General features: G+C 60.8%; 38 protein-coding genes, 2 tRNA genes and 1 pseudogene (1 of these 41 running past the window's edge). 22 read left to right on the top strand and 19 right to left on the bottom strand.

All coding sequences use genetic code 11. The features are described from left to right. From ftsA to A4R35_RS13555, 7 genes and pseudogenes are all read left to right on the top strand, one after another. Nucleotides 1-702 carry the 3' portion of a cell division protein FtsA gene (ftsA, locus tag A4R35_RS13585; protein WP_112430223.1) on the top strand. It extends 534 nt beyond the left edge of the window, so 702 of the gene's 1236 nt are visible here — the last part of the coding sequence; its start codon lies off the left edge, out of view; its stop codon occupies nt 700-702. A gap of 193 nt (nt 703-895) precedes the next feature. After that, a pseudogene (ftsZ, locus tag A4R35_RS13580) lies at nt 896-1894 on the top strand (cell division protein FtsZ); the annotation flags it as partial. A 1248-nt stretch (nt 1895-3142) separates the two neighbouring features. Further along, a complete protein-coding gene (locus A4R35_RS13575; protein WP_112430219.1) occupies nt 3143-4207 on the top strand; it encodes an SIR2 family protein in 1065 nt (354 codons plus the stop codon). A gap of 39 nt (nt 4208-4246) precedes the next feature. Then, entirely contained in the window at nt 4247-5572 is a 1326-nt protein-coding gene (locus tag A4R35_RS13570; RefSeq protein ID WP_112430217.1) for an ATP-binding protein, read from the top strand. A 17-nt stretch (nt 5573-5589) separates the two neighbouring features. Beyond that, nucleotides 5590-8331, top strand: coding sequence for a tetratricopeptide repeat protein (locus A4R35_RS13565; RefSeq protein ID WP_112430215.1), 2742 nt, complete (start codon nt 5590-5592; stop codon nt 8329-8331). A 332-nt stretch (nt 8332-8663) separates the two neighbouring features. Further along, nucleotides 8664-10037 carry a radical SAM/SPASM domain-containing protein gene (locus A4R35_RS13560; protein ID WP_189361783.1) on the top strand — a complete coding sequence of 458 codons (1374 nt, stop codon included), beginning with the start codon at nt 8664-8666 and terminating at the stop codon, nt 10035-10037. A 130-nt stretch (nt 10038-10167) separates the two neighbouring features. Continuing rightward, the gene (locus tag A4R35_RS13555; RefSeq protein WP_112430211.1) at nt 10168-11859 is read left to right on the top strand and encodes a 5'-methylthioadenosine/S-adenosylhomocysteine nucleosidase family protein; all 1692 of its coding nucleotides are present in this window, start codon (nt 10168-10170) and stop codon (nt 11857-11859) included. 153 nt (nt 11860-12012) lie between these two features. Here the strand turns inward: A4R35_RS13555 and A4R35_RS13550 are convergent, their stop codons facing one another. From A4R35_RS13550 to A4R35_RS13520, 6 genes are all read right to left on the bottom strand, one after another. Then, nucleotides 12013-13302: an amylo-alpha-1,6-glucosidase gene (locus tag A4R35_RS13550; RefSeq protein WP_112430209.1), complete on the bottom strand. Its 1290-nt coding sequence runs from the start codon at nt 13300-13302 to the stop codon at nt 12013-12015. Between the two features lie 53 nt (nt 13303-13355). Beyond that, nucleotides 13356-14264: a carbohydrate ABC transporter permease gene (locus tag A4R35_RS13545; RefSeq protein WP_112430207.1), complete on the bottom strand. Its 909-nt coding sequence runs from the start codon at nt 14262-14264 to the stop codon at nt 13356-13358. Nucleotides 14265-14372: 108 nt separating this feature from the next. Further along, nucleotides 14373-15335, bottom strand: a complete 963-nt coding sequence (locus A4R35_RS13540; RefSeq protein ID WP_112430205.1) for a carbohydrate ABC transporter permease — start codon at nt 15333-15335, stop codon at nt 14373-14375. Between the two features lie 204 nt (nt 15336-15539). Then, the gene (locus A4R35_RS13535; RefSeq protein ID WP_223258330.1) at nt 15540-16928 is read right to left on the bottom strand and encodes an ABC transporter substrate-binding protein; all 1389 of its coding nucleotides are present in this window, start codon (nt 16926-16928) and stop codon (nt 15540-15542) included. Between the two features lie 289 nt (nt 16929-17217). Then, nucleotides 17218-19737, bottom strand: coding sequence for an MGH1-like glycoside hydrolase domain-containing protein (locus tag A4R35_RS13525; protein WP_112430199.1), 2520 nt, complete (start codon nt 19735-19737; stop codon nt 17218-17220). A 94-nt stretch (nt 19738-19831) separates the two neighbouring features. Next, complete coding sequence (locus A4R35_RS13520; protein WP_112430197.1) at nt 19832-20971, bottom strand: LacI family DNA-binding transcriptional regulator; 1140 nt, start codon at nt 20969-20971, stop codon at nt 19832-19834. Nucleotides 20972-21379: 408 nt separating this feature from the next. On the opposite strand from A4R35_RS13520, the gene A4R35_RS13515 reads away from it, so the two are divergent. The 4 genes from A4R35_RS13515 (at nt 21380) to A4R35_RS13495 (ending at nt 26526) form a co-directional block, all read left to right on the top strand. Next, the gene (locus A4R35_RS13515) at nt 21380-22831 is read left to right on the top strand and encodes a radical SAM family protein (protein WP_112430195.1); all 1452 of its coding nucleotides are present in this window, start codon (nt 21380-21382) and stop codon (nt 22829-22831) included. 261 nt (nt 22832-23092) lie between these two features. Then, nucleotides 23093-24187, top strand: coding sequence for a three-Cys-motif partner protein TcmP (locus A4R35_RS13510; RefSeq protein WP_112430193.1), 1095 nt, complete (start codon nt 23093-23095; stop codon nt 24185-24187). Between the two features lie 315 nt (nt 24188-24502). Continuing rightward, the gene (locus A4R35_RS13500; RefSeq protein ID WP_112430189.1) at nt 24503-25327 is read left to right on the top strand and encodes an alpha/beta fold hydrolase; all 825 of its coding nucleotides are present in this window, start codon (nt 24503-24505) and stop codon (nt 25325-25327) included. Continuing rightward, complete coding sequence (locus A4R35_RS13495) at nt 25324-26526, top strand: LLM class flavin-dependent oxidoreductase (RefSeq protein ID WP_112430187.1); 1203 nt, start codon at nt 25324-25326, stop codon at nt 26524-26526. The genes A4R35_RS13500 and A4R35_RS13495 overlap by 4 nt, the downstream gene beginning before the upstream one ends. A gap of 763 nt (nt 26527-27289) precedes the next feature. Here A4R35_RS13495 and A4R35_RS13490 read toward each other — a convergent pair. The 4 genes from A4R35_RS13490 to A4R35_RS13475 all read right to left on the bottom strand — a co-directional run bounded on the left by A4R35_RS13490 (nt 27290) and on the right by A4R35_RS13475 (nt 33236). Continuing rightward, nucleotides 27290-28192, bottom strand: a complete 903-nt coding sequence (locus A4R35_RS13490; protein ID WP_189361781.1) for a class I SAM-dependent methyltransferase — start codon at nt 28190-28192, stop codon at nt 27290-27292. Nucleotides 28193-29192: 1000 nt separating this feature from the next. Further along, nucleotides 29193-30335: a DUF2330 domain-containing protein gene (locus A4R35_RS13485; protein WP_189361779.1), complete on the bottom strand. Its 1143-nt coding sequence runs from the start codon at nt 30333-30335 to the stop codon at nt 29193-29195. Between the two features lie 123 nt (nt 30336-30458). Next, the gene (locus A4R35_RS13480; protein WP_112430181.1) at nt 30459-31346 is read right to left on the bottom strand and encodes a sulfite exporter TauE/SafE family protein; all 888 of its coding nucleotides are present in this window, start codon (nt 31344-31346) and stop codon (nt 30459-30461) included. A 219-nt stretch (nt 31347-31565) separates the two neighbouring features. Beyond that, complete coding sequence (locus A4R35_RS13475; protein WP_112430179.1) at nt 31566-33236, bottom strand: MFS transporter; 1671 nt, start codon at nt 33234-33236, stop codon at nt 31566-31568. 546 nt (nt 33237-33782) lie between these two features. Here A4R35_RS13475 and queA point away from each other — a divergent pair. After that, complete coding sequence (queA, locus tag A4R35_RS13470; RefSeq protein WP_112430177.1) at nt 33783-34958, top strand: tRNA preQ1(34) S-adenosylmethionine ribosyltransferase-isomerase QueA; 1176 nt, start codon at nt 33783-33785, stop codon at nt 34956-34958. Nucleotides 34959-34979: 21 nt separating this feature from the next. Here the strand turns inward: queA and A4R35_RS13465 are convergent, their stop codons facing one another. From A4R35_RS13465 to A4R35_RS13445, 5 genes are all read right to left on the bottom strand, one after another. Next, nucleotides 34980-36164 (bottom strand): tetratricopeptide repeat protein, encoded by a 1185-nt coding sequence (locus A4R35_RS13465; protein WP_112430175.1) that lies wholly within the window; start codon nt 36162-36164, stop codon nt 34980-34982. 110 nt (nt 36165-36274) lie between these two features. Further along, on the bottom strand, nt 36275-36649 hold the full coding sequence (locus A4R35_RS13460) for a response regulator (RefSeq protein WP_112430173.1): 375 nt from the start codon (nt 36647-36649) through the stop codon (nt 36275-36277). Then, complete coding sequence (locus A4R35_RS13455) at nt 36633-39335, bottom strand: sensor histidine kinase (protein ID WP_112430171.1); 2703 nt, start codon at nt 39333-39335, stop codon at nt 36633-36635. The genes A4R35_RS13460 and A4R35_RS13455 overlap by 17 nt, the downstream gene beginning before the upstream one ends. A 257-nt stretch (nt 39336-39592) precedes the next feature. After that, nucleotides 39593-40711: an ABC transporter permease gene (locus tag A4R35_RS13450; protein ID WP_189361777.1), complete on the bottom strand. Its 1119-nt coding sequence runs from the start codon at nt 40709-40711 to the stop codon at nt 39593-39595. An 83-nt stretch (nt 40712-40794) separates the two neighbouring features. Continuing rightward, nucleotides 40795-41682, bottom strand: a complete 888-nt coding sequence (locus A4R35_RS13445; protein ID WP_223258329.1) for an ABC transporter ATP-binding protein — start codon at nt 41680-41682, stop codon at nt 40795-40797. A gap of 411 nt (nt 41683-42093) precedes the next feature. On the opposite strand from A4R35_RS13445, the gene A4R35_RS13440 reads away from it, so the two are divergent. From A4R35_RS13440 to fxlM, 7 genes are all read left to right on the top strand, one after another. Beyond that, nucleotides 42094-43134 carry an ATP-binding cassette domain-containing protein gene (locus tag A4R35_RS13440; RefSeq protein ID WP_112430167.1) on the top strand — a complete coding sequence of 347 codons (1041 nt, stop codon included), beginning with the start codon at nt 42094-42096 and terminating at the stop codon, nt 43132-43134. 172 nt (nt 43135-43306) lie between these two features. After that, nucleotides 43307-44464, top strand: coding sequence for a glycine cleavage system aminomethyltransferase GcvT (gene gcvT, locus A4R35_RS13435; protein WP_112430164.1), 1158 nt, complete (start codon nt 43307-43309; stop codon nt 44462-44464). A 126-nt stretch (nt 44465-44590) separates the two neighbouring features. Next, on the top strand, nt 44591-44977 hold the full coding sequence (gene gcvH, locus A4R35_RS13430) for a glycine cleavage system protein GcvH (protein ID WP_112434190.1): 387 nt from the start codon (nt 44591-44593) through the stop codon (nt 44975-44977). Nucleotides 44978-45310: 333 nt separating this feature from the next. After that, the gene (gene gcvPA, locus A4R35_RS13425) at nt 45311-46666 is read left to right on the top strand and encodes an aminomethyl-transferring glycine dehydrogenase subunit GcvPA (RefSeq protein ID WP_112430162.1); all 1356 of its coding nucleotides are present in this window, start codon (nt 45311-45313) and stop codon (nt 46664-46666) included. Then, nucleotides 46663-48171 carry an aminomethyl-transferring glycine dehydrogenase subunit GcvPB gene (gcvPB, locus tag A4R35_RS13420; RefSeq protein ID WP_112430160.1) on the top strand — a complete coding sequence of 503 codons (1509 nt, stop codon included), beginning with the start codon at nt 46663-46665 and terminating at the stop codon, nt 48169-48171. The genes gcvPA and gcvPB overlap by 4 nt, the downstream gene beginning before the upstream one ends. 272 nt (nt 48172-48443) lie before the next feature. Further along, the gene (locus tag A4R35_RS13415) at nt 48444-49853 is read left to right on the top strand and encodes an amidase (protein ID WP_112430158.1); all 1410 of its coding nucleotides are present in this window, start codon (nt 48444-48446) and stop codon (nt 49851-49853) included. Nucleotides 49854-49891: 38 nt separating this feature from the next. Next, nucleotides 49892-51247 (top strand): methyltransferase, FxLD system, encoded by a 1356-nt coding sequence (fxlM, locus tag A4R35_RS13410; RefSeq protein ID WP_112430156.1) that lies wholly within the window; start codon nt 49892-49894, stop codon nt 51245-51247. Here the strand turns inward: fxlM and A4R35_RS13405 are convergent. Beyond that, a complete protein-coding gene (locus A4R35_RS13405; RefSeq protein WP_112430154.1) occupies nt 51201-52391 on the bottom strand; it encodes a potassium channel family protein in 1191 nt (396 codons plus the stop codon). The two genes, fxlM and A4R35_RS13405, sit on opposite strands and share 47 nt — an antisense overlap. Nucleotides 52392-52933: 542 nt before the next feature. Here A4R35_RS13405 and rsgA point away from each other — a divergent pair. After that, on the top strand, nt 52934-53932 hold the full coding sequence (gene rsgA / locus A4R35_RS13400) for a ribosome small subunit-dependent GTPase A (protein ID WP_112430152.1): 999 nt from the start codon (nt 52934-52936) through the stop codon (nt 53930-53932). Nucleotides 53933-54268: 336 nt separating this feature from the next. On the opposite strand, the gene selA is transcribed toward rsgA, so the two are convergent. From selA to A4R35_RS13385, 3 genes are all read right to left on the bottom strand, one after another. Then, entirely contained in the window at nt 54269-55642 is a 1374-nt protein-coding gene (selA, locus tag A4R35_RS13395) for an L-seryl-tRNA(Sec) selenium transferase (protein ID WP_112430150.1), read from the bottom strand. A gap of 181 nt (nt 55643-55823) precedes the next feature. Continuing rightward, nucleotides 55824-56255: a type II toxin-antitoxin system PemK/MazF family toxin gene (locus A4R35_RS13390; RefSeq protein ID WP_052887442.1), complete on the bottom strand. Its 432-nt coding sequence runs from the start codon at nt 56253-56255 to the stop codon at nt 55824-55826. A gap of 115 nt (nt 56256-56370) precedes the next feature. After that, the gene (locus A4R35_RS13385; RefSeq protein ID WP_112430148.1) at nt 56371-56601 is read right to left on the bottom strand and encodes a hypothetical protein; all 231 of its coding nucleotides are present in this window, start codon (nt 56599-56601) and stop codon (nt 56371-56373) included. Nucleotides 56602-56926: 325 nt separating this feature from the next. Between A4R35_RS13385 and A4R35_RS13380 the strand changes: the two genes are divergently transcribed. Both A4R35_RS13380 and A4R35_RS13375 read left to right on the top strand, forming a co-directional pair. Further along, nucleotides 56927-57010: transfer RNA gene (locus tag A4R35_RS13380), tRNA-Tyr, on the top strand. 186 nt (nt 57011-57196) lie between these two features. After that, a tRNA-Thr gene (locus tag A4R35_RS13375) sits at nt 57197-57268 on the top strand. The last annotated feature ends 403 nt before the right edge of the window (nt 57269-57671 follow it).

Genomic DNA, 57671 nt, shown 5'->3' with positions numbered 1-57671 from the left:
GAGATTGAGGATCTGGTGCTGGAGCCGTTGGCCTCGGGGGAGGCGGTTCTGGCCGATGGCGAAACTGATCTGGGGGTAGTGCTCGTGGATGTGGGCGGTGGCACCACCGATATTGCCATCTACACCGACGGCGCCATCTGGCATACCGTCGTCTTGCCCATCGGCGGCAACCTGATTACAAGCGATATCGCGATCGGCCTGCGCCTGCCTTTCGCCGTCGCCGAAGAGCTGAAGGTAACCTACGGGCACTGTGATCCTTCGGCTATCGACGATGATGATATGATCGATCTCGCGCAATTCATGCCAGATTGTAACGATCTTGTGCCGCGCAAGCTGCTGGCCGAGATCATCCAGGCGCGTGTTGAAGAACTCTTCGAGATGGTGCATGATGAGATTAAGAAGTCGGGCTACGATGGGCTGCTGCCCGCCGGCCTGGTGCTGACGGGTGGCACTGCCGAGCTTCCGGGTATCCTGGAGCTGGCCGGGCAGATCCTTGATCTGCCGGCGCGCATCGGCGTCCCTCTTGGCCTGCATGGCCTGGCCGACTCGATCTGTCGCCCAGCCTATGCGACCGCTGTCGGTTTGCTGCTCTGGGGCCTGACTCACTCGTCGCTGACCTACGACGAGGAGGAGGGGCAGCAGGCTGATCGCGGCACTATGCTGTCGCGCATCGGGCGCTGGCTACGTTCGTTTATTCCGTAAGTCTTGGGAGCCTGTGAAAGGAGACGAGACCCGGGCCGCGCATCCGGCCCGACCGGCCTGGCTCTGGTCAGGGACGGTCGGGCACTGGGGCGAAGGCTGGGGCGCAAGTGGAGAGAGAGGGAGGAAATGCGCGGTGAGCGGAGCGAGAGAACTTGTGACAGGCTCGAAAGGGGGCCACGAATATATGGGATCAATGGGACAACATCAGGTTGAAGGCTTCGCCCAGATCCGTGTGATCGGGGTGGGAGGCGGCGGCAGCAACGCGGTCAATCGCATGATTCAGGCCAATATGGTGGGTATCGAGTTCATCGCTGTCAATACCGATGCTCAGGCCCTGCTGTTGACGCAAGCCCCGAAGCATATCCGTATCGGCGATAAGCTGACCCGTGGCCTCGGTGCAGGAGGAAATCCTAGCGTGGGGGCCAAGGCGGCAGAGGAGAGCGCCGAAGAGCTGTATGAGGCGCTGAAAGGCTCCGACATGGTCTTCATTACCGCCGGCATGGGCGGCGGTACCGGCACCGGCGCCAGCCCCATTGTGGCACAGATCGCCCGCGAGGTCGGGGCGCTCACCGTGGGCGTGGTGACCCGTCCTTTTAGCTTCGAAGGTAAGAAGCGCCAGCAGACGGCTGAGGAGGGCATTGCCAATCTGAAACAGCATGTGGATACACTGATTACGGTGCCCAACGACCGCCTGTTGCAGATCGCTGACAAGCGCACGCCGCTCTCGGAAGCGTTCCGCCTGGCCGATGATGTGCTGCGCCAGGGTATTCAGGGAATCAGCGACCTGATTACGGTGCCCGGACTGATTAATCTGGATTTTGCCGATGTGAAGACGATTATGTCCGCCGCTGGCTCGGCTTTGATGGCCATCGGCGAGGCAAGCGGCGAAACACGCGCGATCGATGCCGCTCAGATGGCGATCGCCAGCCCGCTGCTCGACATCGACATCAGTGGCGCACGCGGCGTGCTCTTCAATATCACCGGGGGCACCGATCTGACGCTCTTCGAGGTACAGGAGGCCGCCGATGTGATCAGCCGCGCGGCTCATCCCGAGGCCAATATTATCTTCGGAGCGGTGCAAGATCCAGCCTACGATGGGCGCATCAAGATTACGGTGATTGCTACTGGCTTTGATACGGTGCGCAGTCAGTCGCCTGCTGGCACAGGCCGCCTGGAGTACAATCGGAGCATTTTCTACCAGCCCGCAGGCCTCGGGAGCAATGGGGTCTCGGGAGGAGGCTCCCCTTTGCGCCAGCCAGCGCCGGCGGCTTCACACAGCGCATCTCAGGGCTATACGGGCTACACACCGCTGCCGGCCACGCCACCACTCAATATCGCCAACGCCCCAACCGGTCCCGGACCGCTGGCCGCGGAACATGCACGCTCCCAGCGAAGCCGCGAGCTGGCCGCGGAGCTGCACGGAGATGCCTACGGCGAGGGCTTCGATGGCGAGGATGAGGAGCTGGAGACGCCTGCTCATGGCCACCTGCCGGTCCCCGAGCCGGAAGCTCGACCGCTGCAGCGTCCCGAGCAGCGACCGCAGCGCCAGATTCGACGCCTCGATCCAAAGATCTCCGACCTGCCACGCGGCAATCGGGGGCCGGCGAGCGATGTAATCGATATTCCGGCTTTCCTGCGGAAACGCTGACCAGGCCTGGCTGCCACTCCCAGGCGGAGCCACCACAGCCTGTGACGGGAGCAGCTGCAGCTGCTCCCGCCTTGCCTTGTTTCACCTTTTATCCTCAAGAAATATCTTTCCTCTCACTTCTCTGATACATCTCCTCAAAAACCGCCTCTCTTATACATTTCTCACCGGACGTATTCCTGCGCGTTGGCTGACAAACTCGGACCGCCGACTGGAAAGTCTGGCGAGGCCTCTCTTGGGCGTCTGCTAATTGCAGTAGCTATTTGCCGTAGATAGGTGATAACAGAAGGACGGTGTTCTTAGCAGCTCGCTTGAGGAGCGAAGTGCCTTTCTTCGCCTGGGACCCGAGATGGTTTTTCACTATAGAACCAACGCCTGTCGGGATGGCTGTATAGAGAGAGGAAATCAATTGGCAAAGATATCTAATGTAGTTGATACGCTAATGGTTGACATAATTGCTGGTTTCTAACACAATATAAGCAGATATCCTCTGTCTTTAGACTGAAACGACAGAGAGTGAGACAGACATTAAGCGAGCCAATCTGAACAATCCTGCCTGCTCAAGGTGAATCTGGTGCGCCTGACAGATGCCGAGCAACGCCGATCTGCTGAGCTGGAGGAGAAAGCCTGCTAGAGCGGTGCTGAGTGGACGAAGCGAAGGGCGGGGGATCTACAGGGTATCTAGTTGAGGTTGGGGCAGTCCTGCTCCTGAGCACATGTGGTGCTGGAAAGGACTGGATCGGTCCGTATATTGGCAAGCAGGTACTCTGAGAAGGCAGAGGGAGAAAGAAGATCATGCCCCGACGAGATTCCAGTGAGTCTAGCATCCCTGAGATCGCCAAGCTGCTAGACATTCGCAAGCAAGGTGGCTCCGGGATTGTGCTTGTGCTAGGGGCGCGGGCTGGTGCCTTTTACCGCCTGAGTTCGACCTTTCAAGAGATGATCATGGGCTTCAGCGAGCGCAGTCTGCAAGGCCTGAGCAGGCCCGCTGCCTTTGACGAATGCTACCGCGTCTTGAACGAGCACTCTTTTAGCGAACGCGATCTTGATTCTATCTTCCAGGCAGCCTTGCGTGATGTTACAGTCACTGATGCTGACCTTTGCCTGGCAGATCTGGTCAAGGAGGAGTATTTTAGCGAAATTATCACCACGAATATCGACGATCTTCTTGAGCAAGCCTTCAACCAGGCAGGGATCAGGGAGGGGCAGCACTATGAGGTCTTCATCCCGGGGCGGAGCTATGAGCAGCGTTTGCAGCATCCTGAGCGACGGCTCTGCCGCGTGATCAAGGTATTCGGGGATCTGGTGGCTCGCGTCTATGATGCCAGGCGTCAGCGTTCCTATCTCGATCGGCAGGCCAGGCTCAAGGAGCATCTCCAGCAGGTGCTGGGGAGCGACATCCTCGTCATCGGCCTTGATCCTGTCTGGGATGCCGAGCTGATCGATCTGATCCCTCTTGATGGGGGACATAGCTCAACCTGGTTTGTCAATGAAGATGTGCCGCCTGCAGAGTCGCGCCTTGCCCGTGTCTTCAACGCTCGCCAGGCGCTCTATCTCACTGGCTGGGATGGGCACTATGATAACTTTCTGAAGGCGCTCTTCTGGCATCTGAAATCATCGATGCCAACCAATATAAGAAACTTCGTTGATATTCTTAGCGAATTGCGTAAAATAAATAGTGAATATAAAATTTCGCAGAGAGAGAGACGTGAGACACAAGAAATGCTTCAGACTACCCTGATGCAACTCAGCTCGCTTCAGCAGCAAACAGAGCAGTGTTTTCAGCTAGTCACCTCTGAGCTGTCCATGCTAAGGGAGCAGTTAGGCTCATTGCAGCGGCTGCTTCTTCGGGAAGACTAGTCTTTTCACTGTAGCGCATAGTGATTCGGGAGATCTGGCATGGAAGGCGAACTGTTTGTGAACCGAGAATTCGAGTTACATCTCATTGATGAGGCGCTGCAGACATTGCAGGACCGGCAGCGGCTCTTGCGGACGCCTGTTGTGGAGCTGTGCGGAGTGCGTGGCATCGGTAAGACGGCGCTGCTCCGTCAGGTTCAACAACGCTGTCAAGCGACGGATGTGCCGTTTATTTGGGCTGAAGCCGGGCGGGGGGAGAGTCTGCTGGAGCGCCAAATCGTCGAGCAGGTGCAGCGCTATCGGGTTAACCTGAGCAGGGCAGAAATGGACAGCTCGGAGATGCTTGGTCCTGGGCTGCAGCGGGCGGTGGAGGCATTGCGTCTCCTTGCCCAGCGAGGGCGGGCGGTCTTGCTAGTTGATGCGGTGGATGCCGGTAATGAGCGCCAGGTGCGCTGGCTGGAAACTCTGCTGCGTGAGCTGTTGAAGGAGTATACGCTCTTTGTGGTCCTGGCGTCTCCGCGTCTGGTTTCCTTCGAGCGGGAGCGTTCCGTCGCACGGAAGGTAACGGTGCTGGAGCTCGGTCCCCTTGATCGTCCGAGCTGTGATGTTTATCTGCAGAAGGTGGGGCTGCCACTGGATGCCGAGGTGCGGGAGCTGATTTTCTCCTGGACGCGGGGCTATCCTCTGGCGATGGAGGTTCTCACCGAGGCCATCCGTGGCGGTCTTGATCCTCGTCAGCCCGCTGATCGCCTCCAGTTGCTCCAGCTCTTGATTGAGCGAGTCGTTCGTCAGGGAGTTCTGCACAAGCTGCCGGCGGAGGAGCGTTCCGCCTATGAGAGGCTCTTACGTCTACTCTCGGTGCCTCGCCGTTTCAATCTTCTCATGTTGCAAGAACTGATTGAGCAGTTTGCTCCTGAGTGGGCGCGTGAAAGCCCTTTGGCCTATTTCTTTTTGCCTCGTGAGCTGAACGACAGGACAGAGGTCGTGCGCTGGCACCTGGACCGTGCCGGCTACGCGGTTGAGGGGCCGGTGCGCTGGCTCTTCTTGCTGGCCTTGCAGATTGAGCAGCCTGAGCAGTTTGCCTTGCTCCACCGCTGGCTGGCTACCTTTAACCAGCGCCTGGCTGGGCGCGTCAATGGCTCCGACCGTATCCGTTATTTGCGCGAATGGCTCTATCATAGTGCTTTCAGCCTGGAATCTGCGGCGCTGGCTGAGGGAATCCGGGAGCTACTGGCGACTCTGTCTTGGGAGACCGCTGAGGCTCGCGTGCAATTTGTGGAAGAAGTTCGTCAAGACCAAGAGCTGCTAGAGGCCCTGGGGCAACATGCCCAGGACATGCTTACAGGGCTGCAAGCCCTCGAACACTAGGGTGAGGGAAGCGTACTATGGAACGCCTAGGGGTACCCGCAACGTTTCTCGGACGAGATCGTGAGCTTTCTCTTTTTCTGGACTGGCTGGCGAACGTCCAGTCCGACGCTCCCTGGATTCTCTCTGTTCATGATTCCGAGCCGGACCCTGCTCGTCGGGGCGGCATTGGGAAGACCTGGTTTCTGCGTGCCTGTGTTTCGCTGGCGCGACAGCGCTTTCCCCATCTGGCCGTTGTCCAGGTGGATTTCTTCCGTGTCGCCGATCGTGATCGCCTGGTGATCGCACGGCGAGTTGTTGAGCGGCTCCAGGCAGCCTATCCGCGCTGGCAGGCGCGAGCTTTCGCTGAGACTCTGGAAAGCTTTGCCTCCCAGGGCTATCTCAGTAGCCTCTACCCGGAGAAAGATGTGGCCGATATCCGCATTCGTGATAGCCTCTCGGAGGCTTTGGCGCGCGATACGCAGGAATTGCTGCCACACTTGCCTGAGAAGGAGCCGCAGCTCTTGCTCGTCTTTGATACCTTTGAGCTGGTCGAGCGCAGTCCCCAGGTAGCGGTCTTGGGCCTGGGACAGCTCTTCCCCGAGCGCTATGGCCTGCCTCAAGTCAAAGTGCTCCTGGCGGGGCGCAATCCGCTGGATTGGCAGCATCCAACATGGCATGGACGTGAGAAAGAGGTGCTGGATCTGGCGCTACCTCCTTTTTCGCCTGCTGAGGTGCGCCTCTATCTGGCGCGTGAGCTGGCTGAGCTGCCCGATTCGGCAGGCGCAGGTGAGGCCAACGGGGCCGCTGCCGACTCAGAAGCGTCTATTCTGGCGGCAGAGCGCCAGGCTCATTCTATGGAGCGTCTCTATGAGCTGACGGCGGGTCGTCCTATTTTGGTCGGACTGGCCTGTGATCTGCTGGCAAGGCGCCTGCTCACGCTGGATGAATTGGTGGCCTTCCCGCAAGGGCGCTTTGAGGAGCAGCTTGTGGTCCGCATTAACGATTTGGAGCGCCCGCTCAACTGGCTGATTCTGGTGCTGGCTCATGTCTACCATCGGTTGTCGGTTCCACTTCTCTCCTGGTTGCTGACCCAGGTCAGGCTCACGGAGGCCGGCGAGCAGGTTACTGTTGAGGAGTGGCTGGCAACCCTGCGGCAGCTCTCGTTCGTGCGCGCCGCCGGCGAGGGGGATGAGCTGGCACTGCATGATGAGATGCGCCGGCTGGTGGTGCACTATTGCTGGGAGCGTCAGGACCCCGATCGGCGCTTTCGCCGCGAGCTCAGCCGGGCTGTGATTAGCTACTATGAGCAGCAGGCAGAGCAGTCGCTCGCGGAAGCAGAATGGCAGGCCAGTCGGGTGGAGCTGCTCTATCATCGGCTGACGCTGGACCTGGAGGAGGGCTTGCAGTGGTTTGAACGTCTCTTCTCGCCTGCCTTTCTCAGCTGGCGCAGCGGCTTCGCGCGCACGCTGCTGGAGACCGTACGCGAGTTCGACTCCCTGCTGACGCCGCCGCAACGCTGGCGACTGCGGGTGTGGGAGGCGCGCTTGCTCCGCATTGAGGAACAGCCCGCTCAGGCGCGCTTGCTGCTCCAGGCTTTGCAGGAGGAGGCCGATCCGGCCTGGCAGGAGGCCCAGCAAGGGGAACTGCTCTATGAGCAGGCCCGCTGCGCGCTGCAGCTGTACCGCTTTCGGGAGGCGATCGAGGCCTATGAGCAGTGTCTCCAGCTGGCCCAGCGCCGTGGGGATGAGGAACGGGCCAGTATGTTACAGGGCCAGCTCGGTTATCTCTATCGCCGGCTGGGCCAGTGGGAGGAGGCGCTCCACTATTACTATGCCTCGCTGGCCTATCATCAGCAGCGGGGCAGCCTGGCCTGGTATGCCAATCTGCTCAATAGCATCGGGCATGTCTATCGGTTGCAGGGGCGGGTCGAGGAGGCGCTGCGCCTCTGTCTGCTGGGCCTGCGCGTGCGGGAGGAACTCTGGAAGCAGGGCCAGCTCGATGAGCGCGCGGTCGGCCTCTCGCATAGCACGCTGGCCCTGATTTACCTGGAGCATGAGGAATTGGTGCAGGCGGAGCAGCATTTCCGCCGGGCCTTCGAATGCTATGCCCATGTGGGCTATCGCAGTGGCCTGGCAGCCACCTATAACCGCCTGGGGCAGGTGGCTCTGCTGAAGGGACAGTTCGAGGAGGCCACGGCCTTGTTTCGCCAGGCTGAGGCGCTGGTGACCGGCTTTGATGAGGAGGTCTTCATCAACAGCCAGTACTATCAGGGGCGGGTGGCCGCAGCGCAGGAGCGGTGGGAGGAGGCGGTGACCCACTTGCAATGCGCCTGTGAGCATGCGCGCCACGTGCAGGATCGCGCCCAGCTGGCGACCAGCCTGGTCGACCTGATGGAGGCGCTTTCCCACCTGGGTCGGCACCAGGAGGCGCAGGCCGCCTGGCAGGAGGCGCGCACCATCGCCGAGGAAGAGGGCTACCGCTTGCTGCTGGGGCGTGGCGAGGAGGTCCTGGGGAACCTGGCCTATACGGAGGGCCGTTGGGAGGAGGCGATCGCGCACTATGTCGAGAGCTGTGCCTGGATGACGCGCCATAATTTCTTGGAGTACCAAAAAGCGCAGCGCCGCTTGCTGGAGCACCTGCTGGCTCTGCCGCTGGCAAGCGTCCCCGAGGTGGCCCAGTGCGTGCGCGAGGGCTGGCGACAGCGGGGTCTGGCAGAACGCTATCCCGAATTAGACCAGGCCTGTGAGGAGGTTGCTCGACTGTTGCGTGTCCCGGGCTAGCCGGTGCGCTCTGTGGGCCAAAGATCCTCTGCCGTCCTGATCTCTACTGGCCCACAGACATCATGAGTTGTCGCTGCAAATCTGGTAGTGCGATCCTGCTGGTGATAGTTGTTATCACTCAGTTCTTCAGGAGGTGACACGCACGAATGAATGTCTGGGTTGATCTTGATCCGGTGTGGAAAGACTCTCCGGAGGCGTGGACCTCTGACGATTGCAGCGAAACCGGTGAATGTGGCCTTGGCGACCCACAGGGGTGGAGAGAGTTAGAGGCGCTGCTCTCCTGCCGGGACCAGCCTGAGGAGTGCCTCAGCTCTAAGGTAGGGCAAGGGCAGTTGTGCCTACCAGCTTCCCTCTATCAGAGCGAGTGCACTGCTGGGCGCTGGCTGATCTGCAATCCCGAGCAGCTGATAACAGGGCACCTGGCTGTGCTGGATGGCGAGGCGCTGGCTCTGCTCCACTCCTTTGAGCAGCCCGCCTCGCCCGCTGAAGCCGCCCTGGCCTTTTCTCGGGTGCCCCCTGAAAGCCTGCTCTCGCTGCTGCGCTTATTGGTCGGGCTGGGCTTTCTGCTACCTGTGCAGGCTGATCCGACTCAGCACGGCTCTTCCTGGCCGAAAGAGGAGGGCATGATCCTCTCCGCCTGGCTGCACATCACGAATGCTTGCAATCTGGCTTGCCAGTATTGCTATGTCCACAAAAGTTCCGAGCATCTGGCTGAGGAGACCGCCAGACGGGCCGTCGAGGCCATCTTTCGGTCCGCACGGCGCCACAGCTATCGAGCAGTGCATCTGAAGTACGCCGGTGGCGAGCCAACATTGCGCCTCCGCCAGGTGCTGGCTCTGCACGACTATGCTCTTGCTCTGGGGGCAGAGGCCCAGATCAAGGTAAGCGCCTCCTTGCTCACCAATGGAGTGGCCCTCAGCGAGCGAGCGGTGGCCGCCCTGAAGGACCACCATATCAGGGTCATGCTGTCGCTCGATGGCCTCGGTCGGCAGCATGATCTGCAGCGCCCCTTTGGGCATGGTCAAGGCTCGTTCGCCTACGTTGAGCGCGCTCTCAATCGCTTGCTGGCCGCAGGTTGGCCTCCGTCTGTGAATGTGACCGTCTCACGGCGCAACCTTGCTGGCCTGCCTGCCCTGCTGGACTATTTGCTCGAGCGCGATCTTCCTTTTGCTTTGAGCTACTACCGCGAACACGATTGTTCTGCTAATATTGATGATCTTCGATTTGAGGAAGAGGAGATGATTGCGGGCATGCGAGCTGCCTTTGCGGTGATCGAGAGGCGTCTGCCGCGTCGTCGCTTGTTCAGCTCGCTGCTCGATCGGACCCATCCCGGTCTGGCCTCTCGCTACGCCTGTGGCATGGGGCGCAACTATCTGGTGATCGATCAGCGCGGAGGGGTGGCAGGCTGTCATGCTGCGCTCGGGCAGACGATTACGACCATTGCAGCTGAGGACCCGCTGGAGGCGGTGCGTCGCTCCTCTGGCTCTGGCGAGCTGCGTGCCCTGCCTGTTGAGGAGAAGGAGGGCTGTCAGACCTGCCGCTGGCGTTATTGGTGTGCGGGTGGTTGTCCTTTGCTGACCTATCGTCTGACTGGACGACTCGATGTCCGATCGCCAAATTGTGCCATTTATCAAACCCTCTTCCCTGACGTGCTGCGCCTGGAGGCTTTACGTGTGCTCAAGTATGGGACGCTGTTTACATTCTAGCCTGAGAGAGGAAGCGCAGAGAGGGCAGGCCACCTTGCTCCACGCTCGTCTCTGCTCTGCTCTGGCCATCTGTTTACGCCGGCGTGAGACGCGGCTGCTCGGCAGTTGAGCCGCTAGAGAGGAGAAAGCGATGGAAACAGATGTGCCACAAGCTCTGAAGCACCTGGCCCGGCTGCTCGACCTGCGCAAACGGCAGGGAGATCAGCCCTATCGCGTTGTAATCACCCTCGCCGCCAGCCTGAACGCCGAGGTACGCAAAGCGATCTGTCACAGCGAGAGCTGGAGCGACTTGCGGGCTTATCTCCAGCAGCTTGGCCTGCATGATCGCCTCGGAGTGCTGGCGTATGGCCTGGCTCTGCAGGAAGCATCTCAGAACCTGATCGGCTATCGCGCTCTGGCTCGCCTCTGCAAGCAAGGCTACTTTACGACGATCTTGACAGGCGGCATCGATGCCTCGCTGGAACGCGCCTTTGTGAGCGAAAACGTAGGGTTAGAGCAGCTCTGTCAGCTCGTCCTTGGTCGTGAGAGCGAAATCTATCTTCAAGAAAAGCTGAGAGATCATGCGCGTAGGCGTGAGATCCTGCTCCTCAAGCTCTTTGGCAGCCTGGAGGCCGGTCTTCTCGCTCCCGACTTTCCTGACTTGCTAGAATTTCCCTCTCCGCTGCGTGAGATCCTGGAGCACGAGCTTAACGAGGACCTCATCATCATCGGATCTCCTACGCAGGAAGAAGCGATTCTTCGGCTTCTGAGCACGACCAGTCGCAGCAGCATTTATTATGTTTCACCCCAGCCCCCGGCTGAAGATGATCGGCTGCTCAGAATCATCGAAGCGCGACATCGAGAAAGCGCCCCATTTCTGATCTGGGGAACTTACGGGCAGCCTACACACTTCTTTGCTGAATTGGAAGCTCTGCTTCGCTCCCAACAGGCGTTGACGGTCACTGTGACCGAGCAGGAAACACAGAGCGCCGCTTTTCCTGCCGAAGCGGCACAGCAGGCTATCGAGCAGCGTGTGGTCTCCCCGCCGGCGGCTCTGCTCACTGGCGGTGCACGTGCCTTGCAGCCCGGGCTGCACGCCGATGTACTGCTGGTGACGGTCACCGAAATAGAAGCTCAGGCGGTGTTAGCGCTCTTCTCACAGGTAGAGCGATATTATATTGACCAGAAGACCTACTATCTTCTGGGTGAGGTCAGTGGTACCAGCCTGGTCATGGTGCAGTCTGAAATGGGGCAAGGTGGCGTTGCTGGCTCCCTTCTTACAGTCAGCGAGGGCATCCGTCATCTGCAGCCGCGGGCCGTCATCATGGTAGGCATCGCCTTTGGCCTCAAGCCTGATGAGCAGCACATTGGCGACATTCTGGTGGCGCGCCAGATCCTGGCCTATGAACTACAGGCTGTAGTTGCCCGCGAGGGCCAGCGCAGCGTGCGCCTGCGTGGCGACCGGGTGACCGCCTCGCCGTTGCTGCTGGATCGCTTCAAGAGTGGTGTCAAGAGCTGGTCGGGGCAGCGGGTCCAGTTTGGCCTGCTGCTCTCTGGCGAGAAGCTGATTAACGACAAGGAGTATCGTGATCAGCTGCAGGCCCTGGAGCCGGAAGCCATCGGCGGCGAGATGGAAGGGGCTGGACTGTGCGCGGCGGCCCAGCACCACAAAGTCGACTGGATTCTCGTCAAGGCCATTGCCGACTGGGCCGATGGCTTCAAGCATGTGAACAAGGAGCGGCGGCAGCGCAAGGCTGCCAGCAATGCAGCTCGCTTTACCCTGCATGTGCTGGCTCAGGGGGGCCTGGCACCTCTGGCTACTGGACTGGCCCAAACTGGATAGGGAGCTAACTACGGGAGAAAGCGGAGGTGGGTCACGGCCCTGGCCGGTCTATCCCGCGCTGTCGCCAGCGACCCTGTGCCTCTCTGGCCTCTCTCGCCTTCGCCCGTGTCTCTGCCTGCAGGCTGACGGGGCTGCCAGGCAGCCATCTGCTCATCAGCCGGCCTCAGCCAGCAATTGAGACGCGGCCAGCATCAGAGCGGCGGCGGTCCAGGCCTGGACCTTGCAGGCGCGCGTATAGACCGCCAGCACCTCGGCTCCGCCCGTAGTGGGGGTCAGAATCCATTCCGGAGGCAGAACACAGTAGAGTTCCACCGGCGAATCGAAGAGGGCCAGAGCCTCCAGCAGGCGCCGGCTGATCATGAGGGCCTGGCGACGGCGGCCCATGCGCCAGAGAGCGGAAGCGATGATGGCATTATCGAATGGCCAGACAGTGCCGCGGTGGTAGGAATACGGGTCGAAAGCGTACGAGGTGCGTGAGAGCGTGCGGATGCCCCAGGGGGTGAGCAGGTCGGGCTGGAGCAGGCGCTCTGCCGTCTGGGAGGCGTAGGGTTCCTCCAGAGCCGCGCACCAGAGCAGATGCCCCATATTGGAGGCCACCAGGGGAATGGCTTGCTTCTCTGGAGAGAGAGCCATAGCAGGACAGTGTTCCCTGGGCAGCCAGAAGCGCGGTAGGCCCTTGCGCAGGCGCTCTATGCGCTCCTCTAACTCGCGCAGGAGAGCGGCCTCAGCTCCTGCGGCCTGGAGCAGGGGGCGCATCTCGCGGAAAGCGGCCAGGGCGTAGCCCTGCAGCTCGATCCAGGCCACTGGTGGCTTGGGGGGAGCGCCATCTTCGAGCAGCAAAGCGTCATTACTGTCCTTCCAGACCTGGTTGCGCAGTCCCAGGCCGCGAGGCTGGCGCGGCATTACCTCAATCAGCCCATCATTATCGACATCGCCGTACTTCAAGGCCCAATCGAGTGCTGCCAGGACATGGGGCCAGAGCTGCTCGACCAGTTGCCGCCCGCCCTCGACCTGCTGCCAGACCGTCGCGGCGGCGATCAGAAAGAGGTAGGTGGCATCCACTGAGCCATAGTAGCGGCCCTCCCACAATGGCCATTCGCCCTCGGGCCAGCGGCGCGGTTCTGGCCAGTACTCATGGATGATCTTGCCCGGCTGCTCCTCATTCTCGTCACGCTCGCTCGTGCCCTGTGTGGCTGCCAGTGCCCGCAGACCACGAGCGGAGAACTCTCCAACCCAAGAGGCCAGCACCCGATCAGTCGGACGCAGCCGCGCGGCCTCTAGCACCAGCAACACCGACCAGAGGGTATCACGCCCAAATAGGGCGTGATAGTGATCAGCCGCGCTGCTTGCGTGCAGGCCGGTGGGCGTCTGTAACTCATCCAACCAGGCACGTCCTCGCTCTAGCCAGCGGACGAGAAGAGCAGTCTGTTCCGACTCATGCATAAACTTCACCACAAATGCTCTACGAATATCGTTTGGTCGTGCCAGCCGGACCTCTATCTGCCGGCCAGGCCCGACGTAGACAGACCCTGGATAAAGTAGCGCTGGAAAATGAAGAAAATGATCACCAGCGGGGCAATCGAGATCATCGCGCCCGCCAGCACCAGATTGTACTGGGTCACATAGTTGCCTTTGAAGAAGGCCAGGCCCACCGTCAACGTATAGTTCTCCTGGTGGGACATTACGATCAGTGGCCAGAGGAACTCATTCCAGGCCCCCTGGAACGATAATAGCGCGACTACTGTGACTGCTGGTCGGACCAGGGGGAAAATGATCTGCCAAAAGGCACGAAAACGAGAACAGCCGTCGATCAGCGCCGCCTCCTCTAACTCGCGTGGCAGCGTCTTGAGAAACTGCGTCATCAGGAAGACCGAAGTGGGCGTGACCATCGCTGGCACAATCAATCCGCCATAGTTATCGGTCAAGTGCAACGTATAGGCCACCAGAAACTTCGGGATCAGAATGAGCTGTGAGGGGATCATCAGGACCGCCAGCGTCAGCAGGTAAAAGAAGTTTTTCCCGGGAAATTCCATACGCCCAAAGGCGTAGCCGGCCATTGAGGCCAGCAAGACATTGAGGACCGTCACTGCGCCGGCGTAGATGATCGAGTTCAGAATATAGCGCGGGAAGAGCTGGGCCCCGCTCAGGATGAAGCGGTAGTTGTCAAGGGTGGCCGGGTTGGGCAAAAGGCTCGGTGGCCACGAGAGCACCTGTGCGTAGGTCTTGAATGAAGATGAGAAGGCGAACAGGAAGGGGGCCAGCGAGAATAGCCCATAGCCGGCCAGCACAACATAGAGCAATATACGACTCGGCGACAATGGCAGTGGGGGCCGACGCCGCATGGAGACGGCAACTGACGGCAGATGCGCCTTTTCCACTCGGGCTACGCCTCCAATTGTGCTCATAGCTCGTACTCCTCTCTCTTGCTTGATAGACAGACCAGGCGCGGTCTGCCTCGTTTACCTCTCTACCTGTCTATGTTTCTGCTCACCTGACAATCTGGCCACTGCCCATTAGTATTGGATGTTGACGTCGATGTAACGCTTCTGGAGCAGTGTCACTGCGAAGATAATGATGAAGAGCACAAAGGCTTGAGCGCAGGCCAGGCCCATCAGCGACTTTTGGAAGGCCGTATCATAAATGACCATTGCCGCCGTCAGGGTTGAGCGTAGCGGGGCCCCGCTGGCGCCCTCCATCACGAAGGCCTGGTCGAACATCTGGAAGGCCCCAATGGAGCCAAGGGCTACCACAGCGAAAGTGGTCGGACGCAGGAGGGGCACAGTGATCTTCCAGAGCATCTGCCAGCTATTGGCCCCATCGACGCGGGCGGCCTCGTAGAGTGTTGAAGGGATATCCTGCAGGGCTGCCAGATACATCAACATGAAAGTTGGGGCTGTGGTCCAGATGTTGAGCAGCATAATGGCGAGCAGGGCTGTAGAGGGATTTTCCAGCCAGGCCGGCCCCTGGATGTGCAGCAGCGAGAGCACATAGTTGATGCCCCCCTGGGGTTGGTAGAGCCAGTAGAAGATCAATGAGATGGCCACTGACGAGGTCATGGCCGGCAGGTAGAAGACGGTACGGAAGAAGCCCCGTCCGCGCACTTTCTGGTTGAGCAGAAGGGCCAGAAAGAGTGCCAGAATCGTCTGAAGAGTTACGACGCCAATCGTGTACTCGACGCAGTTGCGTAGACCAACAGCGAAGTCGCCATCGTGAGTCAGGTCGTACCAGATATTCAGGTAATTGCGGAAGCCGTAGAAGATCGGAGTGGTAAAGCCAAAGTCGACGTAGAAGAAGCTCAGAGTGAGCGCCGTCACGACGGCGATCAGCGTGAAGACGATCAGAACAAAGAGGTAGGGGGCCAGGAAGGTGTAGGCTGTCAGGGTCTCTGTCAGCCTGCGCCGATTGATCTTGAAAGGCAGACCGCGGCGCGTCCCGGGAGGGCCGCCCGGACGAGCTTTGCTTGCTGCCAGTTGCATAGTCAAGGCTCCTTTATCTTGCAGACCAGATAAATGGACGTGGCTCTCAAGCAGGAGCCAGGAGAGCGAAGGACCAGGGTATGGCCAGAGCGAGCGAGAGCGAGGTGGCTCTCGTCTGACCGACCCTCCCTGGCTGCCCCCGCTCTCCTGTTTCTCTACAGGATCAGAGCGCTCGCGCTCGGGTGCAGGCGCGAGCGGCCAGGGCTAGGGTGCGACGTTTTGCTGTATCCAGGTATTGACCTTCTGGGCTGCCGCATTGAGAGCGTCGGTAGCCGACTGCTTGCCGAGCATGATGGACTGCAGGGCGTTGCTCACATCGTTGTGGATCTCGGTATCGGCCACGCCGTAGAAGTCAGGCTGACCATAGGCAGCCCCATCCTGCAACACCTTGACCCCTGGATTCTGCTGGAAGTAGGAGTCGTTGGCCAGCGAGGTCAGGGTTGGGAGGGCGAAACCGTCATGCAGCACCTGCGTCTGATAGTCGGCGCCGGTCATATACTTGATCAGCTCCCAGGCCATGCCAGGGTACTTTGTGCCAGAGTAGGCGGCCCAGGCGTTGGTGTAGAGCAGGTTGCCCCGCTTGCCGCTCGGTCCGATGGGAAGCGGCGCGATGCCGTATTGGACCTTGGGATAGTTTTGGGCCAGGAAGGGGATCATCCAGCCGCCTTCCAGCGTCATCGCCACCTGCTGCTTGCCGAAGGCATCGCCGTCCCAGCTGGCACCAACGTCGCCGGGCATGACTCCGGTATGGTTCAGCTCGAAGGAGGTGTAGAACTCCGCCGCCTGGATGCCGGCCTGACTGTTAAAGAGGGCTTGCTTTCCGTCAGCAGAGACCATCTGACCGCCGTTGGCGAAGAGGAAGGCTCCCCAGCGCGAGGCATCGGCGGGCAGGGCGATACCATAGACGCTATTGGCCGGGCTGCTGCCGCGCTTCGTCAGCTTCTGGGCGGCATTCTTCAGGTCATCCCAGGTCCAGTTGGAGGGATCGCCAAGTCCGGCCTGCTGGAAGAGCGTCTTGTTATAGAACAGGCCAAGCGAGTTCCAGTCCTTGGGAATGCCAAAGACCGTGCCGTCGGCGCAGTCGAAGTCCTGCATCAGCGACGGATAGTAGGTCGAAGGCGAGACATGGTCGCGTGCCATATAGGGGCTGAGATTGAGCAGCTTGCCGGCGGGGATATACTCCTGGGCCATCGGCGGCTGTAGATAGAAGACATCAGGCACGTTGCCGCTGGCAACGTTGGCGCGCATCTTGGTGGCGTAGTCGCCAGGGATGGGCGTCCAGGTCACGGTCACGTTGGGATGCAGCTTCTCAAAATTCTGCAGACCCTGCTTGACAAGGGCATCCTCCGCTGGCGTGGAGGCCCAGCCAGCGACCACCAGATGAATCTGACCGGTCTCAGGGCTGGCCGCGGTGGTATTGGTGTTGCTCGGACAGCGCACAAGAGCGTTTTTCGGCCCCGTAGCGCTGGGGCTGGCCCCACTGGTCGTGCCTCCGCTACTGCTGCTGCTGCCACCGCAGGCAGTAAGGAGGGCCACGAGGGTGAGGGCCATCAAAATACTCCAGAAGCTCCTCTTTCTTGTCGTACCTGACATGATTGAACTCCTTTGTTTGCTCTTATCGGCTACTCTACCGATCCCTCTGCCAGACCAGCGTGGGCGGCGCGGTTCTGTGGGCGCAGGGGGCTGGGTGAGCGCCTGCCAGCCGTGCCACGGCCTGCCCGGCTGCATCTGACGGGGCTGGGTATGGACAGAGCGACAAGTCAAGTAGGAGTGCCGTCGTTACTCCTCTTGTAATTCTTGCATCATTGCAAGAAAGATCGAGTAAAGATAATTGATTAGAAACAACGAGTAATTGAGACACAGACTAGCTCAGGCTCACCTCCTATGGACCAGCCGTGATGGCGGAAGGGGACCAGCGCACCAGCAGCTCATAGGCAGTGGTCTGCTGCAAGGCCGGAGCGAGCCAGATAGTGCGCTCCTCGAACCCGGTGAGCTGGACCGGGTGGAGTGTTACCGGTCTGCCGTTCAGACGAGCCTCGCAGATACGCTGGTTGGGAAGCAGTGCCAGGCCGGGCAGCAGCTCCCAGTCCGGTTCACTAATCGTGAGCTGCACCTGCAGGCTATCCTGTTCTACGGTCAGCTCGACATCGAGAGATGCCGAAGCCAGAGGGATGCGGCGCAGGGCAGCCCGGGGCCAGCTACTGGGGGGCTGGGGGATACAGAGTAGACGGCGTTTGGCCACCTCGGGGCGGAGGCCGAAGAAATAGTGTACGACGGGCCAGACGATGCCGTAACTTGACCAGAGTTGCAAGAAGCAGCCCCCGTCGGGAGCGTACTCGCTCAGCGTCCCAGGTGAGGCCAGGCCGAAGGCGGTACTCATGCGCTGCATCCAGGCCAGGGCCTGATCAGCGTGACCGTAGCGAGCCGCGCCGACTGCCAGGGCGCCTGACGGTAAAGTCATGACCGCTCGGTTGCGCCGGGCATTGAGGACCAGGCCGCAGGCTTCCTGCCACTCGGGTGTCTGGAGGCGGGCCAGCAGTGAGCTTGCCTGAGTCAGCGAGGGCAGGCCGGCGTCTAGAGCCAGCGCCTGGACCATGTGGTACAGCAGCCAGGGGCGAGGAGCCTCCTCGGCCTGGGCGCGGCTGGAACCGGAGGAGGCGAGCTGTTCCTGGAGAGCCTCTTCCAGAGCGGCTGCCGCTTCCTGAAGGGCCTGGGCCTCACCCTCCTCTGAGGCGCGGGAGGCCTCCTCGGCACGGGTCTGCAACAGGATCTGGTGCTGGCGCAGACTGTGGGGGGAGGCGTAGAGATCGCCGAAGAGGCCCTCGTGTGGCACCCACCAGGCGTCGCGCACATGGGCGCGAGTCTGCGCGGCGCGCTGGCGCAGGTCGGTGGCCAACCCGGGGTCGTCCAGTTCAGTGGCCAGGGTAGCGAGGCAATCCAGAGCCTCGGCCAGGTAGGCGGCCACATCCAGCGCCTGCACCTCCTCGCTGGCCATCTCCGGCGTCTCTACGATGCTTTTGCCGTGGGGGACCGGGGTAGCGCGCCGGTCGCAGTCGGCCAGCGGCCAGGCGCGCAGGGCCTGTAGACAGAAGGGGAACAGCTCTCTCAGCAGGCCCTGGTCCCCAGTCCAGCAGTAGGTATGGTAGAGTGCGCGCACGAAGAGCGGCAGCTCCACCAGGTTGCCGCTTGCCCAGAGCTGGCCATAGGGGAGCACTTCATGAGGCACGGCGCCGTGAGGGTCGCAGCGTTCACCGAAGGCGGCCAGGGTGCGCAGGCTAAGCACGGCAGCCTTGGTCTGCCCGATGGGGAGCAGTGGCAACACTCCATAGGCCGTATCGCAGCCAAACCACCAGGGGAAGTCGGGCAGGCCGGCCATCAGACCGGCGCCGATGCCTGGCACCTCCAGCAGGAGGCGGGCGGTATTGGCCTTAGACCAGGCGAAGACCTCATTGAAAGCCAGATCGGGCGAGGAAAGAACGCAGTGCTCGAAGGGGGAGCGAGACTCAGCCTGGGCGCGGTGCTGAGCTTCGACGAGCACAGGCGTCAGGCCGCCTAAGACGAGTCCCCCACGCGTCAGGCGGGCGAAGAGGTCGGCAGCCGACCCCGCGCTGCGCGCGGGGCCGGTGATGAGAAAGCTGAGCTGCGCGGCGCCGGCGGAGGAGATCTGGCAGCGATACCAGAGCGCGGCGCCGGTGCCGCGTCCGCCGGTGCGCTCCGGCCCCCAGATGGAGTTGCCTACCTGCCAGGCAACGGGAGCGACTGTGGCTCCCACGCAGGCCGTCCACGTAGGGTGGAGCGCGTCGCGCAGCACGACGGCGGCCAGCTTCTCATCATACTCGGCCAGGTCTTCTCCGTCGTGCCAGCCGAGGCGTTCCTCGGCCATCCAGGCGCCGTGTAAATCGCTGCGTACCACCAGGCCACAGAGCACTTCGCTGACCGCAGCCTCTCTCAGGTCTGGCTCCGCCTTGCTGGCCCTGGCCTCTCGGGGCCGGGCCTGTTGCTGGCTCGGATGATCTGAACCAGGTAGTGCTCTCAAGGTCAATTGGATGACCAGGGCACTTTCATCGGGCACAATCCATTCGCGTCGCTCGACGGCGAGGCTTAGCGCCGGGAGAGTATAGCTGAAGGTTACACCCGCGGCGCTCCATTGCCAGCGCTCGGGCGCGGTGAGCCAGAGCGCTTCCTCGCTTCCAGGCAGGCGCAGCGCAAACCAGTAGCCGTCGAGTAGTTTGATCGGCGGGGCCCACAAACCACCCATCTCGCCTGGCTGGTGCCAGCCCACGTCGGGAAAGCGACCCTCTAAGGTGGCGATGGTATAGAGGCGCCTGCCGCTGAGGGCATAGTAACGCTTCCCGTCGGGATGCGTCTGCAGGGCTGGACCATCTTGCTGCTCTTCGTACACGGTTCCTTTCTCCTCTTCGGCAATACTGGTCTGGCTGCTCTGACTTCCAAATGCAAGGAAGACAGCTGCGCTCTAGCGCTGCGGCTATTATTGGTTAGTAACCGCGCGTCGAGGCGCGCACTATCAGCTCTGGTTGTAGAAAGACGTGTGGCTCTTCCGGCGGGGTACCGCGCAGGACGGCGCACAGTAGTTGCACCAGGATGCGCCCTACCTCGTTGATGGGCTGGCGTAAGGTCGTGAGCGGGGGGGTTAAGTAGGAGCCAAGCCCGAGACCGTCAAAGCCAATCACTGAGAAAGCGGGTCCGACCTGGACTCCGGCATCAAGGGCGGCCCGCATTACACCGACGGCGAGCACATCGCTAATGGCAAAGATGGCTGTTGGTGGCTCTTCCCAGGAGAGTAGTTGCTGGGTGAGAAGGTAGCCGTCTTTCTGGGAGATGCCGCTTGGAATACACAGGCGTGGGTCGTAGGGCAGATTGGCCCGCGCCAGGGCCTCGCGGTAGCCGGCACGTCGATCGCGCTCCCAGTGATAGGTATCGCCTCCGCCGATGAAGGCGATGCGCCGATGACCTAAACCGATGAGATGCTCGGTGCCGATTCTGGCCCCACTGCGGTTGTCGACTTCGGCCCAGGGATAGGGATAGAGGCGGGCCTCAGCCAGATCTTCAGCGGAGCGACCGAAAAGCACGTGGGGATAGCGGTGACGGCACAGATAGGCGAGGCGATGGTCGTTCGGGCGCAGGTCAGTAAGAATCACGCCGTCGGCGTGCCGTCCTCCCAGAATGCGCTGATAGACACCTAGTTCCCGCTCCCCCTCTTCAGCTCGCACCAGGAGAACGTCGAAGTGATGACTGGCAGCCTCATCGGCAATGCCGGCGAGCAGCTCGACCAGAAAGGGGTCGGCGCTGCCAGCACCGGTGTCGAGGTTAAGGGCACGTGAGACCAGGGCGATGGTGTCAGTGCGCGCGTGGTTGAGGTGGCGCGCGCTGGCGTTGGGCACGTAGTTGAGCTGCGCGGCCAGGTCCTGAATGCGCTGGCGTGTGGCCTGCGGAATCGAGGGATCATCTCGCAGGGCACGCGAGACCGTGGATTTGTTGACGCCCGCCCGCCGGGCAATCTCTGCAATCGTGGGCCGCGCAGTGTTCAGCTCGGGAAGCATCTGCCTGAGCTGCTCCCCTGACTGTTGCGGCTCGTTCGGGCCGGCGCTTGCCTTGTGCTGCTCCTGTGTGGTCATCAGAGACCCCCTGACCGCAGTCTCCTCATCGCTCGTCTGGCCGATCGCTGCACTGCGATCCGCCGCCCTGACTGCTTCTCTCCGGTTACTTTGTCTACGCAACCGGTTGCGTTAGCTTATTGATTAGATACCATATGGAGCGGCTGTCTGTCAAGATGGAAACCGGGATGAAACTGGGGGCGTTCAGGGGGCCAGATGGGTGCCAGCAAGTGCTTTTTTAGCCCGTTGTCTCTGTTCTCTCGACTTCGTTTATTTTCTAGGGATAGAATTAAAGCATAAGTCTCGAACAAAAATTCCATTGTGGCGCCACTCTGCGTACCTGGTCGTATGGAGCCATCAAGGGAACAGCGATGAAGTGTGAGTTCCACAGAGGGAACTATGATGAAGCCTTCTTGGGAAAAGAGTGAGATGCAGCCGAAGTTTATGGAGAAGGATGGGGGCCGGGAGCCGTCCATGCTGGGGCAACTTGCTAAGATCGATCTGGTGGCGCTGGATGCTGCAGTCGCAACGGGCGTGGCGGGTGAGCGGGCCCTGCGCCTGCTCTCCAACCGCCAGCGGCTGGCCCCCCAGCGACCGGCGCACCTGCTCCTCCATGCCCACAGTCCGCACGAAGAGGAGCAAGCGAGCGCTGCCGCGGCCCGGCTGGCTCCGCTAGTCGCTGCCGTCCATCTGCGGCGCCTCGGCAGTCGAAGCGAGGTGGCCCGCGAGGTGCTGACACTGCATCGGCAGCTCTGGCCAGCGCAGGACGAAGCCCAGCGCAAAGCCCGTCTCCTGCTGCTGATCCGTCGCGGCGGCGCGAGTCGCCCGCAATTCATTGCCCCCTTTGTCGGCGGGGCTGGCACCACCTGCGGGGCCTGGACCCCGATTGTGGCTTACCGCCGGGGGCGCCAGACCTGGATCGCTGGCACGCGCTCACCAGAAGAGGAGCGCGTGGCCGAGCCGATCCGTGGCTTCCTGCGGGGCAACTATGCGCAGGGCGTCTGTCCAGTCGAATGCGGCTTTTGTTATCTGCGCGGCCTGCAGGGCATGGGCCTGAAAAGCGTGGCGCTCAATCTGGAAGACGTCATTCCCGAGCTGGACCGTCTGCCTCGGGGCAGTGTGGTCAACTGGGCGGAACTGGGTGGCCCTGTCGAGGAAGATCCCTGGTTTGTCGATGAGCAGGGGCGCGGCTCGCTGGTACAGACCATCTTGGATCTGGCCAGTGAGCGTGGAATTGTCTCGTTCTTCCTGACCAAGGGGGTCTATGAACCCTACCTGCAGCTCGCTGGCCGGCTGGCGCTCGTGGCGATCAGCCTGAACCCGGCAGCGATCTCGGCGCAGTTTGAACCGGGCGGGGCCCCGCCGGAGGCGCGCCTGCGTGGGCTGGCCTGGGCCATTGACCACGGGGCCCTGGACCATACGATCCGGCTGGGGCCGATCATTCCCGTGGCAGGCTACCGCGCGGCCTACCACGAGCTGTTTGCCCAGATCCGCGACATCCTGGGGCCGCGGCTCAAGCGGATGACCGTGGACATCCTGCGCTTCTCGCCGCAGATGCCGCGGGTGCTCAGGGCGAGCTTGCCCGAGGAGCAGGTGGGGCCCCTGCTCAGTCAGTTGGAGCCAGAGGTGGTGGCCCACAAGTATCGTCCGTCGGCGGTGCGGCAACAGCGGCTCTATCGCTGGGTGCGGCTGCTCTTGGAGCGCTATGGCCTGGGGCAGGTGCAAACCACCCCCTGCAAGGCGGACCCGCGCGAGGCCCTGCAGTTTCTGAAGGCGGGAGTGATCAGCAGCATGCCCTGCGCCTGTCATATCAGCTATCGACTCCGTGCTCAGCTCCAGCGCAGCCCGCTGCCTGTAATCAATCACACTCTCCAGCAGTAGCTTTTTAGTGCTTGCTTGATTATTTGGCGAGATTTCGCTTGTCAAAGAACCTGTTATTGAGTATACTCTAAGAGAGATAGATGTAGGCTAATAACGTCCTTTTTCATTGAACAATTGAAGATGCGGCCAATGGTGCAAGGTTCCACCTCCGCGCCGACCGTTCTTCTCGCTGTCCCGGAAGCGCGGTAAGAAGAACGGCCTGGCTGGACTGGGCTGGCCCGAGTGACGGCTTAGGAACGGCGAGCTGGAAAGGAGCGCGCAATGGCTCCGCAGTCAGTGATCTGGAAACTGGAGGATCATACGCGTGCGAAGCATATCATTCTGCGCAAGTACCTGGATGCCTGGCTCCCCATCCTCATCCGCGAAGGGAGAAGAGGGTTACTGGTCGATGGTTTTGCTGGTCCAGGGGAGTACGTAGGCGGGGAAATCGGCTCGCCGTTGATTATGATCGATGCCTATCAGCAGCATCGCGCCGACTCCTTGCGGCGAGGCCGGGTGAAGTTTCTCTTCGTGGAGCTGGACCCCGAGCGCTCTGCTCATCTGCAGCGGAAGCTCCGGACCCATCTCCAGAGCCAGCCGCTGCCACCCACGGCGACCTATCAGGTATATACGGGAAGATTTGTAGAGGCGATGACCAGCCTTCTGGCCAACGGGTGCGAGCAATATGATGCCATGTTTGTCTTTGTTGATCCATTTGGCTATTCCCACGCACCCATGTCTATTATTCGCGACCTGATGGCTTGCCCTCGCTGTGAGGTCTTGATCACCTTCATGTACCAGGGAACCAATCGTTTTCTGGATCTTGATTACAGGACCAAGCAGCAGCATTATGACTCCCTCTTTGGCACCACTGCATGGCGGACAATCACCCTTGACACCCCCGATGCGCAGACGCGCCAGCGGCGCCTGCACGACCTCTATCGTCAGCAGCTTTTAACTGTCGCAGGCGCTCGCTACGTGCGCTCATTCTGTATGCGTGATAGGAAGAACACGACCCATTATTTTCTCTTCTTTGCCACGAAGCATCGCCGGGGGATGAAGGAGATGAAGCGCGCGATGTGGAAGGTTGACCCGACGGGTAACTTTGTGTTCTCCGACTGCACTGGTCTGGAACAGGGATTCTTGCTCCAGAATGATGATCCAGCGATTCTCGCTCAGAAGATTTATAACCATTTTAGAGGACAAAAAGTTACCGTTGATGATATTGAAGAATTCGTTCTGGCCGACACTGAATTTTTCAAGTATAAGTCGAGCCTGAGCCTGCTGGAAGAAAAAGGGCAGATTGTGGTCTATGGGCCGGAAGGGCGGAGGAAAGGCACCTACAGTGACCTGACCATGCCTGTCCTGTTTAGCTAGGTCCGGATCGATTATCTTGCCGAATTGACTCGTCCCGCCTCCTGTTATCCGCTATTCTCACCTTCTCTCTTTACCGGCAAGCGCGGAGGAGACAGCTGCATATGGTATCCTTCTCTCCATGGGCGGTGTCTTGTCTGTGTTCCCTCTCCTGCTCCTGGTCGCCGTGAGGCAAACGCACACTCACCGGGCGTTCCCCTTTCTATCTTCTATCGAGAGCAAGAAGAGAGGAGCCATCAGGGCCGACGGATGGACCAGACATTCACCTGCGTTTGAGCGAAGTCATGCTCTGCATCTGGAGGGAAAGGAGTGTCAGCGATGACCGAAGCCGATCGCGCTGGCGGCCGGATTGAACGCACCATTGAAGTGCAAGGGATAGCCACCCATCTCTTTGAGGCCGGTCCTCCCACAGCGCCGCCGCTGCTCTACCTGCACGGCACCCATCTTGGCAATCTCTGGCTCGACTACCACCGTCTCCTGGCCCAGCGATTCCACCTCTTTGCTCCTGATATCCCAGGTTTTGGCCTCAGCGAGCGGCCAGACTGGATGCACGATATGAGCGATTACGTGCTTTACTTCCGCGATCTCATGGCGGCCCTGAGCCTTGAGCGTGTCGCCCTGGTCGGGCACTCGCTTGGGGGCTGGATGGCTGCCGAAATCGCTGTCTGGTACCCCGAGCGTGTCAGCCGGCTCGTCCTCTCCAACGCTGCGGGCTTACGGGTCAAAGGGGTCCCGATGGCTGACATTTTCGCTCTCAGTCCTCAGCGACTGCTAGAGACCTGCTTTGAGAATCTGATGGCCGCCGCACCCTTGATCCCGCGTGAGATCAACACCGACTACTTTGTCCGCCTCTATGCCGAGCGCACCACGCTGGCCGCTCTGGCCTGGAACCCGCACTATGATCCCAGGCTGGCGCGGCGTCTCCAGCGACTGAACTGCCCCACGCTGATCATCTGGGGCGCGCGTGATCGCCTCATTCCGGCTGCCTATGGTGAAGAGTGGCAGCGCCTCATTCCCGGTGCGCAGCTCGTCATGCTTGAAGGGACCGGTCATATGCCCATGTTTGAAGTCTGTGAGCAGTGGGTTGCCCACGTCTCCGCCTTTCTTCAGGAGTCGCAGCCGCAGGAGGTGAAGCCCTCATGAGCCGCCCTCGACTGACTTTTCACTACTTCCATCTCATGCCCTGGCCTGATCTGCCGCCCGACTTCGATGAAAAATACGACTCGGCCTGGGTGACGTTACCCAACAGCATTTACGACCCCGAGAAGGGTCACGCCCTCTATAACCGCTACTTCGACGAGCTGGAGCGTGCTGACAAACTGGGCTGGGACAGCGTTTGCGTCAACGAGCATCATCAGAATGCCTATGGTACGATGCCCTCGCCCAACATCATGGCCGCCGTGCTTACCCAGCGCATCAAGCGGGCCAGGATCGGCATCATCGGCAACGCCCTGCCGCTCCACGACGATCCTCTGCGCGTCGCAGAGGAGATCGCCATGCTCGATGTCATCAGCGGCGGACGCATCATCTCCGGCTTTGTGCGCGGCACTGGCATGGAATACTTCAGCTACAATATCAATCCGACGCTGAGCCGTGAGCGCATGAACGAGGCCCACGATCTCATTATCCAGGCCTGGACGCGGCCCGGTCCCTTCAGCTTCGAGGGAGAGCACTACAACTATCGCTACGTCAACATCTGGCCGCGACCTTTGCAGAAGCCGCATCCGCCGATCTGGATGCCGGGCACTGCCAGTCTGGAAACCATCGACTTCGCCGCCGCCCATCGCTATCCCTACATGACCGTCTTCATGCCAATGGAGCAGCGCAAGCGGGCCTATGAACTGTATCGCCGCCTGGCTGAGGAGAAATATGGCTACGAAGCTCAGCCTGAACAGCTTGCCTTCTGCGTGCCGATCGCCATCGCTGAGACTGATGATCTGGCCATGAAAGAGGGAGAGCGCTACATGATGTGGCTCTTTCAGAAGGCCATGAAAGTTCCGACTGAGTTCTTCATGCCGCCGGGCTACATGAGCCTGCGCAGCATTCGAGCGGCCATTGAGAACCGCGCCAGTTTTGGCTTCGCCAATACCACCTTCAAGGAACTGGTTGAGCAGGGTGTGGTCATAGCTGGCAGCCCGGCGACGGTCATTGAGAAGCTCAGCTACTACACCGAGGTGCTGCATGCTGGCATGCTGGTCACCGGCGGCTGCACTGACGGCATGCCCGATTACCTGGTGCTCAAGCATCAGGAGATGATGGCCCGCGAAGTCATGCCCTACTTCCGCCAGCAGGAGCTGCCGCCGGAGCCACGCCCGGCCGAGATTCACAGTGAGCCGCACTGAGCGCCACGCCCGCCGATCTCTGGGGATGGAACAGAAGGGACGGTACTTTTGTAAAAATCTGTCAGCTTGCCAGTGGTGGCGCGTGTCCTCTTCATAGGGGCAAGATCAGTACAGTGCTGGGGCTTGCCCTGTCTACATCCATGACAAGCCTGACATAGCCTGAGACTGGCAGGCAGCAAGGAGGGGTTCAGGGGTGTTTGCAGCAACCGCACCGCCGATCTGGCTGAAAGAGAAACTGCCGCGGCTGGTTTGTCCGCGCTGTGCCTCACGTCAGACGGCAGCAAACTCTGACTCGCCACCGCAGGGTGAGAGCCAGGTGAGGCCCGTCCCTGCCCAAAAAGAGCCAGCTTTGGGACTCCCAGCAGGGAGGCGAAGAGAGTCTACAAGCGACGAAGAAAATGCCTGCGAGGGTGATCTGGGCTAGCAGGAAAAACCTGTTTGGCTCCAGCTTCCCCTCGGTGGGTCGCCTCTATCGCGGGCTGCTCGGTGACAGCTGGAAAAGGAGGCGTGAGCGCAGTCACTCGCTGGTCTGGCAAAATCAACTGCCTCAGGACGGGAACGGTCATGCACCGAGCCTGACCCCAGTGACAGTAGCTGGGCCTTCCCTGGCCCCACGCTGAGCAACATCGAGCAGCCTGTTTTCCCCTTGACAACGCCCGCCGCGCAGTAGCCGCCTCACGAGGCCGCTCCCCAGCAGGCCGCGACATCAGAGGCAGGCAGCGCATGGCCCAGGCGTAAAAGGTCAAGCAAAAGGAGCTGTCTGTCATTTCTGTCCATAAACTACGTAATACTGATACTCGATTTGTAACATTTCTATTTCTCGATTGATCTCTCTCAGTACGGTATTAAATTGTCCTTCCTCAATGTTAAGTTGTTGCTGCAAGAGGGGGAAGAGACCCGGAAAGGTGGCCATCAGGTTCTTCTGCAGCATCACCCCCTCGTGGCGACCCCAGGGGCCGACCGGCACACTCAACGTTTCCAGGCGGACATGGTGCAGCCCAAGGCCCTGGAAAAGGTTGCCAAGACGATCCGCGATGGCCGGATCGTAGCCTGCCCGCTTGCTGGCCTGGCGATACCACTCTATGAACAGCCTGAGAGCGGGACCAGCGTTCACAAAAGTATCTCCTCCCTCGAACAGCTCAATCCAGCCACCTGGCGCTGTTACTCGCTGCAGCTCTTGCAACAGGAACGGCCATCTCTTCGCTGGAATACCCATAGCGAGCAGACGCTGATGGACATAGTCAAAAGTATGCTCGGAGAAGGGCAGACCCTGGAGAACGTCGCCTTGTAAAAAGCTCACATTTGGGGGGAGTTTCTGCGACGGCGTCGACCATTCCAGATCGATGCCATAGACGCGCGCCTGGGGAAAAGCCCGCGCCATCTCGATGACCCAGCGCCCGGTACCGCAGCCGACGTCGAGGATAGAGCGCACGCGCTCCTTGTCGAGCGGCGCCAGATAGTTGCTTTTGAGGACATGCTTGAGGTAGAAGTGCTGGAAATCGAGCCGATTGGCTTCAATGAGATCCTTCGGCAGCAGGTAATCTGTATCTATCAAGTAGCGCCTGGCGAAAGCCGCCACCTGGGGAGGCTGAGGAAGCCGGACAGTCGGATGCTGCTCCAGGGCCTGTGGCTGGACGAGTACACTACCAACTCCCACCGGTTCCATCTGATCTGTAGTCTCCTGCCTTCGGGCCTGCTCCTTGCCTCCACTACCCGGATTATGTACTGTATAGCCTGGCCAGCTGTCGACCGCTGCTCTGGCCAGGCCTCCTGCACTATCCAACATCCCGACGACTGCTGACCCACACGAAGTGCAGGTAACTGTCTCTCTGTCCTGCCCAACCCGCAAAACCTGCTGCGGATGAGCCTGCTCCGACCTTTGCCTTGCTACGCCAACCCCGGCAACCGCCTGCTGTGGGGCCGCTCTCAGCTGCCCGCGTCTTTTAGCTCTTCCTCGCCACAACTGTTTCAGCCAATGCAAGATATTCATAGACACAACCGCTCCCTACGATGTTTTGTCGCTCCTCATGAGCTTCATTTAGATCCTCTCTTGTCCAGTAACAGAGCGCTCTCCTTCCCCCCCCGTCCGTTGACTGGCCCTGGCGCGGCGCGGCGCTACGTTGCGACCTCCTTGGCTCTTCGCTAGATTAGATTCTCGCCAGCTCCCGATCTGCGTGGGGGCTTGCTGGATGCGCTATACGCAAGACGATTGTAAGTGCTTCTTTATTGTTGTACGTTCTTATGGATCTATTTTTCAAGGTGATGATGGGAGTTTTTAGACCTATTTCCTATTTTGGGTCAGATTTCTTGTGTAAGAATGACTATCGAAGATCCCTGAGATTTCCATCGCAATTATCATCGATATTACTGCCTGCATGCTTCAAGACAAGCGAGCAGTAATATCGATTTTTACCTCGATAAGAAATGTAATTCCCGGGTGAAGAGGCCGTCAGGGGGCGAAGAAGGGATTGATTTTGAAGCAAGGATCACGAAACGTGCTCTAATTAAATTTAAGGGGGGATATAGATGGAGAGGCTGGAAAGGTCTTTGTACTGGTGATGGTATTTCTGTCAGATCGCTAGGGCAGCAGAGAGCAGAGCGAGCGCAGCCGCCTGGTCAGTTCTGCTGGAGGACAACTACGCTCGCCTCAGGCGTAAAGGAAGCGTTCATCCGTGGTGGGAAGAGACCCTTCCAGGCATATTGCCCCCGCGACTCCGGTAATGCCAGAGCGCCAGGCCAGCAACGAGCAGCAGGAGGCCGGCCGTTTCTAGCAGAATAGGCAAAGTTCCCTGGGGCAGAGCGGGTACCCATTCTGGCAGATAGAAGCCTGAGGGCTGCCGCAGTTGCTGGGGAGGAGTACCAAAGCTGACAGCATGCATCAGCCCTGGCTGTGGGCTAACCTGCAAATCATAAGTGACCTGGGGTGCCGGCGCTGTCAAACTGAGATAAGTAAGCCAGCTTCCTGGCCAGACCCAGCTCATATTGCGGTCACTCACCAGATCGTGATAGAGGGTCTCGTTCAGCGGCTCCTGGAGACGAATCTGTAGACCCGGCGCCCCGGGCACCTGGCTGCCCACTGGCGATAGTCCCAGGTGATAAGCCCAGTCGCTGGTATAGAGAGGCTGATCAGTCAGCAGGAATAGATCGGCATTCACCGTATCAGTGCCGATAGCCAGCACCTCCAGCGGCACCCAGAGTTGAGGCAAGCGCATCGTGATCAGCAGCGGCGTTCCATCCCCCTGGGTCAGGCCGCGCTGGCGGGCCTGTGCAGCGTCGAACTGCACAGCCATGAAAAAAGGACTCGCCTGACCGTAGACCAGCAGGTGATCCCGTGTTTCCTCATCGAGCAGAAAGCCATGTTGGGTGGCCCAGTCAAGAACAGCCGCCCCCTTGCCTTTGACCACCGTGATATTCAGCGCTGCAATCTGCACGCGCTGCACTACCTGGACGCTGGCCGCACTCAGCTGCACCGCTGCTGGCACTGCCTCGTGTGCCAGCAGGCGCTGCTGAACCTCCAGGCTCAAGCGTTGCAGGGTCCAGGCGCCTCCCTCCTGAATGCGCAGCGGAGCCGTTGGTAGTGGCACGATCCAGCCGAGACGGCTGGCATCCCCCTGGTAGGTGAAGCTGGTCAAATAATACTCGATGCCGGCGTGCCAGGCCACCAGCGTAGTTGCGCGTTGCAGGCGTACGCTGCCGTTGGGGGCCAGCAGTCCCCCGCAGGCCAGAGCAGGCTCCGCCTGCAGCAAGGTCAGGAGCAGCAACAACAAAGCCGCAAGCGGCCCCTTCCAGAGGCGGTATATGATCGACATCTGGACACCTCCTTCGTCGATGGATGACCCCATCCGAAGGACGGCGCCTTCGTCCTAAAAGTTCCCCTTCTGTTTGGGACCGCTCGCCTCTTTAGTTAACGGGCGGTCTCGGCTCAGCAGCGGTTATTTGCCGCTGTGTCCCAGGATATAGATATTGATAAAGAAGTAGAGGGTCATAGTCACGCCGACCAGCGTCACAAAGAGGCGTACCCAGCGCTGGTCGATTTTGCGCGCGTAGTAGGCACCGCCGTAGCCGCCGATCACGGCTCCCACCACCATCAGCAGGGCCTGGGGCCAGAAGACCGCGCCGGCCAGCGCAAAGGTAATCACTGCCACCCCGTTGATCAGGCCCGCCAGCAGGGTCTTGAGGCCATTCATCTCATGGATATTTTCCATACCCATCATGCCCAGCGTGGCCAACATCAAGATGCCGATACCGCCGCCGAAGTAGCCCCCATAGGTGGCGATCAGCAGTTGAAAAAAAGAGACGCTGACCAACTTGAGAGGGGAGAGCTTCTCTGCGCTCCAGGCCAGGGTTCCCGCCGTCAGGGCTTCTGAGGAGAGCGTGGCCTCCTCAGTCGCAGTCGTACTGGCGGTAGCCGCTGAGAGAGCCGCTGCTGCGCGTCGCTTGCGCAAGAGGGCTGTCAACCGTGGGCTAACGGCGAAGAGGACCGTAGCGATCAGGAGCAAAGGCGGAATCAGCAAGGTGAAGGTCTGCTGAGGTGTGCGCAGCAACAACAATGCGCCCAGGATGCCGCCAATGAGACTGGTGCCGCCCAGCACTAGCATCAATGCCCGTGGCTGCCGGGCCAGCTCGTGGCGATAGGCACCAGCACTGGCCACCACGCCCGGCCAGAGTGCGACCGTGTTGGTCGCGTTGGCATTGATGGAAGGCACGCCAGTAAAGATCAGCGCTGGAAATCCGATAAAGCTGCCTCCACCGGCAACCGAGTTCAGCATGCCGCCGAGCACCGCGGCCAGAAAGAGCAGAATGGCCTGTCCAAGGGTCATAGACGTATTCCAACTTTCCTTTGTGAGAATGATCCTCCTGTAATCATAGCAGCAAAAAAAGTGGGAAAAGGAGAGGCTCTCACTCACTCTCCCGGCTTGCAGAGGCCTCGGAGACCGGTTCTATCGGGACCGGGATGCCGGGCAGGCGGAAGAGCGCCAGGAGTGAGAGCCTCTGCCTGACTGAGACTGAGATCAGAAGAGCGACGGCAGGCTGCCGACCTAGTGGCTTAGCTCGGCCATCCCGGCCTGATGTCTGCGCCGCTCCTCCTTGCCACGTACCAGCGAAGTCCCTACGCCGATGGCGGCGATCAGAGCGCAAACCAGAAAGGCGCTCTGGAAAGCATGGCTGAAGGTCTGTTCAAGCGCGCCGGCCCTGGCCAGAGAGAGGGCGCCGTGGGCGCGCAACATTACAAGCTGGAGGCCAGCGTCGGCGCCGCCCAGACTGGTAAAGACCGCGCCGGCGAGGGCTACGCTGATGCTCTGGCCCATCGTGCGGCCCGTGGCCAGGAAGCCTGAAGCGCTGCCCTGCTGCTCACGCGGAGCATCGCCCATCAGCGCGCTGCTGTTGGGCGATTGGAAGATCGCCTGCCCCATCCCTGTGACCACCAGGCGCCAGATAATATCCCAGATAGAGCTGTGAGCATTCAGCTGGCCCAGCAAAATCAATCCCAGACACGAGATCGCCAGCCCGGTGGCCGCCAGCCAGCGCGAGCCAATGCGATCCGCCAGGCTTCCGCTGAGCGGCGCTACACAGGCGAGCGTGATAGGCAGGGGCGTAAGCAAGAGACCAGCGACCTCCGTCGGGAAGCCGTGCAGCTGCTCCAGGTAGAACGGCATCAGGAAGCTGACCGCGAAGAGCGACATGAAGCAGAGAATCAGACTGATGTTGGCCGAAAGGAAGACGCGTCGCCGCAGCAGCGAAAAGTCGATGACCGGGTAAGCCACGCGCTGCTCGATGAAGTAGAGCGCGATCAGGGCCGCCAGACCACCCAGTAAGCTGACCAGGACAAACGGCGAGAACCAACCCAACTCCTGCCCAAAGGAAAGAGCAAGGGTAATGCCGGCCAGGCCCAGACCCAGGGTCAGCGCTCCCAATGGATCGAACCGCCCCTGACGCTGAGCATGGCGCTCCTTGAGCAGGAACCAGGTGGCGAGGAGGCCGATGATGCCAACTGGGACATTGACGTAGAAGATCCAGCGCCAGGAGAGAGAGGTGGTGATCAGGCCGCCTACCGTTGGGCCAACGCTGACGCCAAGGGCCACGTTAATGGCGTTGAGGCCCAAAGCTCTCCCCCGCTCGAAGGGAGGGAAGGCGCTGGTCAACATGGCCGGCGAGATGGCCATCATCAAGGCGCCACCAATACCCTGGAAGCCACGAGCAATGACGAGAAAGAGCAGCGAGGGTGCCGCCCCACAGATGGCCGAGCCAAAGGTGAAAATGACCAGCCCCAGCAACCAGACAGGCTTTTGCCCCACCATATCGGCCAACCGCCCGGCTGTTAGCAGCATAGAGGCTGTGGTCACAAGGTAGGCGATGGTCACCCACTCAACTGCCCCATTGAGCGGCACATGAAAATAATTCGCTATAGCAGGCAGACTGATATTGACGATCGAGCCGTCAAGGGTGGCCATGAAGACACCAATGGCAAGAATGCCAAAAACGAGCCATTTGTTGGTCTCAATGACCGTTGCCGACTGGCCCCCCTGCTGCTCGCTGTGAGCTGCAGCACGCGGTAAGCGCGGCTCAATCACCGGGAGGGTAACTGTCTCTCCTGTCCGCCGCTCCTGCTTATGGCTGTGACCGTTGCGCTCTACCTGCTCGCAGGGCTGGCTCGTCTTCTCCTCCTGGAATAGGCGCAGTTCTGACAGTTGGGGATCTTGTTGCTGCATTATCCTTCCTGTTCCACTCACTCCCAATAGATACAAAAATTGGAGTCTATGTATATGCTTTGGATAGAAGCACTGAAGTGCTATCTGCGCTGCTCATCTGCGATAGTGTAGATCGTCTCAAAGAAGAGGGTGTATGGCAAGGCGCTCGCATCCACAGAAGATATATTTTGGCTGGTTCCATAGACTATGGGGCGCTGTGGTAGCGAGACACTCTCTTCATATTCTCTTTACATAAAACAACTCTGAGAGAAAGGACATTCCTCATACCGACATATCGCCAAGTCGGAGCACCAAAAACTGTCCTTTTGGACAGGTTGTTCTATCAGATCTACCAGATCTGCTCTCGCGTCCTGATTGTCCGCCTCATACCCTCGTCATCGTTCGGCTTTCCTCTGTAACGTGGGCATGCTATCATACATCACGGTTCTGAGAGCTATGAAGGGATGTGCTCTTTTATGCTGTCCGGTTTGCCACAGTGCGACATCGAAAAGTGCTCTTCCTTATATTAAATTAGAGAGAGAAAGATAGAAAAAGGATTGATGGACGATGCAAGACAATCCATCAGAGTTCCAGAGGCAACAGCTGCCGATTCAGGGAACTCAGGGACAAGAAGGACTTTCCTACCGGATCAGCGACTATGACTACGAGCTGCCGCCCGAACTGATCGCTCAGCAGCCGATCGAGCCGCGCGATGCCTCGCGCTTACTGGTGGTCCATCGCACCACGGGCGCCTTAGAGCACCGCCACTTTCGCGACATCGGCGACTATCTGCGCGCGGGCGACCTGCTGATCGCTAACCAGAGTCGCGTTATTCCTGCCAGGCTGCTTGGCAAGCGCGAGGGCACTGGGGGAGCGGTCGAAGTCCTGCTGCTGGCCCATCGGGCCGATCTGGGAGCGGACACCTGGGAAGCGCTGGTTCGTCCTGGTCGGCGTCTGCGCGAAGGCGCGCGCATTCTCTTTGGTGAGGATCGGGAGGCGGGTCTACCGGCACGCTTGCAGGGGGAGATCCTGGGGCGTACCGAAGCGGGCGGACGTTTCATTCGTTTTGCGCTGACGCCCGAGTATCTGGCCGTTCACAACCAGGCTCAGACCAGGCCACCGGCAGTTGCACAGGTGATCGAAGAGATTGGGCGCATGCCCTTACCGCCCTACATTCGTGAGCCGCTGGCCAATCCTGAACGTTATCAGACCGTCTACGCGCGTATCGCTGGCTCGGCGGCGGCCCCCACAGCTGGACTGCACTTCACGCCGGAGCTGCTCGATCGTCTGCGTGCCCAGGGGGTGCGCGTGGGCTTTGTGACCCTCCACGTTGGCCTCGATACCTTCCGCCCGGTCGATGTCGAAGATGTGCGCGATCACAAGATGCACAGCGAGGAAATTGACATCGACGAGACCACGGCTGCACTGGTCAATGAGACGCGGCGGGCTGGAGGGCGCGTCGTCGCTGTGGGCACGACCTCGGTACGGGTGTTGGAGAGTGTTGCCAGTCTCTTCAACGGTCAGGTGCGTGCCTATCATGGCCACACTAACCTCTTTATTACCCCTGGCTATCGCTTCAAGGTGGTCGATGCCCTGATCACTAATTTCCACCTGCCACGCTCGACGCTGATCCTCCTGGTCAGTGCCTTCGCAGGCAAGGCGCTGATCGAGAAAGCCTATCAAGAGGCCATTCGCCAGCGCTACCGCTTCTACAGCTTTGGCGACGCGATGTTGCTGCTTTAATTTTTCGCTCTCTGGCCTGGCTCAGGCTTCCAGCAGAGCGCGGGCGTAATGGCCATAGAAGCCTGGATTGGCCCAGCGCAACGGGGAGAGCAGCGGCAGGGGCAGCCCGCGGATGAGGGCCTCGCGAAGTGCCTGGTGGGCCTCGGCCTCGTGTCCCGATGTTACCCAGATAACGGCCTGCCAGAAGGGCGCCCCCCAGTGCTCATCGGCGCCAGCGGCGGTCTGGGCCCGGCTGATGGCCGCCTGGGCCTCGGCCTGCTCTCCCCGTATCCAGGCACTGGCTGCCTGGCAGAGCAGAGCCACGTACTGCTCGGGAGCGGTGCGAGCCAGGGCTTGCAGGCGCTCTGCAAGTCGCTCATTGGGACGCTCTTCGCACAGGGTCACCCAGCAGGCCAGCCAGCCGTGATCGATATGCATTGGATTGAGGGTTGTGGCCCGCTGGCAGTCCTGGCGTGCCCCAGCAAGATCTTGCAAGTAGAGAGAGGCCAGAGCGCGGTAATGGTAGGCACAGGCAAAGTTTGGACGGGCCTGCAGCACGCTATTCAGATCGACGATGGCCTGACGCGGCTCCCGTAGCTGCAGATAGACCAAGGCCCGTTGAAAGATCAGCGAGGCCTCGTGCGGACTGTACTCCAGGGCGCGACAGTAGTCGTGGAGGGCTGCATGGGGATCTTTGAGCCGTTGATAGAGAGCCGCCCGCTCCGGGTAGATGAGAGTGGCCAGACCCGCATCAAGCTCCAGGGCCCGTGTATAGCTGCTCAGGGCCTGCTGATAGGCAGCCAGGCGGGTGCAAATGCGCCCGCGCAGATAATGGGCCTCGGCCAGTGCCGGTTGAAGACGCAGGGCTTGTTCACAGTCACTCAGGGCCTGTTGATATTGGCCAGCCTGATAGCAGGCTTCCCCACGGCGCAGATAGAGCACAGCCTCGTCGCCTGCCATAGCGAGGGCGCGGCTGTACAGCTCGATGGCTCGTTGAGGCTGGCCCCGGCGGAAGTACATGCTTCCCCGTCGCGCTAGCGCCGCAGCTTCTGCCTGATAGCCTTGCTCCTCTTTGGCTGGACGCCGGGGGTAGATCAGCAGGCCAGGCCCCTCTCCCTGGAGACAGGGAGCAATATGCAGGAAGCGATAAATAAAGTGATAAACGGGAATGATGCTGGCAAACGTTGTAAAGATGCTCAAGGCAGTAAACATGCTGGATGGATTCATGCAGGCCGCTCCCGGTCAACATTGGCTCTCTGTTGTCTTTCATATATTATTGTAGGCAATAGAGCAACAGAGGACAGGGGGAGACGGACAGCAATAGGAGGGTGCAACGCTCATGGGGAGAGTGAGTGGAAAGGGGCGAGGGCCTGCAAGACATCCTCGACCGAGAAGGGCTTTGGCATCAGGCCGTCGGCCTGCAGGGGAGAGGCGCCGGCCAGGCGGTCCATCGCCGACATCAGAATAATGCGGTGGCGGCGGCGCAGCTCTGGCTGAGCGGCCAGTCTGCGGCAGAGCGTGCTGCCATCCATCACTGGCATCATCAGGTCCAGAAAGACCACGTAGCGCTCCTCGCCCAGCAGCACCTGCAGCGCCTCCTCGCCGTTGCGGGCTGTGCGCAGGCGGTAGCCCTCGAATTCAAGAATATCGATCATCATCTCGCGGATGAGCGGATCATCATCGACAATCAGCACGTTAAGCTGGCTCGTCATGGTCGCTGGCCGACTCTTCCTCCTGTTCGCGGACTTCTGGGGGTGGACTGGTGCGTGGCAGATAGAAGCTGAAGATTGATCCCTCGCCGGGCACGCTGCGCTCCAGCCAGAGCTTGCCTCCCATGGCCTCGATAAAGCGGCGGCAGATATAGAGGCCCAGGCCGGAGCCACGTACGGGCGTTGTCAACGTCCGAGAGGCGCGGACGAACTTCTCAAAGATCTTGTGCTGTTCCTCGGGAAGGATGCCCTCGCCCTGATCGCAGACGCTCACCACGGCCACCGGCAGGTCGGCCCCTTTCTCGATCAGGGCCTCATGATCGACCTGTTCCTCGGGGAGCGGCACCTCGCCCAGCGTCATCTCGCGCACGCGGATCTCGATCTGGCTATCCGGCGGCGAATATTTGGCGGCGTTATCAAGCAGGTTCGTCAGCACCTGGCGCAGCAATTGCGGATCGCAGTAGAGCCAGATGTCCTCGGGCACGTTGACCTGGATCTCCTGCTCGATATTGATGCTCAGAATGCTGACCGCCATCTGTACAGCGGTGCGCAGCTCGACTGGGCTGGGATGCAGCTCCAGCTTGCGCCCCAGGGCATCCATATTGGCAGCCTCGGTCATGTTGGCTACCAGGGCACTGAGCTGCTGAGCGGAGGCCGCAATCTTGCTGGCAAAGCGGAGAATCTGCTGCGGCGTGGCGCGCGCGCTCTGACGCTTGAGCAAGGAGGCATAGCCACTGATGGCGCTCAGCGGGGTGCGCAGCTCGTGGGAGGCGGTCACGATAAACTCATCCTTGAGCGTGTTCATGCGCTGCAGCTCGGCATTGGCCTCCTGAATCTGCTCGAAGAGCTGGGCGTTACGGATGGCGCTGGCGGCCTGACTGCAGAGAGCCAGCAGCATGCCGATCTCTTCGGGCTGAAAGACGCGGTCCTGGTGCGGCGTGTGGAGGGAGAGCAGACCCATCAGTTCGGTCTGGTACTGGACCGGAATCATGATCATGCGCTGAATCTGGGTCTCGCGCAGGAAGATGGCCCCTCCCTCGCTAGCCATTTGTGCCAGCTCTTCGGCCAGAGTGCCATCGAGATAGAAGAAGGCTCCTTCGCTCGCCATGCGCTCCAGGAGGGACCCCTTGAAGGGCAGGCGAATCATTTCGATCAGCTCGCGCTCCTTCTCGCTATCGGCGTGCATGAAGGAGAGCGCTTCATTGCTGGCCCCTTTGTTACTGCGGGCGTAGATGGCCTGAGCAATCAACTCTTGCCCATCGGGTGACAGCTGAAAGAAGACGCCGATCTCTGCCTCAACAAGGTTGGCGACGGCCCGCACGAAGTTGTCGAGCATCTCACGTACATTGAGCACGAGGCTGATGGACTGCAGGGCGCTGTTCATGGCGGCCAGCGACTCCTCGCGCTGCCGGGCCTTGCGCAGCAGGCGTCGAGAGCGCTCGTAGAGCCGCGCGTTCTCGATCCCGACGGTGATGATCTGGACCATCGTCTCCAGCACCTGGATGTCCTCGTGTCGGTAGGCGTTGGGCCGTTGGCTGGCCAGGCTGACTGAGCCGATGACGCGGTTGAACATTTTCATAGGCAGCAGGAGGAACGACTCGGCCTGACGCTGGTCGCCCCAGACGCCTTGCAGCAGCTCGTCGTATTCATGCTGGCGCAGATGGGCCGGGCTAAGCAGCAGTGTGCGCTTCTCTTCTTGGGTGACGCGCCACCACTGCCGCCGGGTGCGCGGCTCCACGGATTCGGTCGGCAAACCCTCGACAGGCCGGCCATCGCAGACCGCGTAAACATCATAGATCATGCGCGTATCGCGATCGTAGAGGGTGACCAGCATGGCCGAGACGTCGACGATACGCCGTGTGAACTGATAGACCTGCTCCAGCAGGTAGGCGAGATTGACGGTCGACGGAAAAATGGCGCTGAGCTGCTGCAGCGATTGCAGGTGCTCGCTGGTGCGGCGCTGGATCTGACGCAGACGATGGTTTTCCAGATAAAGGGCCATGCGCTCGGTGAAGGTGTGGACCTCCTGGCGCTGCTTGAGATCAAAGCCGGGCGAGGGCACCAGCTTGTAGAGAACCACAACCCCCAGAACCTGCGGCTGAGGCGCCGCGCGCTGGCCGCTCTCTTCCTGAGCAAGTGGCGGCTCCTGAATGGGGGCGGCAAAATACCAGTAGGGTCGGATGTCAAGGTTTAATGGCGTCTTGTGCTGCCCATGAAAGGCATAAACGTAGCTTTCATGCTCCATGATGCAGGAGCGATTCTCACGCCAGGTATAGCCGATCAGGTCCTGGCCTGGTGCATAGCGACTGCCGACCGGGAAGAGGCTCCCTGGCAGCGGCGGTACATCTTCCAGCTCCTCCTGAAGCCCGGGTGTCCGCTTCAGACGTCCGACCGCTGAGGAAGAAGGATCTTGCAGATTGATAGTTGTTCGCCTGCCGACGCGATGAACGCTCTCCGCGCCGCTCTGGCCTGTGCTCAGACTCAGACTGGGCTGGCCCCCTGCGCCTCCGTTGCGCAGACGCACGTGGAGCCTGATAACCATCTGCCCTAGCAGGGTATCATACAGCGCTAGACACGCTCCCTGTGCCGCGAAATGCCCCATCATCTGGTGCACCAGCTGCTTCAGGGTTGCTAGCGGATAAGCCTCATTGCGCTCTGGCTCCGGCTCCCCCCAGATTGCTGTCGGCATCGGTCTGTTCTCCTGTTTCCACTGCAGAAGCGCGCAAGCGGCAGGGGCGTGCAGGCTGCTGAGGCGGCCTGCTGGCTCGCCGCCGCTGGTAGCGTCTGCTGTGCTCGCGCTCTTCCTGTCGCGAAGACAGGATATCACAAGCTGTGTCTGTTGTCATTAGCCTGGTGCCTGTGGTAGGGGCCAGATTGTGGGCCAGCTGAGCGGGGCCGTGCTGGACCGTGACCGGTGATCAGCCCGAATCTCTCCCTTCCTTGAGGCTAGATGCTGCTTGCGACTGCCGCCTGCTGACGCAGGCTCCAGGCGGCCAGCATGAAGAGCAGCAGAGTCGTTCCGGCGATGACTGCCAGATCGGTTAACATTGTCGTGGCTGGCGTCTGGCCGGTCAAGGCGTTGTAGATACCCTCGGCCAGGTAGTAGACCGGAATGGCCTTGATGATCGTCATGAAAGACTGGTTCTGAATAAACTGCCCTAATGGACCGACGAAAAGTGCTGGCACGATGAAAAAGAAGATGAGGATACCCCCAACCGCTCCCGAGGCCGAGACGGTGTTAAAGAGGCAGCCGATCAGCAGACCGATGGCGTTGGTCAGGCAGGCCCCGATGAGCAGGAAAAGCAGCAGCCAGGGCAGGTTGCCGGTTAATCCCTGCATGATAAGAAAGACCAGTGCCAGCAGTAGCACCTGGTAAACCAGACTGACCAGCAGTTTGCCGGCAATGATGTCGCCGAAAGAGACCGGCGAGGCCAGCAGCATCCGCAGGGTCTTCTTTTCTTTCTCTTCGATGATCAGGCCCGGTACGATACCGGTGGCATTCATGATGGTCATGACGAGCACGTACATGACGAAGAAGGCTTTACTGTTTTCGCTGAAGGTACTCGGCTGAGGCGGATTAATCGTGCTGGTGACGACGGCCAGCGGCGGCTCGGGCGCGACGACCTGGCGCCCGTAATCGGTCAGGGCTTGAGCCAGTAGGGTGCGCTGGGTGATCCCAATGCTATCGCCGTTGATAAAGAGCTGTAGCTGCGGATGGCGGCCCGCGCGCAGGTCGCTCTCTAAGGTGGGGGGAACGATCAGACCGAGCGCGTAGGAAGACTGCTTGTGGACTCCGTCAGGACCAAAGGCCGCTTCGACCTCGGCAGCGCTGGCCGCGTGCGTGATGGTGGGCGTCGAGAAAGCGGCGCTGACGATATGCTCAATCGGCGATTGGCCTGGGTTGTAGATGAGCAGGCGCGTTGGTGTTCCACCAATGAGGCTATTAATGAGGCTGAAGAGCACGGCCATGAAGATAGGTATAAGCAGCCCGACGAGCGTCGCCTTGTTCTGGACGATATCGATGAGATCCTTGCGGGCAATGGCCAGCATGCTGCGCAGGTGCATAGTGATAACCCTCCCTGAAGCAAATTTGTGCATTGCTCTTGTCTTCTGCCAGGCTGACTGGACGATAACGAAGAAGATGACAGCTAGGATAGCGGCACGCCGGCGACGCGGAAAAAGACCTCTTCCAGGCTGGCCTCCTGCGTGTGGAGAGCACGGACCCGTCCCTCGCTGAGCCAGCGCGTCAGCCGCTGCTGATCGCCAACATCATCTAGCTTGAGGGTGATGTCGCACAGGCGCCGGCTGTGGTCCTGCTGCTCTTCCAGAGTGACCTGCAGCAGGCGTTTGCCGTGCTGCAATTTCAGATGCCGCGGGGTATCGTTAGCGACCAGGCGCCCGTTGACGATGAAAGCGACACGCTGACAGAGCTGGTCGGCCTCTTCCATGAGGTGGGTGGTCAGCAGGATCGTGGTGCCGGCTTCGCTCAGCTGCCGAATGACCTGGCGCACGGTATGCGCCGAGATGGGGTCGAGACCACGGCCTGGCTCATCAAGGAAGAGGACGGATGGCTGATGAAGCAGGGCACGGGCAATGAGCAGGCGCTGCTTGAGGCCCTGGGAGAACTTCCCCACTGGCTCGCGCGCGCGGTCGCGCAGGTCGACTAAGGTCAGTACTTCGTCAATGCGCTTCTCTGGCAGGCCGTAGAGCCAGCAGGAGAAGCGCAAATTGGCGCGCGCCGAGAGCCGTTCGTAGAGGTTTTGCTCCTCAAAGACGACGCCGATGCGCTGCTTCAGACGCAGGCGATCTCGGGCCACGTCGCAGCCGGCTACGCGCGCCCAACCGCTATCAGGGATAATCTGCCCGCTGAGGAGGCGGATGGTAGTGGTCTTGCCGGCCCCATTGGGGCCGAGCAGACCGAAGATTTCGCCGCGTCTGACGCTCAAGCTCAGGTCGGCGACGGCCTGGCGTTGGCCGAAGGTGCGCCGCAGCTGATGGGCTTCGATCATCAGCTCCGGCTCAAACTGGTGCTCCACGCTGGGATCTCCTTTCTTCTCTTCACTCTTCACTCTTATCGCTAGATTGTTAACGGCCTCTCTGTCTGTCTGTCTGCCTGTCTGTCTGCCTGTCTGTCTGCCTGGATCTTTGCCACCCGGCGGATGGCTCTGAGCTGACTGTACCATCTGCTGCCGCGCAACGCCACAAAAAAGGGCTGGCTGGCGTCATAGGAGTCCTAAGAGGCTGTTCTGCGGGGGTGAATGGTCGCTGATTGAGGCTGAGTGGAGCACAGGCTGACATGAATGGCGCAGCTCTGGCTGACGACAGGGGTCTACCAGAGGCCTGGATCTGCTCTTTCTGCCCGGGCCGGCTCTCCTGTATAATGATCTGCGAGAATCGTCATCGCTCGATTCAGACCCGGCTGCCGCGTCGTGAGAGGAAGGAGCGTTATGCTGTTAGAGATCTGTCGGCTGGAGAAGACGCTTGAGGGGCGAACCGTGCTTTCCATTCCCCATCTCCAGATAGGCGCGGGGGAAATCGTGGCCCTGGTTGGTCCTTCGGGCTGTGGCAAGACCCTCTTGCTGCGCATGCTGACCGGCCAGCTCAAGCCCAGCGGAGGAAGTATCATCCTGGACGGGCGCGATCTCTCGCGTGACCGCCGGGCGCGGACTCGTGTCGCCTTGCTCTTTGCGGAGGATCTGCTCTATGAGCGCTTGAACCCGCGGCAGTTTCTGGCTTTCTTCTGCACGCTCCATGCTCTCCCCTCTCGACGCATCGATGAGGTGTTGACGGCGGTCGGCCTGGGCGATCAGGTACGGCAACCGATCAGCAAGCTCTCACTCTCGGCCAGGCGTCGTCTCTCCTTCGCTCACCTACAGCTGCTGCAGCCGGCCCTGGCGCTGCTTGACGAGCCGGTGGAGCGCGTCGATTGGGATACTGCCCAGCTCTTCGCTCATCTCATCCAGAATCTGGCCGCCCAGGGTAGCGCCGTGCTGATCGGTGTCAGAGACCTTGCCTGGGCGGGCAAGTTCTGTACGCGCGTCATTGAGCTGGAGGCCGGGCGCATCAGTGGAGACTATAGCTATGCGGCGCGCTCTGGCGGGAGCGAAAGCAAGGGAGGGGAAGAGGGGACGGCGGCGCCGACGCGCTATGTCCCCTACAAGGTCACAGCGCGTCGTGAGGATCGCATCATGCTCTACGATCCCGCTGAGGTCCTCTATGCCACCAGCCGCGATGGTCGCACCATTCTGCGCACCGTTTCCGGTGAAGAAGCCACCACTAATCTCACGCTGCAGGAGCTGGAGCAGCGCCTGAGCGGGCGAGGCTTCTTCAAAGCCCATCGCGCCTACCTGGTCAACCTGCAGCATATCAAGGCCGTTATCCAGTTCACGCGCAACAGCTACACGCTCCAGCTCGACGATCCCCAGGAGACAATGATCCCCTTGAGCAAACAGTCAGAAAAAGAGCTGCAGAATCTGCTCGACTACTAACGGAGGTGCGGTTTCCGGTCCGGGGTCGAGCGAGCTGGTCTGTGCCTGGAGCCAGCCCTGCCCTGTAGAAGGAAGAAGGCGATTCGACGCTGTCGGCAAAATCTGTTATAGTGGAAGCGTCAATCGGGCAGGCACACCAAGCCAAGCCTCGAACCTTGCCAAGGAGTCAACGATGACAGCAGAGCAAGCCGCAGCAGCTCCTCTCAAACGCACACCGCTCTATGAGCAGCATCAGGCCCTGGGGGCGCGCATGGTCGAATTTGGAGGCTGGGAGATGCCGCTGCAATACAGCAGCATCCTCGAGGAACATCGAGCCGTGCGCACGCGGGCTGGCCTCTTCGACGTCAGCCACATGGGTGAATTCCAGGTTGAAGGCCCGGAGGCGCTGCCGTTTCTCCAGTATTTGGTCCCGAATGATGTCGGGCGACTCGCCATCAACCAGGCGCTCTATACGACGCTCTGCCTGCCTACGGGGGGCGTCATCGATGACCTGCTTGTCTACCGTCTGGAGGCCGAGCGCTACATGGTCGTCGTCAACGCGGCCAACATTGCCAAAGACCTGGCCTGGTTCCAGGAGCAGGCCCAGCGCTTCAGCGCTCTCCAGATCGCAGATCGCTCACAAGCAACAGCCCTGCTGGCCCTGCAGGGACCGGAGGCCCAGGCCATTCTCCAGCCCCTGGCATCCGTTGACCTGGCGACGATTCGCTACTATCGCTGCCTGCCGGGCAGTGTGGCGGGGCTGGCCTGCCTGATCTCGCGCACCGGTTATACAGGCGAGGACGGTTTTGAACTCTATTGCGAGGCGGAGCAGGCCCCTGTGCTCTGGGAGCGCTTGCTCGCGGCGGGGAAAGAGCGTGGCCTGGTGCCCGCCGGGTTGGGTGCGCGCGATACCCTTCGTCTAGAGGCTGGCTATTGTCTCTACGGCCATGAGCTGACAGAGCAGACCAATCCTCTGGAAGCCGGCCTGGCCTGGACGGTAAAATTTGAAAAAGGTGACTTCATTGGCCGTGAGGCCCTGCTGCAGGTCCGCGAGCAGGGGCCGGCGCGCAAGCTCATGGGGCTGGAGATGGTGGAGCGCCGGGTGCCCCGTGGCGGCTATACTATTTATGACAGCGACACTGGCGGCGAAAGCGGAAGCAGTGGAGCTAACGGGCGGGCCATCGGTGTGGTCACCAGCGGCGCCCCCAGTCCAACGCTCAACAAGAGCATCGGCATGGGCTATGTCGAGGCAGCTCGCGCGATCCCCGAGCGCCTCGTGCAGGTCGAGATTGGCGATCGGCGCCTGGCCGCGCGCCTCGTGACTCTGCCGTTTTACAAGCGCCGCAAGTAAGGAGCTGGGCGCGCAGGCAACACCATCGTCAGGGACTGGACAAGCAAGAAGGCCCTGGCCTGCGCTGCGAGCTGACCAGGAGTGAAACGCTGATCAGAGCAGAAGGAGACAGAGGATATGGCGAGCCTGAACCATCCGGCTGACCTCAAGTACAGCAAAACCGATGAGTGGGTCCGCGTCCAGGGCGACCAGGCGACCATCGGCATCACGGACTACGCCCAGGACCAACTCGGCGACGTTGTCTATGTCGAAATCCCTCTGACACCCGGCCAACAGATAGGCCGCGATCAGAAGTTCGGCGACATCGAGTCCGTGAAGGCCACCTCAGAGCTGGTAGCACCGATCAGTGGCGAGGTCCTGCAGATCAATGAGCTGCTGAAGGATCATCCTGAGCTGGTCAATGAACAGCCTTACGGAGATGGCTGGATGTTGGTGGTGAAGCTGAGCAACCCGGCAGAACTGGATGATCTCATGACCGCTGAGCAGTACATTGCCTATCTCGAAGGGCGCTGACTGCCTGCCTGTCAGACTGCCTGACTAACTGAAACTTGCTCGCTCGCTGTGGCCCGCTCCGCCTATGCCGCTATTCTGCAGCTTCTCACTCGCCTACCTGCCACTCGATAGCCCTGTCTGCTAGACCAGCCACTGGGAGAGGCGAAGAGAGGGCGCGCAGCTGCAGCGTCGCCCGCGCTGGCGGGCCACCTTTGTCACAACTGGTCAGATGTCTGGATGTCCTGAGCCTTAGCCTGAAAGCAGAGCAGTCGATGGGGGATGCTTCAGCGGGCCAGTGAGCATCGAGTCTGACCACCCTGATTCCCAGTTCGTCGTTCGGGAGATGAAGTTACGATGGGATACATACCGAACACGCCCCAGGAGCAGCAGGCCATGCTTGAGCGCCTGGGCTTGCAATCGCTGGAGGACTTATTAGAGCCGGTGCCCGAGGAGGTGCGCCTGCGCCGTCCCCTCAATCTGCCGCCGGCCCTGGCCGAGCCAGACCTCAAGCGGCTGATGACGGGCATGGCGGCCAGGAACAAGAGCCTTGATCGGGTAATCTCCTTTCTGGGTGCCGGCACCTATGAGCACGCCATTCCCAGCGTTGTCCCGCATCTACAGCGGCGCTCCGAGTTTGTGACCTCATACACGCCCTATCAGCCGGAAGTCAGCCAGGGGATGCTGCAGGCCATCTACGAGTTTCAAACAATGGTCTGTCAGCTCACCGGTCTCGACATTGCCAATGCCTCCCTCTACGATGGGGCCACCGCTCTCGTCGAGGCCGTTTTCATGGCCCTTGGCCCCGGTGGTCAGGGAGAAGTAGTCGTCTCTGCCGGTGTTGATCCTCAATATCGCCGTGTTCTGCGCACCTACGCCCATGCGCGCGGCTTCAGCGTGCGTGAGGTAGCCACGGAGAACGGCGTCACCTCGCTGGCCGCTTTGGAGGCTGCCGTTGGGCCGGAGACCGTGGCCGTAGCCATCCAGCAACCGAATTTCTTTGGCTGTATTGAGGATGTCAAAGCTATCGAGCCGCTCGTGCATCGTCAGAGCCGCACCGTCTTTATCAGCGTCACCAGTGAGCCTGCCTCTTTTGGTCTGCTGGCCTCACCGGCGGAGTACCAGGCCGATATCGCTGTTGGCGAGCTGATGAGTTTCGGCAATCCGATGAGCTTCGGCGGGCCGGCCCTTGGTTTCCTGGCCGCGCGTGAGCGCTTCCTGCGCCTGATGCCAGGGCGTCTGGTCGGGCAGACCGTCGAGGAGGGCGGTGCCAAGCAGACCGGCTATGTACTGACGCTGCAGGCGCGCGAGCAGCATATTCGCCGTGAGCGCGCGACCTCCAATATCTGTACCAATCAGTCGCTCCTGGCTGTCGGCGCCACCATCTATATGGCGGCCCTGGGCAAGGAGGGCCTGCGCGAGCTGGCAGCTCTCTGTCTGCACAAGGCCCACTACGCCCAGCGCCAGATCAGTGCCCTGCCCGGCTTCGAACCTGCCTTCAGCAGTCCCTTCTTTGATGAATTCGTGATCCGTCTCCCGATCTCGGCCAGTCGCTTACAGGAGCACCTCTTGCAGTACGACATCATCGGCGGCTATGACCTGGGCCGCGATTATCCTGATCTGGCTGATCATATGCTCTTCTGCGTCACTGAGATGCGCACTCGCGATGATATCGACCGCCTGGTGGCGGCTCTCAAGGAGGTGGCAGCATGAGCGTAGAGCCGCTGATTTTTGAAAAAGGCGCCCCCGGACGACGCGCTGCGACGCTGCCAGCGCTCGACGTTCCTGCGGAGCCGCTGGAGAGTCTGGTGCCGCCCCATCTACTGCGCCAGGAGCCGGCCCCGCTGCCCGAGGTGAGCGAGATCGAGATCGTGCGCCACTATACCCATCTGTCGCAGCGCAACTTTGGCGTCGATACCGGCTTTTATCCGCTCGGCTCCTGCACGATGAAGTACAACCCCAAGCTGAACGAGGACATGGCCGCCCTGCCTGGCTTTGCCTTGCTCCATCCTTTGCAGCCTGAGAGCACCGTGCAAGGGGCGATCCAGCTGCAGTACGAGCTGGAGCAGTATCTGGCTGAGATCGCTGGCATGGCGCGTGTGACGTTACAGCCCTCGGCGGGTGCGCATGGTGAGCTGACCGGTCTGATGCTTATCAAAGCCTACCATGAACACCGCGGCGAGGGCCATCGCAATCTGGTGCTCATTCCCGATAATGCCCACGGTACCAATCCCGCCAGCGCTACCCTGGCTGGCTACCGTGCCGTCGAGATCAAGACCGATCCGGCGACCGGTGGCCTCGATATGGAGCGTCTGCGCTCGCTACTTGATAGCCAGGGGCGGCAGGTGGCGGCTATTATGTTGACCAATCCCAATACGTTGGGCATCTTTGACCGCAACGCTGTCGAGATCGCGCGTCTGGTGCATGAGGCGGGGGGGCAACTCTATTACGATGGGGCCAATGCCAATGCCGTGCTGGGCATCACACGCCCGGGCGATATGGGCTTCGATGTCGTGCATTTCAATTTACACAAGACCTGTAGTACCCCCCACGGAGGTGGTGGGCCGGGCGCAGGACCCATCGGCGTCAAAGAGCACCTTGTCCCCTTCTTGCCTGGTCCATTGCCGGCCAGAGACGAGCAAGGCAACTATTACTGGGCTGATCCGGGGCCGCTCTCGATTGGCAAAGTGCGCGCCAACACTGGCAACTTCGGGGTCCTCGTACGAGCCTACGCCTATATCCGCACCTACGGGCCTGATGGCCTGCTGCGTGTGGCCCAGAGCGCCATTCTCAATGCCAACTATCTGCGTCACGAGCTGGCGTCTGACTACGAAATCGCCTTCCCCCAGGTGCGGCTCTGCCAGCATGAGTTTGTCGCCACGGCTCAGCGCCAAAAGCAAGAGAGCGGTGTTACGGCCAACGACATTGCCAAGCGCCTGCTCGACTTTGGCATGTATGCCCCCACGGTCTACTTCCCGCTCATTGTCCACGAAGCGATGATGATCGAGCCGACCGAGACCGAGACGCGTGAGACACTGGATTACTTTATCAAGGTCATGCGTCAGATTGCTCACGAGGCGCGCGCCGATCCCGAGGTTGTCAAGACGGCGCCGCATACCACACCAGTGGGGCGGCTCGACCAGGCGTTGGCGGCGCGCCGTCCAAACCTGCGCTGGAAGCCAGGGCAGGAAGCGACCCACGGACTCGGGCAGCCGTAGGCTCCCAGAGCCAGGAGCGAGCGGAGCGGTCGCGCGGATAGAGTGGTCAGCCTCGCCTGCCTGCTCTACTGACCAGTGCTATCTGCGCGACTTCCTGTGTCCTGTCTGTCTGTCTGTCTGGCTGGCTGGAAGCCTGGGGGGAGGACGAGCTGTGAGTGAGGAGGGGGAGATTGGAGCGTGGCGGCAGATCCGCGCGTGGTACAATAGAAGGAAAGCGTGGCCGCCCATTGCCTGGGGCAAGCAGAATGCATTGCGCAGCATGAAAGGGAAGCATGCTCTATCGATCCATTCGCGAGCTGGCGGATGACATCCGCTCTGGAATGACTACCCCTGGAGAACTCGTCAGCGAGGCGCTGGAGCGCATCGAAGCTCTTGACGGTGAGCTACAAGCGTTTGTCACCGTGATGCGCGCTGCGGCCCTCCAGGCAGCCGAAGAGGCCGAGCGCGAGCAGCGGCGTGGCTTCTTCCGCGGCCCCTTGCATGGTATCCCCATTGCCGTCAAGGATCTTATTGCCGTGCGGGGAGAGCGCCTGACCGCCGGTTCGCGAGTATTGGCTGACTATGTGGCGCCCGAAGATGCGAGTGTTGTGGAGCATCTGCGACGGCACGGGGCGATCATCATCGGGAAGACCAACACCCACGAATTCGGTCTTGGCGTCTTCACGCCACCGACGCACAATCCCTGGAAACGCGACCATGTCCCTGGCGGTTCAAGCGGAGGCTCAGCGGTTGCGGTTGCTGCTTGTATGTGCGTCGGCGCCATTGGCACGGATACCGGCGGCTCAATTCGGATTCCGGCTGCCTGCTGTGGCGTCACCGGTCTCAAACCGACCTATGGTCGTGTCAGTTGTCATGGAGTCATACCGCTCTCGCGTTCGCTGGATCACGTTGGGCCGCTGGCGCGCAGCGCCGAAGACTGTGCCTTCATCTTCGATGCCATTGCCGGCTACGACCCGCGTGATCCCGAGAGCGTCTCTGGTCCTCCCTCGCGCTCTTCGGCGCTGCTCATTGAAGGACCCGAGGGACGGGGGCCACTCTCGCTGCAGGGTTTGCGGCTTGGTCTTCCGCCGGAGGACTTCGTCGCGCCCCTTGATCCGGAGGTACGTGCGGCCTGGCGGGCTGCTGTCCTCATCTTCCAGGAGGCTGGAGCCCATATCAGCGAGGTGTCGCTGAGCCGGCCCTCACTGGCGACCTTTCGCACTATCCAGCTGCCCGAGGCGGCCTTTGCCCATCGTGAGCGTGGCTGGCTCAGCGAGCGCGCAGCCCTCTATGGTCCCCTCACTCTGCGTCGTCTACAAGAGGGTGAGCGGATCAGGGCTGTCGACTATCTCCGCGCCCAGCAGGAGCGGCGCGTCTTCTCCACGCAGCTGCGCTCGGTACTGCAGCGAGTTGATGCGCTCGTGTTACCCGCCCAACCCATGCCGGCCATTCCCATTGCCCAGATCGATCAAGAGATTACTATTGAAGGCCAGCGCGAGGAGGCTACCACTGCCTCGCTGCGCCTCACGCTGCCCTTCAACCTGGCTGGTCTTCCCGCCGTAGCTTTCCCCTGTGGCTTTAGCCAGGCCGGCCTCCCGCTTGGCCTCCAGGTAGTGGGCAACGCTTTCGACGAAGCGACCGTCTTGAGAATTGCCCATGCCTACCAGCAGCTGACCGATTGGCATCGGCGAGATATTCCCTGACCAGCAGACAGGGAGGAAGGAAAGGAAAGGAGGGCCTTATGGAAGCTGGTCCGGTGCGTGGCCCTGATCCTGATCCGGTCCATCAGGGCGACCTGCGCCTGCCTCGGGACCAGCTGGAGACGCTGCAGCAGGCCCTTGTTGAGCACCTGAAAGGGCGTGGCTTCCTGCGCTCGGCTCGTATCGAGGCGGCCTTTCGCGCTGTCCCCCGGCATCTCTTCCTGCCAGGGGTTCCCCCCGAAGAGGTCTATCGTGACCAGGTCATCCCTCTCAAAGTCGTCGACGGCGTCTGTGTCAGCTCCTCTTCGCAGCCAGCCATTATGGCCATCATGCTGGAGCAGCTTGGCCTGGAGCCAGGTCAGCACGTACTGGAGATTGGCGCCGCCAGCGGTTACAACGCCGCCCTCATGGCCCATATCGTGGGTGAGAGCGGCAGCGTTGTGACGGTCGATATCGATGAGGAGCTGGTGGAGGGGGCGCGTGCCCATCTGGAAGCCGCCGGCTACCGACAGGTGCGGGTCATCTGTGGGGATGGCGCCCAGGGCTATCCACCCGCTGCCCCTTATGACCGCATCATTCTCACCGTGGCGTCGGGTGATATTGCCACGCCCTGGTACGAGCAGCTTAAGCCTGACGGGCGCCTGCTGCTCCCGCTGGTCCTCCGTGATACTCAGTTTTCCGTTGCTCTAGAGCGGCGAGGCGACTATCTTGAGAGCATCTCGGTGCGTTGCTGCGCCTTTATGATGCTGCGTGGCCCCTTCGCAGAGGCCGGGGGTATCTTCGCCCTCGGGCCAGGACCCGAGGCCGGCCCTGCGCTCCAGCTGCGCCTGAATAATTACCAGCCGGTGGATGTGGTGGCCCTCTATCGGGCCTTAACCGGTCCCTGGTACGATCTGCCTAGTGGCGTGTTTGCCAGCCTGCATGAGGTCCATTACGGTTTTAACACCTGGCTCTCCCAGCACGAGCCGGCAGCCTGTAGTCTCGTAGCTCAGCGCGAGCATTCAGCACTGGCCGAGCTACCCTGGCTCTTCAAAATCGCTGGCCTGGAGATACGCACCTCTATTGGAATCGTGGCCGACAATCAGATTGCCTTGCTCGCGCTGCCTCCGGGCTGGAGGCCGCCGGCCAGTGGCAATGGCCAAAGCGGCCAGGCCGCCTGTGAGATCATGGTGCGCTGCTTCGGTGGGGCCGAATACCTGGCTCGCCGCCTGCTTTCTCTGCTGCGGACCTGGGATACGGCAGGCCGCCCTGCCGGCTGGTTCCTTTTCCCAAGCGATGAGCACCTGCGCCTGCGGGTCTACCCGCTGCACGTTTCTGGCTTTGAGGAGCCGGGCCCTGAGCGCCTCATCTTTACCCGGCGCTGGTCTCGTCTGGTGATTGAACGCCTGACTTCATAGTCTCAAACTTCCTTTGCAGCGTGAGCATCTTACGCTGCCAGGCCAGCGTGTCCCGGCTGGCGGCCAGAGGTTCCCACGGGCTGGTCTGCCAGTCATCGATGACCTTCGCCGGCGCCCAGGCTGGCAAGGCCATTTCCAGGCGCCGTGCCAGACTCTGGATATACCGCTCGTAAAGCTGTCGTAACTCGGCTAGGCGCTGTTCGCGCTCTGGTGACACCTCCAGCCCCAGCTCCTCCAGCGCAGCCAGCAGACGAGCGCGCTCCTCGCCGGCCAGGCGGTCCTCGCCGGTGGGCCGCGGCTTCACATCGAAGACCTGAGCCAGGTCGACTGCGGCGTGGCGTGCGATGGCGAAGGTAAACCAGGCCGTCTGTGCTGGCAGGTCATCCAGATAGGCTATGGTCAACGCGCAGGTGTCAAGCAGCGTGGTCAAGGCAGCCAGCCATGACTGGCGTTCGTGCTGTGAGCGATAGTAGATGAGAACAGGGTAAGAGAGATGGCTCTCCAACAGCTCGGCAGCCCAACGTTCCCACTCGCGCAACAGTCGCACCAGCTCTGGAAACTGCTCCCCCTGGCTGTGGCGGCGTAGCAGCTCCAGGGCACTGGGGGGCGAGCCGGCATGGGCATCGAGCTGGGCGATGCTGGCCTCGCGCCGCGAGAAAGCCTGATAGATGACCGGTAGATAGCTGAGCACCAGAGCCAGGAAGCCAAAGCCCATACCAGCCTCAATGACTGTCACCAGACGCGGCAGACCCGCCGCCGGAGCGACATCGCCAAGCCCGAGCGTGAAGAAGGTGGTCCCGCTAAAGTAGAAAAGGGTACCCAGCGAGACCTGCTGCTCGGGCGCATGCACTGTCGTGCCCAGGCTCCATTGCAGCAGGGCGAAGCCACTGATTAAGCCTATGGCCCAGATTACCAGGAGGAATAAGAGCGAGAGCGGCCCGTATAGGCTCAAGTAATACTCGCGCCGCGCTCCATTGTGGATGAGATGAGCGGGTCGACGCCACAGCCACCAGCTCACTCGAAAGATCAAACGTGTCAGTCGAAAGCGGTGAGTGACACGTCGAGGCAATACTATAGCCTCAAAGGCATCTTGCAGAATAACGAGCACAAGCGTCACACTTCCAAGGCCAACTATCCAGGGCATACTACCACTCCTCTTCTAAGCAAGAGCTATGTCAACGACAGCTTGCTCTTACTCAGGCAAACCGGCCAGTCAATAAGCAATGCTGTTTCAGGCTAGCCCATGCGAGTGGGGAACGTCAATGTCTCCTGCCACTGGGGCCTGGCCGGCCAGCGGGAGGAGTGCGGGCGAAAAAGCAAACCGCCTGTCTATCTGGCAGGTAGGAACTGATCAGCTCTTGGGCAGGGAGGCTCGCCGTTGAGAGCGCAGTCCATTGACAAAGTGCCCGTCTCTCCTGTAATCTGTCTGGAGAGATAAAAAGGGCCTCTCTTCTCTGGCCTGCGCTGCGGAACGGGGGAGCCGAAGAGCAGCCATGACTGTCTCTTCTGTGCTCATCGACCATCATTGCAGGCCGGAAATCAGCGAGCTTCGCTGTCTCATCCCGCCTTGGGCACAGCATATCATGGCCTGGGGAGCCGGGAAGGCAGCCAATACGATGATAGATAGAAGATTGAGGGCGCTGAACGCTTGAGGGTGCTGAAGGAAAGAAAGCCAGCAAGTACAAGATGGAACTGCTGACCGGTATAGTGCTTAGCGGAGCACACGGCATCTATGAGGTCTATACCGATCAGGGCAAGCTGCGTTGCACACTCCGCGGCAAACTGAAGAAGGCCTTCGCCGAGGCAGCCCGGGGACGCAGCGTGCGCGGCAAGGCTACTGGTCCCCTGGCGCGTCAGCAGCGCGCGGAGGCAGAGGTGGCGACGTTGCCTTCGCGTCTGAGCGTCGGCGATCGCGTCAAGGTGCGGCGGCTTGATGCGGAGACTGGCCTGATTGAGGAGGTCTTGCCACGCCAGAGCGAGCTAGCGCGGCGCGATGTTGGTTCACGCGAGAGCAATCCGCGGGCGCAGACGCTGCTTGCTAATCTCGACCAGGTGGTGATTGTTTTTGCCACCACGCAGCCGGAGCCTCATTTTGGCATGCTTGACCGCTACCTGGCCATCTGCGAGCATGCCGAGTTGCACCCGATCATTTGCCTCAATAAGGTTGATCTGCCGCATGACAAGAGCGTCGAAGAGACTGCCGCCCTCTATCAGCAGCTCGGCTATACGGTTCTGTGGACCAGTTGTGAGACTGGGCAGGGCATCGAGCAACTGCGCGAGCTGCTCAAAGGACATATTACCCTCTTCACCGGTCCTTCTGGCGTAGGTAAGTCTTCGCTGGTCAATGCCCTGGAGCCGGGCATGGCCGTACGCACCGGCATGGTGAGCTCCGCCACCGGCAAGGGGCGTCATACTACAACCAGCTCGCAGCTCTATCCGCTCTCCAGCGGTGGTTGGCTGGCCGACTCCGCCGGCATTCGGGCCCTCGCCGCCTGGAACATCCCTGAAGAGGAGCTGGCGAGCTGCTTCGTTGAGTTCCGACCCTACCTGGGTGAATGCTTCTACTCCGACTGTCTCCACGTTGATGAAGACAACTGCGCCATCCGTCAGGCGGTCAAGGATGGCCTGATCAATGAACGGCGCTATCAGAGCTACGTCCGCATGCTGAAAGAAGAAGAGCGCTAAGGCCTGCCCTCAGTCAGCGCCTGACGAGAGGCGCAGCCGAGGCGTGAGGGCCAGAGAGCATGCCCGAGGAACGCAAACTTGTGACCGCGCTCTTCGCCGATGTTGCCGGCTGGCCCGCCTCGACCTGCTGCCAGCGCCGGCGCGCCCTCTATTGCAGATCGCCTTTGTGACCGGACAGATCGCTCCCCGGGCGCTTTACTGCGGCTCTGGATGATCTGCTGCTGCCCGGGCTGCGGTTGCTGAACCTGACGGAACCCTGGCCCGCGGCGAGCGCCTCCGCCTGCACGCGAGCGCCGCGCCAGCCAGCCGGGCTAAAGGGTGAAGAAAGTGGAGCACTCACATCCCGCGCAGACAGGCTATCAGCCCACTCAGCAGCTCCTCATCCTGTTCCTCCAGGACCGTCCGCGGATCAAGCAGGAGCGCATCGCGCAGGATGCGTCCCACAATCGGCACCGGGCGAGCGCGCAAGCGGCGCGCCAGCTCCTCCAGCGAGCAAGGCACCTCTCCCTCCTCCAGAGCCAGCAGGGCCGTGGGCAACGTCTCCCCCGGTAGCGATCCCCCGCCGATCGTTGACTCCCCAGAGCGCACGCTTGCCGCGAAGCCCTGGGCCCGCAAGGTTCGCGCCCAATGCTCCGCGCGCTCCTGCAAGCGCGCCAGCGGGAGAGCAATCATCCGCCAGATGGGAATCGCCTCCTCGGCCTCGCCGCGCTGGTAGTGGCGCAGCGTCGCCTCCAGGGCAGCCAGCGTCAGCTTATCCACCCGCAGCGCCCGCATCAGCGGATGCCTGGCAATGCGCTCCAGCAGCGCTGCGCGCCCCAGAATGATCCCCGCCTGCGGTCCGCCCAGTAACTTATCGCCCGAGAAGCAGACCACATCAACGCCCGCTGCCAGACTCTCCTGTGGCATTGGTTCATGCGCCAGCCCATAGCGCTCACTTGGAAGCAGGCAGCCGCTGCCCAGATCCTCCATGACCAGCAACCCATGGTCATGAGCCAGCCTGACCAGATCACCGATAGGTGTAGACTCCACGAAGCCCGTCAGGCGGAAATTGCTCGGATGGACCGCCAACAGCAGGGCAGTGCGCTCTGAGATGGCCGCCGCATAATCGCTCAAGCGGGTGCGGTTGGTCGTGCCCACCTCTACCAGCAGGCAGCCGCTCTGGCGCATCACATCCGGCACACGGAAGCCGCCGCCGATTTCCACTAACTGCCCGCGAGAAATAATCACCTCGCGGCCCGCCGCCAACGTTGACAGGCTTAACAAGACCGCGGCGGCATTATTGTTCACCACCAGCGCCGCCTCAGCGCCGGTCAGCTCACGCAGCAAAGCGGCAGCGTGCACCGAGCGAGAGCCGCGCTCGCCGGCCTCCAGATCGTACTCCAGATTAGCGTAGCCGTGGGCCACGGTCTGTATTGCCTGGAGGGCGGCAGCGCTCAAAGGAGCACGACCCAGGTTAGTATTAATAATCACGCCGGTGGCATTAATGACCGGGCGAAGCGAGGGCTGGAGCGTCGCCGCGAGCCAGCGGCGGGCTGCCGAAAGCAGCTCGGAGGGTGAAGGGCAAGAAGCGCCCTGGCGGAGCGCGGCGCGAGCCTCCGCCACCACCTGGCGCAGAGCGCGCGTCGCCAGAGGGCGCCCGAACTCAGCGCTTAGTTGCAGCCCCTCGGGTGACTGCAACAGAGCGCTAATCGAAGGAAGAAGACGCAACATTGCAGCATCCTCAACAGAGAAGAAGAGAGTGCACAGCAATCCAGTGCCGCGACGAATCGGGGCGAAGCCTTGCAGGGACGGGACGGAGCGCACTCAGTCAGGCTGAAGGCTGAGCGCAACCTGCTTTGCTCACACCCTTCCACGCTTGCTCACGTGCACACAGGCAGTTGCGTCCTCGACGTCAATGCAGAGAATAATACATCGTAATGCCCAGGCTATTGGCGATCTTCCCCATAATCGCGTAGAGATCGGCATCGTGGAGGCGGCAGATCGCGTATTGATCCGCGAGCAGCGTGCGCAGAACGGGATAGAGCAGCTCCGTTTTCACCAGGCTATCGGTATCCAGAAGAGGATAATCGCGTTTCAAGAGCAGATGGTGATAGGGACGGAGCTTACCCCGATAGGACGTTAGCGCGACCACATTGACAGCGCCGGCGTGGCGGCAGAACGGCTCAGCGGAGACCACCAGCGCCGGGTGCCAGTCCAGGATGCGCTTCTCCTCGATGCCGGGGGGAAGGGCGGGATAGCCAAAATTCACCCAGTATACCATGCCGAACTGCACAGGCGTATGATACGTCAATGCTTCAGGCGGCAACTCTGGTGGATGAGGCATAGCGTTTTATCCAGACACCCTACCTTGACACATCACGTGATAAATTGAGATGGTGCTCAGTAACGAGAATGATACCACAAAAAGGGCCAGCGTGCATCTGGCGCCGGGTGAGCCATTACCCTAAGCGGTGAGCGGAGACGGCGGAGGTGCGGCTGGAAGTATCGCCGCTTTCGCGCTGGGCATAGAAGCAAGCGCTGGTGAGGGACCAAGAACGCTCGACCAGGCTCAGGCGCTCCTCGCGTTCCTCCTCACTTTCCTCCAGGAGGGCCTGAGAGATCAGCTCCATCTCCTGCTGATACTGCTCAGCGAGCAAAGAAGAGCGCTTGAAGTCGCAATTCGTTGCCATAGAGAATACCTCGTTCCTTCTTCCTTCCTTCGTCCTGTTCCGTCCTGACCAGAAGACAGCGCCCGGCACCGTTAGGCCCAGGCCGAGCTGCTGCAGGCTGGCGCGAGGGTCACACCCGTGCTGGTGGGGAAGCGCATTTTCTTCGACGCAGGAGATTATACCAGCAAAACTGGCCTGCGACAATGGCAGGCCCCCAGACTTTCCTAAGCCGCTATGCTCTTCGCCAACCTTCCCAGAAAAGTGCTTGACATCATCTGCCCCGTCAGCTATAATGGTCACGTCAGCCAAACAGCGAGTGGCTGGCAACAACTGAGTGGCTTCGCGTGGGCAGTTTCCGGAGCGGTCAAACGGGGCTGACTGTAAATCAGCTGGGAAACCTACGGGGGTTCGAATCCCTCACTGCCCACCAGCGCAACAACGGCATGCCTCGATCAGAGCGTACGCTCAGATGAGGTGAGCGCGTGAGAGAAGAGGCGGCTGCAGGGCAGCGGTGCACCTGGGCGCGCGTGGAGAAGGTGAGTGAGCGGTAAAACAGTGGCTGAGTGAGGGGAGAGATAGCCCGCCGCCTGGTGTCAATGCGCTGATGATCTGTCTGGCCCGTGTGGCGCAGCGGTAGCGCACAGTCTTGGTAAGACTGTGGTCATGGGTTCGATTCCCATCACGGGCTCCCGTGGTTTCTGATGATGCCTTGCTGCTTTCTGAGGCATGCATCTTCACGAATATCCGCGTCGGATCTTTCTACGTTTCGCTGCCGTCTTCTGATACCGTCGCCGCTTCCCTCCTTCTTCGAAGATTCTTTCCTCTCCTGGTGGCTTGCGTCAATAACCATCCTGAGCAGAGGCGAGAATCCGAAAGGGCGAGAGAAGTCAGGCTGGATGCCAGACCGGTCTGTTCGCTCGGTCGCTCGCTCGTCAATCCGCCTGACCTGAAGAGAACCAAGAGGATACTGAATCGAGCAGAATGCACGACGCAGGAGACGGCTGCTGCATGTCTAGCGCTGGTCGCTCTTTTGTTATCTCTTCATCATATTGCACGAGTACGGTCGAATTGCAGGAGGAGCCTTTGAGGTT

The sequence above is a fragment of the Thermogemmatispora tikiterensis genome, from assembly GCF_003268475.1.
Classification (GTDB): domain Bacteria; phylum Chloroflexota; class Ktedonobacteria; order Ktedonobacterales; family Ktedonobacteraceae; genus Thermogemmatispora; species Thermogemmatispora tikiterensis.
This window is presented reverse-complemented; position numbering and strand designations above follow the sequence as displayed.

Bases quoted from the DNA above. Each gene is read 5' to 3' on its own strand.
- A4R35_RS13575 (WP_112430219.1), top strand. From the start codon at position 3,143: ATGCCCCGACGAGATTCCAGTGAGTCTAGCATCCCTGAGATCGCCAAG.
- A4R35_RS13570 (WP_112430217.1), top strand. From the start codon at position 4,247: ATGGAAGGCGAACTGTTTGTGAACCGAGAATTCGAGTTACATCTCATT.
- A4R35_RS13565 (WP_112430215.1), top strand. From the start codon at position 5,590: ATGGAACGCCTAGGGGTACCCGCAACGTTTCTCGGACGAGATCGTGAG.
- A4R35_RS13555 (WP_112430211.1), top strand. From the start codon at position 10,168: ATGGAAACAGATGTGCCACAAGCTCTGAAGCACCTGGCCCGGCTGCTC.
- A4R35_RS13550 (WP_112430209.1), bottom strand. From the start codon at position 13,302: ATGCATGAGTCGGAACAGACTGCTCTTCTCGTCCGCTGGCTAGAGCGA.
- A4R35_RS13545 (WP_112430207.1), bottom strand. From the start codon at position 14,264: ATGAGCACAATTGGAGGCGTAGCCCGAGTGGAAAAGGCGCATCTGCCG.
- A4R35_RS13540 (WP_112430205.1), bottom strand. From the start codon at position 15,335: ATGCAACTGGCAGCAAGCAAAGCTCGTCCGGGCGGCCCTCCCGGGACG.
- A4R35_RS13535 (WP_223258330.1), bottom strand. From the start codon at position 16,928: ATGTCAGGTACGACAAGAAAGAGGAGCTTCTGGAGTATTTTGATGGCC.
- A4R35_RS13520 (WP_112430197.1), bottom strand. From the start codon at position 20,971: ATGACCACACAGGAGCAGCACAAGGCAAGCGCCGGCCCGAACGAGCCG.
- A4R35_RS13515 (WP_112430195.1), top strand. From the start codon at position 21,380: ATGCAGCCGAAGTTTATGGAGAAGGATGGGGGCCGGGAGCCGTCCATG.
- A4R35_RS13510 (WP_112430193.1), top strand. From the start codon at position 23,093: ATGGCTCCGCAGTCAGTGATCTGGAAACTGGAGGATCATACGCGTGCG.
- A4R35_RS13500 (WP_112430189.1), top strand. From the start codon at position 24,503: ATGACCGAAGCCGATCGCGCTGGCGGCCGGATTGAACGCACCATTGAA.
- A4R35_RS13495 (WP_112430187.1), top strand. From the start codon at position 25,324: ATGAGCCGCCCTCGACTGACTTTTCACTACTTCCATCTCATGCCCTGG.
- A4R35_RS13490 (WP_189361781.1), bottom strand. From the start codon at position 28,192: ATGGAACCGGTGGGAGTTGGTAGTGTACTCGTCCAGCCACAGGCCCTG.
- A4R35_RS13485 (WP_189361779.1), bottom strand. From the start codon at position 30,335: ATGTCGATCATATACCGCCTCTGGAAGGGGCCGCTTGCGGCTTTGTTG.
- A4R35_RS13480 (WP_112430181.1), bottom strand. From the start codon at position 31,346: ATGACCCTTGGACAGGCCATTCTGCTCTTTCTGGCCGCGGTGCTCGGC.
- A4R35_RS13475 (WP_112430179.1), bottom strand. From the start codon at position 33,236: ATGCAGCAACAAGATCCCCAACTGTCAGAACTGCGCCTATTCCAGGAG.
- queA (WP_112430177.1), top strand. From the start codon at position 33,783: ATGCAAGACAATCCATCAGAGTTCCAGAGGCAACAGCTGCCGATTCAG.
- A4R35_RS13465 (WP_112430175.1), bottom strand. From the start codon at position 36,164: ATGAATCCATCCAGCATGTTTACTGCCTTGAGCATCTTTACAACGTTT.
- A4R35_RS13460 (WP_112430173.1), bottom strand. From the start codon at position 36,649: ATGACGAGCCAGCTTAACGTGCTGATTGTCGATGATGATCCGCTCATC.
- A4R35_RS13455 (WP_112430171.1), bottom strand. From the start codon at position 39,335: ATGCCGACAGCAATCTGGGGGGAGCCGGAGCCAGAGCGCAATGAGGCT.
- A4R35_RS13450 (WP_189361777.1), bottom strand. From the start codon at position 40,711: ATGCACCTGCGCAGCATGCTGGCCATTGCCCGCAAGGATCTCATCGAT.
- A4R35_RS13440 (WP_112430167.1), top strand. From the start codon at position 42,094: ATGCTGTTAGAGATCTGTCGGCTGGAGAAGACGCTTGAGGGGCGAACC.
- gcvT (WP_112430164.1), top strand. From the start codon at position 43,307: ATGACAGCAGAGCAAGCCGCAGCAGCTCCTCTCAAACGCACACCGCTC.
- gcvPA (WP_112430162.1), top strand. From the start codon at position 45,311: ATGGGATACATACCGAACACGCCCCAGGAGCAGCAGGCCATGCTTGAG.
- gcvPB (WP_112430160.1), top strand. From the start codon at position 46,663: ATGAGCGTAGAGCCGCTGATTTTTGAAAAAGGCGCCCCCGGACGACGC.
- A4R35_RS13415 (WP_112430158.1), top strand. From the start codon at position 48,444: ATGCTCTATCGATCCATTCGCGAGCTGGCGGATGACATCCGCTCTGGA.
- fxlM (WP_112430156.1), top strand. From the start codon at position 49,892: ATGGAAGCTGGTCCGGTGCGTGGCCCTGATCCTGATCCGGTCCATCAG.
- A4R35_RS13405 (WP_112430154.1), bottom strand. From the start codon at position 52,391: ATGCCCTGGATAGTTGGCCTTGGAAGTGTGACGCTTGTGCTCGTTATT.
- rsgA (WP_112430152.1), top strand. From the start codon at position 52,934: ATGGAACTGCTGACCGGTATAGTGCTTAGCGGAGCACACGGCATCTAT.
- selA (WP_112430150.1), bottom strand. From the start codon at position 55,642: ATGTTGCGTCTTCTTCCTTCGATTAGCGCTCTGTTGCAGTCACCCGAG.
- A4R35_RS13390 (WP_052887442.1), bottom strand. From the start codon at position 56,255: ATGCCTCATCCACCAGAGTTGCCGCCTGAAGCATTGACGTATCATACG.
- A4R35_RS13385 (WP_112430148.1), bottom strand. From the start codon at position 56,601: ATGGCAACGAATTGCGACTTCAAGCGCTCTTCTTTGCTCGCTGAGCAG.